This window comes from Mycobacterium sp. E802 (assembly GCF_001666875.1).
Taxonomy (GTDB): domain Bacteria; phylum Actinomycetota; class Actinomycetes; order Mycobacteriales; family Mycobacteriaceae; genus Mycobacterium.
Map to the genome: position 1 here is coordinate 1 of NZ_LZJD01000197.1, position 48,783 is coordinate 48,783.

The 48,783-nt window shown below is 66.8% G+C and carries 48 protein-coding genes and 3 tRNA genes; 27 read left to right on the forward strand and 24 right to left on the reverse strand.

Annotated elements, in window-relative coordinates; all coding sequences use genetic code 11:
- On the reverse strand, nucleotides 1–1,806 hold a 1,806-nt coding region (locus A5699_RS28000), incomplete at its 3' end, for an OPT family oligopeptide transporter (protein ID WP_067777266.1).
- A 157-nt stretch (nucleotides 1,807–1,963) separates the two neighbouring features.
- Between A5699_RS28000 and A5699_RS28005 the strand changes: the two genes are divergently transcribed.
- From A5699_RS28005 to A5699_RS28025, 5 genes are all read left to right on the forward strand, one after another.
- On the forward strand, nucleotides 1,964–2,203 hold the full coding sequence (locus tag A5699_RS28005; RefSeq protein ID WP_067777162.1) for an AbrB/MazE/SpoVT family DNA-binding domain-containing protein: 240 nt from the start codon (nucleotides 1,964–1,966) through the stop codon (nucleotides 2,201–2,203).
- An 11-nt stretch (nucleotides 2,204–2,214) separates the two neighbouring features.
- Nucleotides 2,215–2,634 carry a type II toxin-antitoxin system VapC family toxin gene (locus A5699_RS28010; protein ID WP_197508420.1) on the forward strand — a complete coding sequence of 140 codons (420 nt, stop codon included), beginning with the start codon at nucleotides 2,215–2,217 and terminating at the stop codon, nucleotides 2,632–2,634.
- A gap of 71 nt (nucleotides 2,635–2,705) precedes the next feature.
- Complete coding sequence (locus A5699_RS28015) at nucleotides 2,706–2,903, forward strand: antitoxin Phd (protein WP_067777167.1); 198 nt, start codon at nucleotides 2,706–2,708, stop codon at nucleotides 2,901–2,903.
- On the forward strand, nucleotides 2,900–3,277 hold the full coding sequence (locus tag A5699_RS28020; protein ID WP_067777170.1) for a type II toxin-antitoxin system death-on-curing family toxin: 378 nt from the start codon (nucleotides 2,900–2,902) through the stop codon (nucleotides 3,275–3,277). Before A5699_RS28015 ends, A5699_RS28020 begins: the two co-directional genes overlap by 4 nt.
- Nucleotides 3,278–3,409: 132 nt before the next feature.
- Nucleotides 3,410–5,719 carry an esterase-like activity of phytase family protein gene (locus A5699_RS28025; protein WP_067777173.1) on the forward strand — a complete coding sequence of 770 codons (2,310 nt, stop codon included), beginning with the start codon at nucleotides 3,410–3,412 and terminating at the stop codon, nucleotides 5,717–5,719.
- Here A5699_RS28025 and A5699_RS28030 read toward each other — a convergent pair whose 3' ends face one another.
- Nucleotides 5,720–8,263: an SEC-C domain-containing protein gene (locus tag A5699_RS28030; protein ID WP_067777176.1), complete on the reverse strand. Its 2,544-nt coding sequence runs from the start codon at nucleotides 8,261–8,263 to the stop codon at nucleotides 5,720–5,722.
- A 70-nt stretch (nucleotides 8,264–8,333) separates the two neighbouring features.
- Here A5699_RS28030 and A5699_RS28035 point away from each other — a divergent pair, with 70 nt between their 5' ends.
- Both A5699_RS28035 and A5699_RS28040 read left to right on the forward strand, forming a co-directional pair.
- The gene (locus A5699_RS28035) at nucleotides 8,334–8,564 is read left to right on the forward strand and encodes an antitoxin (RefSeq protein WP_067777268.1); all 231 of its coding nucleotides are present in this window, start codon (nucleotides 8,334–8,336) and stop codon (nucleotides 8,562–8,564) included.
- Entirely contained in the window at nucleotides 8,561–8,962 is a 402-nt protein-coding gene (locus tag A5699_RS28040; RefSeq protein WP_067777179.1) for a TA system VapC family ribonuclease toxin, read from the forward strand. The genes A5699_RS28035 and A5699_RS28040 overlap by 4 nt, the downstream gene beginning before the upstream one ends.
- On the opposite strand, the gene A5699_RS28045 is transcribed toward A5699_RS28040, so the two are convergent.
- From A5699_RS28045 to A5699_RS28055, 3 genes are all read right to left on the reverse strand, one after another.
- Nucleotides 8,939–9,991: a DUF2293 domain-containing protein gene (locus tag A5699_RS28045; RefSeq protein WP_067777182.1), complete on the reverse strand. Its 1,053-nt coding sequence runs from the start codon at nucleotides 9,989–9,991 to the stop codon at nucleotides 8,939–8,941. The two genes, A5699_RS28040 and A5699_RS28045, sit on opposite strands and share 24 nt — an antisense overlap.
- A gap of 68 nt (nucleotides 9,992–10,059) precedes the next feature.
- On the reverse strand, nucleotides 10,060–10,431 hold the full coding sequence (locus tag A5699_RS28050) for a hypothetical protein (protein ID WP_067777271.1): 372 nt from the start codon (nucleotides 10,429–10,431) through the stop codon (nucleotides 10,060–10,062).
- Nucleotides 10,432–10,508: 77 nt separating this feature from the next.
- Nucleotides 10,509–12,119: a peptide chain release factor 3 gene (locus A5699_RS28055; protein ID WP_067777185.1), complete on the reverse strand. Its 1,611-nt coding sequence runs from the start codon at nucleotides 12,117–12,119 to the stop codon at nucleotides 10,509–10,511.
- A 272-nt stretch (nucleotides 12,120–12,391) separates the two neighbouring features.
- Here A5699_RS28055 and A5699_RS28060 point away from each other — a divergent pair, with 272 nt between their 5' ends.
- A complete protein-coding gene (locus tag A5699_RS28060) occupies nucleotides 12,392–13,648 on the forward strand; it encodes an Ig-like domain-containing protein (protein ID WP_067777188.1) in 1,257 nt (418 codons plus the stop codon).
- Nucleotides 13,649–13,657: 9 nt separating this feature from the next.
- Here A5699_RS28060 and A5699_RS28065 read toward each other — a convergent pair whose 3' ends face one another.
- On the reverse strand, nucleotides 13,658–14,299 hold the full coding sequence (locus tag A5699_RS28065) for a TetR/AcrR family transcriptional regulator (RefSeq protein WP_067777192.1): 642 nt from the start codon (nucleotides 14,297–14,299) through the stop codon (nucleotides 13,658–13,660).
- A 134-nt stretch (nucleotides 14,300–14,433) separates the two neighbouring features.
- On the opposite strand from A5699_RS28065, the gene A5699_RS28070 reads away from it, so the two are divergent.
- The 3 genes from A5699_RS28070 (at nucleotide 14,434) to A5699_RS30190 (ending at nucleotide 16,982) form a co-directional block, all read left to right on the forward strand.
- Nucleotides 14,434–16,230 (forward strand): alpha/beta fold hydrolase, encoded by a 1,797-nt coding sequence (locus tag A5699_RS28070; protein WP_067777195.1) that lies wholly within the window; start codon nucleotides 14,434–14,436, stop codon nucleotides 16,228–16,230.
- Nucleotides 16,231–16,245: 15 nt separating this feature from the next.
- Nucleotides 16,246–16,671, forward strand: a complete 426-nt coding sequence (locus A5699_RS28075; protein ID WP_082957909.1) for a hypothetical protein — start codon at nucleotides 16,246–16,248, stop codon at nucleotides 16,669–16,671.
- 182 nt (nucleotides 16,672–16,853) lie between these two features.
- Nucleotides 16,854–16,982, forward strand: a complete 129-nt coding sequence (locus A5699_RS30190; RefSeq protein WP_255376513.1) for a hypothetical protein — start codon at nucleotides 16,854–16,856, stop codon at nucleotides 16,980–16,982.
- Here the strand turns inward: A5699_RS30190 and recD are convergent.
- From recD to A5699_RS28100, 5 genes are read right to left on the reverse strand one after another with little or no spacing between them, the layout of a single operon-like run.
- A complete protein-coding gene (gene recD / locus A5699_RS28080) occupies nucleotides 16,979–18,640 on the reverse strand; it encodes an exodeoxyribonuclease V subunit alpha (RefSeq protein WP_067777198.1) in 1,662 nt (553 codons plus the stop codon). The genes A5699_RS30190 and recD overlap by 4 nt on opposite strands.
- The gene (recB, locus tag A5699_RS28085; RefSeq protein ID WP_067777200.1) at nucleotides 18,640–21,894 is read right to left on the reverse strand and encodes an exodeoxyribonuclease V subunit beta; all 3,255 of its coding nucleotides are present in this window, start codon (nucleotides 21,892–21,894) and stop codon (nucleotides 18,640–18,642) included. Before recB ends, recD begins: the two co-directional genes overlap by 1 nt.
- Entirely contained in the window at nucleotides 21,891–25,076 is a 3,186-nt protein-coding gene (gene recC / locus A5699_RS28090; RefSeq protein ID WP_067777203.1) for an exodeoxyribonuclease V subunit gamma, read from the reverse strand. The genes recB and recC overlap by 4 nt, the downstream gene beginning before the upstream one ends.
- Nucleotides 25,077–25,100: 24 nt before the next feature.
- Entirely contained in the window at nucleotides 25,101–26,351 is a 1,251-nt protein-coding gene (locus tag A5699_RS28095; RefSeq protein ID WP_067777275.1) for an MFS transporter, read from the reverse strand.
- On the reverse strand, nucleotides 26,348–26,824 hold the full coding sequence (locus A5699_RS28100) for a MarR family winged helix-turn-helix transcriptional regulator (RefSeq protein ID WP_067777206.1): 477 nt from the start codon (nucleotides 26,822–26,824) through the stop codon (nucleotides 26,348–26,350). The genes A5699_RS28095 and A5699_RS28100 overlap by 4 nt, the downstream gene beginning before the upstream one ends.
- A gap of 70 nt (nucleotides 26,825–26,894) precedes the next feature.
- Between A5699_RS28100 and A5699_RS28105 the strand changes: the two genes are divergently transcribed.
- Nucleotides 26,895–27,734, forward strand: a complete 840-nt coding sequence (locus A5699_RS28105) for a hypothetical protein (RefSeq protein ID WP_067777209.1) — start codon at nucleotides 26,895–26,897, stop codon at nucleotides 27,732–27,734.
- A 158-nt stretch (nucleotides 27,735–27,892) separates the two neighbouring features.
- Here the strand turns inward: A5699_RS28105 and A5699_RS28110 are convergent, their stop codons facing one another.
- The 4 genes from A5699_RS28110 to A5699_RS28125 form a co-directional block, all read right to left on the reverse strand.
- A complete protein-coding gene (locus tag A5699_RS28110; RefSeq protein WP_067777212.1) occupies nucleotides 27,893–28,603 on the reverse strand; it encodes a crotonase/enoyl-CoA hydratase family protein in 711 nt (236 codons plus the stop codon).
- 22 nt (nucleotides 28,604–28,625) lie between these two features.
- A complete protein-coding gene (locus tag A5699_RS28115; protein ID WP_369806791.1) occupies nucleotides 28,626–29,468 on the reverse strand; it encodes a hypothetical protein in 843 nt (280 codons plus the stop codon).
- 73 nt (nucleotides 29,469–29,541) lie between these two features.
- Complete coding sequence (locus tag A5699_RS28120; RefSeq protein WP_067777218.1) at nucleotides 29,542–30,531, reverse strand: DUF2235 domain-containing protein; 990 nt, start codon at nucleotides 30,529–30,531, stop codon at nucleotides 29,542–29,544.
- A gap of 230 nt (nucleotides 30,532–30,761) precedes the next feature.
- Nucleotides 30,762–31,487, reverse strand: coding sequence for an MBL fold metallo-hydrolase (locus A5699_RS28125; RefSeq protein WP_067777221.1), 726 nt, complete (start codon nucleotides 31,485–31,487; stop codon nucleotides 30,762–30,764).
- A gap of 158 nt (nucleotides 31,488–31,645) precedes the next feature.
- On the opposite strand from A5699_RS28125, the gene A5699_RS28130 reads away from it, so the two are divergent.
- The 13 genes from A5699_RS28130 to rplA all read left to right on the forward strand — a co-directional run bounded on the left by A5699_RS28130 (nucleotide 31,646) and on the right by rplA (nucleotide 38,143).
- The gene (locus tag A5699_RS28130; protein ID WP_067777225.1) at nucleotides 31,646–32,095 is read left to right on the forward strand and encodes an Rrf2 family transcriptional regulator; all 450 of its coding nucleotides are present in this window, start codon (nucleotides 31,646–31,648) and stop codon (nucleotides 32,093–32,095) included.
- Nucleotides 32,092–33,327: a globin domain-containing protein gene (locus tag A5699_RS28135; protein ID WP_067777228.1), complete on the forward strand. Its 1,236-nt coding sequence runs from the start codon at nucleotides 32,092–32,094 to the stop codon at nucleotides 33,325–33,327. The genes A5699_RS28130 and A5699_RS28135 overlap by 4 nt, the downstream gene beginning before the upstream one ends.
- A gap of 107 nt (nucleotides 33,328–33,434) precedes the next feature.
- A tRNA-Thr gene (locus tag A5699_RS28140) sits at nucleotides 33,435–33,507 on the forward strand.
- A 39-nt stretch (nucleotides 33,508–33,546) separates the two neighbouring features.
- A tRNA-Met gene (locus A5699_RS28145) sits at nucleotides 33,547–33,620 on the forward strand.
- A gap of 46 nt (nucleotides 33,621–33,666) precedes the next feature.
- Nucleotides 33,667–33,834, forward strand: coding sequence for a 50S ribosomal protein L33 (gene rpmG / locus A5699_RS28150; protein WP_003881823.1), 168 nt, complete (start codon nucleotides 33,667–33,669; stop codon nucleotides 33,832–33,834).
- Between the two features lie 10 nt (nucleotides 33,835–33,844).
- On the forward strand, nucleotides 33,845–34,321 hold the full coding sequence (gene hadA / locus A5699_RS28155) for a (3R)-hydroxyacyl-ACP dehydratase subunit HadA (protein WP_067777230.1): 477 nt from the start codon (nucleotides 33,845–33,847) through the stop codon (nucleotides 34,319–34,321).
- Nucleotides 34,308–34,736 (forward strand): (3R)-hydroxyacyl-ACP dehydratase subunit HadB, encoded by a 429-nt coding sequence (gene hadB / locus A5699_RS28160; RefSeq protein ID WP_067777233.1) that lies wholly within the window; start codon nucleotides 34,308–34,310, stop codon nucleotides 34,734–34,736. Before hadA ends, hadB begins: the two co-directional genes overlap by 14 nt.
- Nucleotides 34,737–34,750: 14 nt before the next feature.
- Nucleotides 34,751–35,260: a (3R)-hydroxyacyl-ACP dehydratase subunit HadC gene (gene hadC / locus A5699_RS28165; protein WP_067777236.1), complete on the forward strand. Its 510-nt coding sequence runs from the start codon at nucleotides 34,751–34,753 to the stop codon at nucleotides 35,258–35,260.
- A gap of 187 nt (nucleotides 35,261–35,447) precedes the next feature.
- A tRNA-Trp gene (locus A5699_RS28170) sits at nucleotides 35,448–35,520 on the forward strand.
- Nucleotides 35,521–35,590: 70 nt separating this feature from the next.
- Entirely contained in the window at nucleotides 35,591–36,049 is a 459-nt protein-coding gene (gene secE / locus A5699_RS28175; protein WP_067777239.1) for a preprotein translocase subunit SecE, read from the forward strand.
- 27 nt (nucleotides 36,050–36,076) lie between these two features.
- Nucleotides 36,077–36,880: a transcription termination/antitermination protein NusG gene (gene nusG, locus A5699_RS28180; protein WP_067777242.1), complete on the forward strand. Its 804-nt coding sequence runs from the start codon at nucleotides 36,077–36,079 to the stop codon at nucleotides 36,878–36,880.
- Nucleotides 36,881–36,947: 67 nt separating this feature from the next.
- Nucleotides 36,948–37,376 carry a 50S ribosomal protein L11 gene (rplK, locus tag A5699_RS28185; RefSeq protein WP_067777244.1) on the forward strand — a complete coding sequence of 143 codons (429 nt, stop codon included), beginning with the start codon at nucleotides 36,948–36,950 and terminating at the stop codon, nucleotides 37,374–37,376.
- Nucleotides 37,377–37,435: 59 nt separating this feature from the next.
- Complete coding sequence (gene rplA, locus A5699_RS28190) at nucleotides 37,436–38,143, forward strand: 50S ribosomal protein L1 (protein ID WP_036389122.1); 708 nt, start codon at nucleotides 37,436–37,438, stop codon at nucleotides 38,141–38,143.
- A 253-nt stretch (nucleotides 38,144–38,396) separates the two neighbouring features.
- Here the strand turns inward: rplA and A5699_RS28195 are convergent, their stop codons facing one another.
- The 7 genes from A5699_RS28195 to A5699_RS28225 all read right to left on the reverse strand — a co-directional run bounded on the left by A5699_RS28195 (nucleotide 38,397) and on the right by A5699_RS28225 (nucleotide 45,927).
- Nucleotides 38,397–39,635 (reverse strand): RNA polymerase sigma factor, encoded by a 1,239-nt coding sequence (locus tag A5699_RS28195; protein WP_067777246.1) that lies wholly within the window; start codon nucleotides 39,633–39,635, stop codon nucleotides 38,397–38,399.
- A gap of 6 nt (nucleotides 39,636–39,641) precedes the next feature.
- Nucleotides 39,642–40,337 (reverse strand): YciI family protein, encoded by a 696-nt coding sequence (locus A5699_RS28200; protein WP_067777277.1) that lies wholly within the window; start codon nucleotides 40,335–40,337, stop codon nucleotides 39,642–39,644.
- Nucleotides 40,338–40,443: 106 nt separating this feature from the next.
- Nucleotides 40,444–41,304: a cyclopropane mycolic acid synthase family methyltransferase gene (locus A5699_RS28205; protein ID WP_067777247.1), complete on the reverse strand. Its 861-nt coding sequence runs from the start codon at nucleotides 41,302–41,304 to the stop codon at nucleotides 40,444–40,446.
- 193 nt (nucleotides 41,305–41,497) lie between these two features.
- Entirely contained in the window at nucleotides 41,498–42,370 is an 873-nt protein-coding gene (locus A5699_RS28210; protein ID WP_067777249.1) for a cyclopropane mycolic acid synthase family methyltransferase, read from the reverse strand.
- 181 nt (nucleotides 42,371–42,551) lie between these two features.
- Nucleotides 42,552–43,469 carry an alpha/beta fold hydrolase gene (locus A5699_RS28215; RefSeq protein WP_067777279.1) on the reverse strand — a complete coding sequence of 306 codons (918 nt, stop codon included), beginning with the start codon at nucleotides 43,467–43,469 and terminating at the stop codon, nucleotides 42,552–42,554.
- 9 nt (nucleotides 43,470–43,478) lie between these two features.
- Nucleotides 43,479–44,876: an AarF/ABC1/UbiB kinase family protein gene (locus A5699_RS28220; RefSeq protein ID WP_067777251.1), complete on the reverse strand. Its 1,398-nt coding sequence runs from the start codon at nucleotides 44,874–44,876 to the stop codon at nucleotides 43,479–43,481.
- Nucleotides 44,877–44,928: 52 nt separating this feature from the next.
- On the reverse strand, nucleotides 44,929–45,927 hold the full coding sequence (locus A5699_RS28225) for an oxygenase MpaB family protein (RefSeq protein ID WP_067777253.1): 999 nt from the start codon (nucleotides 45,925–45,927) through the stop codon (nucleotides 44,929–44,931).
- 76 nt (nucleotides 45,928–46,003) lie between these two features.
- On the opposite strand from A5699_RS28225, the gene A5699_RS28230 reads away from it, so the two are divergent.
- Nucleotides 46,004–46,612 (forward strand): TetR/AcrR family transcriptional regulator, encoded by a 609-nt coding sequence (locus tag A5699_RS28230; protein WP_067777256.1) that lies wholly within the window; start codon nucleotides 46,004–46,006, stop codon nucleotides 46,610–46,612.
- A 20-nt stretch (nucleotides 46,613–46,632) separates the two neighbouring features.
- On the opposite strand, the gene A5699_RS28235 is transcribed toward A5699_RS28230, so the two are convergent.
- Both A5699_RS28235 and A5699_RS28240 read right to left on the reverse strand, forming a co-directional pair.
- Nucleotides 46,633–47,232: a DinB family protein gene (locus A5699_RS28235; RefSeq protein ID WP_067777257.1), complete on the reverse strand. Its 600-nt coding sequence runs from the start codon at nucleotides 47,230–47,232 to the stop codon at nucleotides 46,633–46,635.
- A 2-nt stretch (nucleotides 47,233–47,234) separates the two neighbouring features.
- Nucleotides 47,235–47,759, reverse strand: a complete 525-nt coding sequence (locus A5699_RS28240; protein WP_067777260.1) for a DinB family protein — start codon at nucleotides 47,757–47,759, stop codon at nucleotides 47,235–47,237.
- 61 nt (nucleotides 47,760–47,820) lie between these two features.
- On the opposite strand from A5699_RS28240, the gene A5699_RS28245 reads away from it, so the two are divergent.
- Nucleotides 47,821–48,783, forward strand: a 963-nt coding sequence (locus tag A5699_RS28245; protein ID WP_067777263.1) for a YafY family protein, incomplete at its 3' end; no start/stop codon positions are given.

Sequence of the window (48,783 nt, forward strand, 5' to 3'; positions counted from 1 at the left end):
GACGATCAGGCCGGTGGCCAGCAGCACCCCGAGCCGCTTCTTGCGCTCGACACCGGCCTCGGAGCCGCTGCGGTCGGCCCAGCGGTTGTAGAAGTAGCCCAACAGGGAGCCGAGCGGGATGATCAACGTCAGGCTCATCGGCAGGTACATGCCCATTCCGACCGCCAGCGGGGGCAGGGTGAAACGCGATGTCCGGGTGAGGATCTCGTCGACGATGACGATCCCGACGCCGATCAGCGCCCCCAACCCGATCAGCGACCAGTCCAGCGACCCACCGAAGACCCCCTTGGCCAGCGAGGAGATCAGCGCGGCCTGCGGGGCGGCCAACGCGTGGTCGGTGGCCCCCGGCGCGCCCAGGAATCCGAACGCCTGCTGCATCAAATCCAGCACCGGCGGGATGATCGCCGCGCCGAACAGCACCCCGATCACCAACGCCACCTGCTGTTTCCACGGCGTGGCGCCGACGAGCTGGCCGGTCTTGAGGTCTTGCAGGTTGTCGTTGGAGATGGTGGCGACACCGAACGTGATGGCCGAGGCGAACAACGTGAAGGCGACGAGCGCCAGGGCCTGCTCGTCATCGGCGCGACCGAAGACCACCTTGATCAGCACCGCGGCGATGAGCACGGTCAGGATGCCGACCCCGGAGATCGGGCTGTTCGACGAGCCGATCAGACCGGCCATGTAGCCGCACACCGCCGCGATTACCAGGCCGACGAGGAAGATGAAGATCACGCTGGCCGCGATGATCCCGGCCGACGCGCCATGCAACGCGGTGCCGCGGCTGAACTCCCACAGCAGCACACCGATCGGGATCAACATCGCCACCACGACGGCCGCGACGACGGGGAAGGGGATGTCGCGTTCGGTGAGGTCGACCAGCTGGCCCTCCCGGCGGTTGCGGGCCGACGCCAACGCGTCGGTAATTCCTTTGACGATGGGGCGCAAGATCTTCAACAGTGTCCACACCGCCGCCACCGCGATCGCCCCGGCGCCGATGAACCGCACCTCATGGACGAAGACGCCGTCGATCACGTCGGCCACGGATGCGTCGCCCCCGAACGCCCCGATGGTCCGGACCGGCAGCAGCACACCGAACGAGATCACCAGCCCGACGAGCATCGCGATGCCGACACTCATGCCGACCAGATGCCCCACGCCGATCAACGCCAACGACAAGCTGGCGCCGAACATCGACCCGCCCGCTCCGACACGGAAATACGCCGCAACGGAATTGGCCAACACCTTGACGTTGGCCAGCAGCGCGAACCCGGCCGACACCAGCGCGCCGAACGCGATGACCCGCAACCCGACGCGGTTGTCCTCGGCGCCGCCGGTACTGTCCCCGACCTTGAGCACCTCGGCGGCGGCCACGCCTTCGGGATAGGGCAGATCTGACCCGGTCACCAGGGCGCGGCGCAGCGGGATGGAGTACATCACGCCGAGGATGCCGCCGACGGCGCACACCGCCACGGTGATCCAGTACGGGAACCCGGTCCACCAGCCGATCATGATCAGCCCGGGTAACACGAAGATGATCGCCGAGAGCGTGCCCGCCGCCGACGCCACCGTCTGCACGATGTTGTTCTCCACGACGGAGTGGTTGGCGAAGTTGCGCAGGATCGCCATCGAGATCACCGCGGCCGGGATGGCGGTGGCGAACGTGAGCCCGACCTTGAGACCGAGGTAGACGTTGGCGGCGGTGAACACCAGCGTGATCACGCCGCCGAGCAGGATCCCGCGGACGGTCAGTTCCCGCAACGTCGGTGCGGCAGAAGTGGCGGGGTCTACTGGTACTCCGGCGGCCAACTCGACATCCTCTCGGTCGTACCCAAGGCCGTCGTCGTGTGGTCGGCCAATCCGTGGTTACACGGTAAGCGTTGCGTTGCGGTATTGCGGGGATGCCCTGGATCCGCATCGCGGCAAGTCTGGCGAACAAATGGGAGTGCGCTGGTAGCGTGATCCCATGGAGGCCATCATCGATTCCGGAGGTCGAGTTGTGCTGCCCAAACAACTTCGCGATGCGTTGGGTCTGACCCCGGGGACAAAGGTCGACATCTCGGCCTACGGGGGTGGATTGCAGATCGTCCCGGGCGGGAGGACGGCACGACTCGAGCGGGGCGAGGACGGGCGCCTGATCGCCGTGGCCGACACGGTCGTCACTGACGAGATGATGTTCGCCCTCATCGATTCGGGACGACGCTGACCGCAGTGCCTGTGCCCGTCACTGCGGTCGACACCAGCGTCGCGGTACCCCTGCTCGTCACCTCGCATCCGCAACACGCCATGGTGGCCGGCTGGGCCAAGGGGCGCACGCTGGGGCTGAGTGGGCATGCCCTGGCCGAAACCTATTCCGTGCTCACACGCTTACCGGGCGATGCCCGCATCGACCCCGCGGACGCGGTGACACTGATCGACGAGAACTTCCCCGAATCGTTTTCGCTCGGTGTACGTGCCGCGCGAGCCGCCCACCGCGAGCTCGCCCGCCGCGGCATCGCCGGCGTCGCCACCTACGACGGACTGGTGGCCTTGGCGGCTCGTGAGCACGATGCCGTCCTCGTCACCCGGGATGCACGCGCCAGATCGACCTACGAAACGCTCGGCGTGGTGACAAAGGTGCTGGCCGACGACGTCTGACCGGTGGGCCCGCGCGGTTACCGCCGTGAAATTGGTACCGGTTTTGGTACCGATACCGGTATCGTGGATGCATGCCTTCGCTCAACATCGAATTCGACGACGCGGAAATGGAGCAGATTCGCGCCGCTGCCCGCGTCGATGACGTGTCGTTGAAGAAGTTCGCCCACGCGGCAGTCATGGATCGGGCCAGCATGCACAAGCGCAGGGTGGCCGAGGCGGCGCGGCTCGTGGCCGAGAAGTCAGCCGAACTCAACAGACGGCTGGCGTGATCGAGTATCTCGACCGCGACGATGTCCTCACCGCGGGATCGATCGCCTTCGGCGGGGAACTGAAGGTGCGTGATTACGGTCTGCTCGATGCCGCTGTCGCGCGGCCTCGGGCGACGGTCTTTGGCGTCGACGCCTATCCGGAGGTGTGGGAAAAGGCAGCCGCACTGTTGCAGTCCCTGGCCCGCAATCGTGCCCTCGTCGACGGGAACAAACGCACCGCCTGGGCGTCGGCGTGGACGTTCCTGCATATCAACGGCATTGAACTCACCGCGGACTTCGACGTCGATCGGGCCGAGCGTCTGATGAACGACGTCGCGGTCCAGGACTGCGAACTCAATGAGATCGCTACATTGCTGGAGGGTTTCAGCGGGTGAGAGGCCGGCGCCTGAGCGCATGCCCACTCTGAAACCCACCCGTTGCGCCCCGTTCACCCAAAGCTGCCCGCCCGGACACCCGTGCACGCCAAGCTCGCCTCGACGCATCGGCACAACTGAAGAGGGCGACGGATGAGAACGGCACGAGCCGCAGCGGTGACCACGGCGGCGGCGATGATCCTGGCCGGCTGCTCCACCGAGGACGCGAAGCCGCAGGAGACACCGAAGGCGACCTCGCCGATCGACTGGAACCTGCCCGAGGCCGATCGCTACCACCGCACCGCCACCTACCCGGTGTATCTCAACAAGCCGGCCGACGACCCGGTCGACCGGGAGACCGTCGCCGAGATCTCCACCGTCACCCCCGACGGCAATATCCTCGTCTACACCGATGCCGCGGCCAAACGCATCGGCTTCGTCGACATCCACGATCCCGCCAAACCGATTGGCACCGGTACGCTTTCACTCGCCGAACTGGGACACAAAGACGATCAGCCCACCTCGGTGGCCGCCGTCGGCAACGTCGTCCTGGTCGTGGTGGACACCACCGGCGGTGACTTCGCCCATCCGTCCGGACGCGTCGACATCGTCCGGATCGATGACCGCACCCGCGTGCACAGCATCGACCTGGGCGGGCAGCCCGACTCGATCGCCATCAGCCCCGACGGCACCTTCGCCGCGATCGCCATGGAAAACCAGCGCGACGAGGAGTTCACCCCGCCCGGCAAGGAGGAAGGTGACCTGCCGCAGCCGCCAACGGGTTTCGTGCAGCTGATCGATCTGGAGGGCGCACCGAACGCCTGGACGGCCCGCAAAGTCGACTTCGACGTCGAGGCCGCCCGTGCCGCCGGGTTGGACACCCCGGAAGACCTCGAACCGGAGTACGTCAGCATCAACTCCCGCGGTCAGGTCGCGGTGACGCTGCAGGAGAACAACGGCTTCGCCGTCATCGACGGCCGCAGCGGCGCGGTGCAGAAGATCTTCACCGCCGGAAACCAGTCGGTCGAGGGGATCGACACCAAAGAGGACGACGCGATCGATCAAACCGGTTCGATCAACGACACCCCGCGCGAACCCGATGCCATCGGCTGGATCGGCGATGACCACGTCGCCACCGCCAACGAGGGCGACTGGAAGGGCGGCACCCGCGGCTGGACGATCTTCGACGCCGCGACCGGCAAGGTGGTGTGGGATTCCGGCAACTCCCTCGAACAGCTCGCGGTGCGCACCGGCCTGCACATCGAAAGCCGCGCCGAGGCAAAGGGTCCCGAGCCCGAAGGGCTGGCCATCACCGAGCTCGCCGGCAAGCCGACCGCGCTGATCGCCTCCGAACGCAGCAACTTCGTCGCGGTCTACGACGTCAGCGATCCGACCGCGCCGGTGTTCCGGCAGATCCTGCCCACCACGCCCGGCCCGGAAGGTGTCCTGCCGATCCCGTCGCGCAACCTGCTGGCCATCTCCTCGGAGTCCGACGACGCCGAGGCGCACGTGCGGGCTTCGGTGAACCTCTACGGCTACGGCGAAACCTTCGCGACCGCAGGGAAACCGAGCTTCCCGTCGATCGTGTCCGCAGACCTCGACGGCGCACCGATCGGATGGGGTGCGCTCGGCGCATTGTCGCCCGACCCGCAGAACCCCAACCGGCTCTACACCGCGACCGACAACGCCTACGGCCCGGCGCGCATTCTCGGTGTGGACGTGGCGCAGAAGCCGGCCCTGATCGACACCGCCTTACCGATCACGGAGAACGGCACGCCCGTCACCCTCGACACCGAAGGACTGTCCGCCCGGCCCGACGGTGGATTCGTGCTGGCGGTGGAAGGCGACGACGGCCCCGGCAACCAGCTGGTCTACGTGGCCGCCGACGGCAAGATCGAGAAGCGGGTTTCGCTGCCCAAAGACATTGCGGCGCAACTCGGCGGCCAGGGTCTCGAAGGCGTTGCCGTCGACGGGGACACCGTCTGGGTGGTGCTGCAACGTGAACTCAAGACCGACCCCAAGGGCATGGCCCGGATCGGACGTTACACACCAGAACGGGACGCGTGGGAGTGGTTCGGCTACCAACTGGACGCCACCACCGCCAAGGATGACTGGATCGGGCTGTCCGAAGTCAGCGTCCACAACGGCGAATTGCTGGTCCTGGAACGCGACAAACTCAACGGGCCCGACGCGCGGGTGAAGGCGCTGTACCGGGTGGCGATTCCAGGCGGTGCGGGCGCGACGGGCGTGGGCAAGCCCAGCGTGCTGCCGAAGACGTTGGCCCGCAACCTGGTACCGGACCTGCAGGCCACCAACGGCTATGTGCAGGAGAAGGTCGAGGGGGTCGCGATCGCCGGCAACCAGCACCTGTATGTCATCACCGACAACGACGGGCTCGATGACGCGAACGGTGAGACGGTGTTCCTCGATCTCGGACCGGCCACCGAGGCGTTGGCGGGATAACTACGCCAGACCCAGTGCCTTGCGCAGACGGTCGGCATCCATCCCGCCCGGGACGGCCGGGAACGAGTCGAGCAGTTTGATCAGGTCGCCGCGTCGAGTCGGGTCGTCGGCGGCTTGGCGCGGGGTGTGGCCGTCGAGCGCCGGAATCGGTTCATCGAGCCACTGTGCCTCGTGGGCGAGGATGGCCTCGTTGAGCACGGCGGCGACTTCCGGGCTCATCGGATCGAGCTGCGCACCGCGCGCCGAAAGCGCTTCGGCCACAGCGGATGCCTCGCGGAGATCGCCCATGGGTACCCGGGACTCTTCGACGATTGCCAACGTCGGTGCCAGTTGCTTCAGCGTCGCCAGCACGCGGTCCATGCGTTGTTCACTGTTGGTGGCGATGTGTAGGGCGTCGCCGTCGAGGTCAATCATGGCGCGAATCCGCGGCATGCCGTGGGTGACGACACGCTCGAGCCACCGGGGCGGATCTTCGTCGGCGACCCGGTCAAACGTGGTGTCGAGTGACGCCGAAAGATCGGCCGGGTCCGCGACGCGCAGCGTCGCCTCACACGCGACGAGGGAATCGCCCTCGGTGTTGGTCAGTGTCGGCGGAGCGAACCGTTGCGTCAGAAACGCGACGAGTTCGATCGCATCGGGTTCGGTATCGAGCAGCTCGATCAGTGGCGCACGCTCGTGCAGCGCCACCGGCTCGATACCACCGAAGATCTGCATGGTGTCGCCCGCGGGAACCACACGCGCACAGATCATTTGACCCGCTTTGAGCTGACGGCTGCCGGCCGCCTCCTGGACGTCGTGGATGTCACCGGTGCGTACGTCGCGCACCGTGATACCGCGCCCACGCTGCACCTGCTCGACCTCGAACACCGAACGCTGCACCAAGAGCCACTGCTCGGCCAGTAGCCGCTCGTCGTCGGGCAACAGCGGCCCACGCTGGTCGACGAACTCGCCGAATGCGCCACCCTCGAACAACACGGCGTCGATGACGAGCGGATCGGTTATTGCGTCGAATAATTCGTCGTCGTCCTCGGCGTAGTATCCGCGTTCCGACCTGACCGATTCCAATAGGAGATCCCAGTCGCTCGACATGAGATGTTGGACAGCCTTGGCGTACAACCAATCGACCCGCTCGGCCAGCGGCAACTGCTCACGGCCCAGGTGGCACTTCTTGTACTTGCGGCCGGAGCCACACCAGCACACGTCGTTACGGCCCAGATCACTGCGGGGCTGCGCCCGATGCCGCTCCAACAGGACGACCATCGGATCGTCCGGCTCGGCACCGGCGCGGCGCAGCAGGGACAACGCCCGCTCGACATCACCACGGTCGGAAGCAAACCGGGCCAGGTTGAACAGCACTGGCTCCCAGGTGGTGTCGAGCGACTCGGCCTGCAGCAGCTGCTGTTCGGCTTGCTCGACGGCGCCTGTGCGCTCCAAGGCGACCGCCTGCAGCCACCGGCACCCCACCCGGGCCGGCCGCGACAGTTTCGGCTCCAACGCTTCGGCAAGCAGACCCAACGCGGCCGCGCCGGCGCGCCCGGTGTGGGTTGCCGCGTCCGCGAGAATCTCGGCGAGCACCGGGTCAGCGAGCACCTCACCGAAGTCGCCGGCGATGGCCAGAAACGAGCGGGAATCACCCGATTCCTCGGTATCTTCCAGTAGTTCTTCGATGGTATGCGTGCTGCCGTCGGCGCCCGCGGTCTCGATCGTCCGGCGCAATTGATCGTGAAGTTTGGTCAGCGTATAGACCGCCACTGCGTCGACGCCGGGATCGAGTTCGTAACGGTCCCGGAACAACTCGTAGCCTCGCTCGAACTGCCACGCGGGGAAATCAAAACCCGGCGGCGCCAACAGGGCTCCGAAGCGGGCCAGACCGTGATCGGCAGCGATCTGACTCAGCGGCGGCACAGCCTCGGTGAACAGCTGCGGATCCTCGGCGCACAATGTCTGCACCGCGGTCTCGAAGTCGATCGGGTGGTCATCGAGCAGCGCCGCCAACCGGGCGCCGACCTCGGCCTGGCCGGTGGCGTCGACGCGCTCCACTGCCAGGCCTCGTCCGGTCCACCGCACCCCGACCAGGTCGCCCTCGGAAACCTGCAACGTCGCCAGCGTTCCCGACGGCAGTAGCAGGGCCCCGCGCGGATCCACCACCTCAAGGGGGATCTGACGTTGTTCGAGCAGTTCGGCGTCGACCGAACGTAGAACGATCTGGGCCGGTGAGCCGTCGACGAATCCACCGAACTGCTCGTCGCTGCTGAGTGCGATCACCGGGTCGAGGTCGGGTGTCGTGGCCAAGAGATCGTGGGCCGCCTCGTCGGCGGTGAGCCGGTGGGTGAACACCCGACCGTGCAGCAGCGTGGGTAGCCACACCCAGGTCTCGTCGAGCAATCGGTCTATCGGATCACCGATTTCGTCGAGAACGTCGTCGAAATCGAGGTCGACCTGGCCGCGTTCGCGTAGCCGTTGCATGAGGTCGTCTTCGGAGAGCGGCCCGTGCTCGGTCAGGATTTCCGCCACTGCTTGCACTGGATCGGACGCGTCCGCCATGGGGCCACCCTATAACCGGCCGAGGCTCCGTTCTGCATCAATGCATCATGATGCGATGATAGACTTCACTATGCGCACCACCGTGGACTTGCCGGATGACCTGCACAAACAGGCCCAGGCGATTGCCCGGGACACCCATCGAAGCTTGAGTGAGACGGTCGCAGATCTCATGAGACGGGGCCTAAGTGCGAGCACAAGCACCGCGACGATTGCGACGGACCCTCGAACGGGATTGCCGACCGTGAGCGTGGGCACAATCGTGACGTCTGAGGATGTGCGGTCATTGGACGACGAAGAGTGACTGCACTGCTCGATTCGAACGTGTTGATCGCGTTGGTCGTGGTTGAACATGTGCACCACGAGAGGGCCTCGCAGTGGCTGTCGGCATCTGCCGCGCCGTTCGCGACCTGCCCGATAACCCAGGGCAGTCTGCTTCGCTTTCTGCTGAGAAACGGATATACCGCGTCGGCCGCACGTGACGTCGTCGCCGCTGTCCACACTGCCGATCGTCACGAGTTCTGGCCGGACAGCCTGTCTTTCGTCGATGTGAGACTGGACGGGGTGATCGGGCACCGGCAAGTGACGGATGCTTACCTTGCGCAGCTCGCTCGCCATCTTGGCGGGCAATTGGCGACGCTGGATACCGGCCTGGCCCATCTGCACCGCGACGTGGCGCTACTGGTGCCGACTGCATCCTGAGCGCCAGGAATTGAGAACCGTCTCTATGCGGTCGTACACCCGATCCCGAGCCGATTGTCGGTCGACACCGGACATCAGCAACTCGTCATAGTCGGTGTCCTCGTGACGAATCGATGCCGCGACGGCCAGGTGCACGGCATCCGGATCGAGCGCCCGCCCGGCAGCACTACGCCCGACCCGTCCGCTGCCGCGTATTGCCGTGTGCCGGGCGATCTTCTCAGCTCGGTCGGCCGGGCAGTGCGGGAACTGGACGAGGATGGCAGCGGCCAACTCGGCCTGAAAGCGCAGATCCTCGTCGGCTCGGCGGACGGCGTCGTGTTCCCGGCGGCGGGCGCGGGCGTCGGCGTCGGACAGGCACTCCTGTTCGGCGCGTTGGATCGCCTCCACTTCGGCCAGGATTCCTTGGCGCTCATAGCGTTTGCGCGACCGGCTCCACCGCACCACCACCGCCGACAGTCCACTCGCCTTCTTTGCACGGCGCGTCAGCGCGGCATCACCGGCCGGCAGGAACTCCAGATGCCCGAAGTCCGCGCAGTCCAGGCACACCGGTCCCGCGTCCTCCATGAACAGGTAATCACCGGTTCCCTCGCAGGAGGTACAAGTCCAGTCCTTGATCGGCATGATCGCCAGGAGATCGGGTGGTTTACTCTGCCGCTTGACCGCACGCTCATCGAGATCCGGTGACACCCAGTGTGTTCGGTAGATGCGTTCGGTCGCGTCATCGCCGTCGCCGCTGAATCGCAGCACCCGACGGTCACGTGTCTGGCTGACGTAGTCGGTCTCGGAGGGCTTGAGGTTGCGGTCCTGCGCCCACCGTTGCAGGGCCGCCAGCGCGGCGGCGACCTTGTTCGGGTTGGTCTGGATAGCGTCGTCCAAGGAGTCGATGCTGCCTTGACGCCATCGTTCGACGTGCGACGGCGTCAACCAACCCAACCGCAGCAAGACGTCGATGACACTGACATATCGCTGGGCTTTGAAGGCCATCTCGGCGGCCTGATCGACGCGCTGTTCAAGTTTTGAGCCGGCCATATCCGGTGAGGATAACGTCAGGCTGGTCTCGCCCCGAGAAACATCGGGGTGCGATCGTCGAGTCAGGGCTACTCGGTCGTTTCCTCGGCTCCCGGATCGGTGACGATCGTCTGAAGTAGGTCGACGATCTGTTGTTGTCCGGCTGCCATGATGTCGAACTTGCCGCGGATCTCGGTGAAGCCTTGGTCGACGTGCGTACGGAGGTCGACGAAGTCCTGCCGAAGATCGACGAAGTCCTGCCGAAGGGCGTTGAAACTCGCGGTGGTGGCCTGGCGGAACTCTCGGATCTCGGAGCGGAACTCGCTGACGTCACGGTCGGCGGCTCCGGCGAGAACACGAGCGGCCGCCGCGTCCTGTGCAACGGCCCCTACTTGGTCGGCCAGATCGCGCACCCGCTCCTCAAGAGCGCTGACGCGCGGTTCGAGATCTCCAGACTCCACGCCGACCACGTTACGTGGGCGCGCCCACCCGTTCAGAAGTTATCCACAGGAACCTGACGCAGAGACCGGCATTGCGGCTAACCTTCCGCCGCCACCAACGACCGCAGCTTGATGTCGGGGTTGTCGCGTTGGAACCCTTCTAGCCGCCACGGCGTGGAGAACACCACGAGCATGACCCCGTCGGTGCGGGTCAGCACTTCACAGGAGACCTGACGATTGACGAACTCGGCGTCCTCGGGTTCGACGATCCGGGCCACCTGATATGGCAGGTTCTCCAACGAGATCGGGGCACTGAGCTCGGTGGCCATCCTGTGGGCTGCCACCTCGAACTGCATCGGCCCGACGGCGGCGAACACCGGCGCCTGGTCACCGCGCTTGTCCGAGCGCAGCACCTGCACGACACCTTCCTGATCGAGCTGCTCGATGCCCTTGCGGAACTGCTTGTGCTTGCTGGGGTCGGTGCCCCGGGCGACCGCGAAGTGTTCGGGAGAGAAGCTCGGGATCGGCGGATACACCACCGGCACGTCGCGGTAGAGCGTGTCACCGGGGCGCAGCACCGCGGCGTTGGCCAACCCGATCACATCACCGGGCCAGGCGTCGTCGAGTGTCGAGCGCTGCTGGCCGAACACCGACTGCGCGTACTTGGTGACGAACGGCTTGCCGGTGGCGGCATGGGTGAGGACGTCGCCGCGCTCGAACGTGCCCGAGACCACCCGGGCGTAGGCGATGCGATCCCGATGGGAGGTGTCCATGCCGGCCTGCACCTTGAACACGAACGCGCTGAACGGGGAGTCCACCGCACGGCGATTTCCGTCGACGTCGAGCGAGCCGCTGGGGGCCGGCGCCAACTCCACGAGCACATCGAGCAGCTGGTTGACCCCGAAGTTCAGCGCCGCGGAGGTGAACAGCACCGGGGAGGATTCCCCGGACAGGAACGTCGCGCGGTCGTAGTCCGACCCGTCGGCCGAGAGCAGTTCGGATTCCTCGACCGCGGTGTCCCAGTCCTCCCCGGCGGCGGCATGCGCGTCGGCCGCGGCGATGTGCTCCTCGGGGGCGGCAGTGGCGCCGCCCGCGGTGCGGGTGAACCGGATGAACTTGTTCTCCCGGCGGTCCATCACACCCTTGAAATCTCCGGCGATACCCACCGGCCAGGTCAGGGGAGTGGTGCGCAGCCCGATCCGCTCGTGGATCTCGTCCATCAACTCCAGGGCGTGCCGGCCCGGGCGGTCCCACTTGTTGATCACCGTGATGATGGGGATGCCCCGATGCTTACAGACCTGGAACAGTTTTAGGGTCTGCGGTTCAAGGCCTTTGGCGGCGTCGATGAGCATCACCGCGGCGTCCACGGCCGTCAGCACCCGGTAGGTGTCCTCGGAGAAGTCGGCGTGGCCGGGGGTGTCGAGCAGGTTGATGACGCACTCGCGGTACGGGAACTGCAGCGCGGTCGAGGTGATCGAGATGCCGCGGGCCTTCTCCATCTCCATCCAGTCCGACACCGTCGACTTGCGGCCCGCCTTGCCGTGGATCGCGCCGGCCTCGTTGATCACCCGCGCATGCAGCGCCAGCGCCTCGGTCAGCGTGGACTTACCGGCATCCGGGTGGCTGATGACGGCGAAGGTCCGGCGACGGGCCGCCTCGGCGGCGATCCGGGCAGCGTGCGGGGTGGTGGCGAGGGCGTTATCGGTCATCTCGACTAGCGATGGTATGGGCGTGCGGGGACAAACCCGTAATCGAGCGGGACCCGGCCAGTGATCCGCGCCGGGTGGTATCGCCAGTGATACTGCATTTCCAGATCGCCTGTCGGTCTCCTTCCCGGCGCCGGCGTGCCGCACGCGCATCACGACTCGCCCACAGTCCCGAGGCGTCGCACCGATGCCCGGATGGTCCGGCTACCATTGGGTCAGCGATCGGTTTTCGATCACGACCCGATTCAATCCGGCCCTCGCCGAACCACATTGGAGTGACATTGACGTCTGTTCGTCGTGCCTACCTGGCGGTTGCACTTGCCGTGCTGGCCGTATCAGGTGGTGTCGTCGTCTCGGCCCTGCCGGACTGCGCCGAGCACTGCCAGACGTTGGCGGCCGCGCCCCAGGGCGCCCCGCAACCCTCACCGACCGAACCGGCCAAGCTCACCATCACGCCCAAGCCGAACGCCGAAGTCGACCCGCTGGCGCGCGTCATGGTCACCGCCGACACCGGGACCGTCGTCCGCGTCACGATGGTCAACGACGCCGGCAAGGAGATCCCGGGCATCCTCACCCCCGACGCCAAGACCTGGAAGCCGACGACGGAACTCGGCTACGGCCGCACGTACACGATGACGATCGAGGGGCGTGGCCCCGGCGGCATGCCGACTCGCAAGACCACGAGCTTCACCACCGTCACCCCGGGCTACCAGGCCCGCGTCTACCTCAACGGGACGTCGTACGCCCCGCTGCAGGACGGCGCCACCTACGGCGTCGGGATGGTGATCGTGGCCCGCTTCGACGAGCCGGTCACCGACAAGGCCGCCGCCGAACGCCGGATGAAGGTGATCACCGAGCCGAAGGCCGTCGGCTCGTGGAACTGGATCGACGACCAGACTGCGCACTGGCGCCCGGAGCGGTACTATGCGCCGGGCACCAAGGTGACCGTCGACGCCGCGATCTACGGCGCCAAGCTCGGTGACGACCTCTACGGCGCACAGGACGAGAAGGTGTCGTTCACCATCGGTGCCTCCCACGTGACGGTCGCCGACGACAAGGACAAGCAGGTGCGGGTCTACGAGAACGGCAAGCTGGTGCGCACCATGCCGACCTCGATGGGCATGGGCGGCACCGAGACCGTCGGTGGCACCACGATGAGCTTCTGGACTCCGCGCGGCATCTACACCGTGATGGACAAGGCCAATCCGGTGGTCATGGACTCCTCGACCTACGGGCTGCCGGTGAACTCCCGGCTCGGCTACAAGACCACGATCCCGTGGGCCACCCGCATCAGCATCGACGGCATCTATCTGCATCAGCTCAACTCGACGATCTGGGCGCAAGGCAAAGAGAACGTGAGCCACGGCTGCCTGAACCTCAGCGGTGAGAACGCCGAGTGGTTCTACAACTTCTCGGTGCCCGGCGACATCGTCGAGATCCGCAACACCGGCGGCGACCCGCTCAAGCCGACCAACAACGGCGACTGGTCGGTGCCCTGGGCGCAGTGGGTCAAGGGCAGCGCGCTGAACTGAGCGCGCCGATCAGAACACCCGGCGCGGCGGCGGCGGCTGCGTCACGATGGCCGGCAGGACGAACGTCTCGATGTAGCGCCGCGCGACGGCGGCATCGTTGCCGACCGGCACGGCCTTCACCAAAAAACTCAACGACGTCGCGATGATGAACTGAGCCAGATCATTGGGGTGTACGCCGGGCCGGAACCGGGTGGCGTCGTCGGCGAAGATGGCCTCGATGGTGGCGGTCACCAGCTCGGTCAGGTCCGAGTCCTTGGCGATCAACGACGCGATCGTGCCGTCGGAAGTCTGCTCGGCCATCGTGTTGAGCAGCGGATCGGAGACCAGCTCGGTCGCGACGATGACCAGGCTCTCGACCAACAGCTCGATCGGCCCGGCCCCCTCGGGTAGGCGGGGCAGGATCGAGGACATGTGCCGCTGGGTGGTGCGCTGCACCATGGCCGCGATGAGCTCGTCGCGGTTGGCGAATTGACGGTAGATCGCGGCGCGGGAATAGCCGGCCTCGTGGGCGATGACCTCCATGGTCGAGGCCCGGTAGCCGCGGGTGACGAACAGGTGCTCCGCGGCGTCCATCAGCATCTCGCGAGCCTGCTCGGCGGTATTGCCGCCGCCTACCGGCCGCCCACGACGGCGGCGTTCTGGTGCTGACAATTGACTGTCCTGCTTCGGCGGCGTGCTGGGGTTTCAGTATGCCGGACGGGTCGGACCGACCGCATTAATGAAACATTTCAACGAATTTGTTTATTTTCCTGCGGAGGACGGTCGACGCCGGTTAGCGTGCCGGCGTGATCAAACCGGGGCGGATTGCAGTGTTGGCGACAGGGTGGGGCGTGTTGGTGATCGCGCTCTGGATGGGGCTGATGGTCGTCGCGGCCCCGATGGCTCATGCCGAGCCCGGTGCCGGCAAGTCGACGAGCCAGTCCGCCAACGACTCCGACAAACCCTCGAACCGACGTGACAAGTCCGCCCGCGTCGCACACCGCAAAGAAAAGCCGCGCCGCGTCAAGAGCGATGCCGACACCTCGACGACGGCACCGACCGGCACGGCCGACGGTGCGCCGGTGCGTCAGCGTCCGCGTCGGCTGCTGCCCGAGGTGGTGACGGACATCCTGACGCCACCGGAGCAGGTGCGAGAACTGGTCCACGACATCGCCGACCGGACGACGAAAGTCACGGCCCGACAGTCACTCCCACGCACCAAGATCACGCCGCGGGGTGACACCCCCGAAGTTTCCGTACCGGCGGCCACCGTGACCGAGCGTCCCATCGAGAAGGCAGCACCCCAGATTGCCGACGCGGCCGAGGCCACGCCGGTCGCGGAGGCGAGCGCGCTCGTCGACCGCGTCATCACGCGAAGCCGCGCTCTGGTCAGCGATATCACTGACGTCACTGACGTCACTGACATCACCGACATCACCATCCGGGCGGCCGATACTCCGGCCCCGCGACCGATCGCCCGGATGGTGGCCGCCACCCCCAGTGCCGCGGCGACGGCGCCTTCGGTGCCGATCGTCAACATCGTCGGCTCGTTGGTGTTCAACGTCGTCGGCGCGGCGCTGCAGGTGTTCTCGGGTCCGCCGGTGCTCCCGCCGGGCAGCACCGTCACGGTGCGCTCCTCGACGTTGACCATGCCAGGCTCCAACCGCGAGGTGCGCGCCGACTGGTACTTCCCCGAAGACCCGGACTCGGCGACCGGCGTCATCTACCTGCAGCACGGATTCATGGCGACGGGCCCGATGTACAGCTACACCGCGGCCTATCTGGCTGAGTCGACCAACAGCATCGTCGTCGCCCCCACCCTGTCGTCGAACCTGTTCGACCCCGACGCCCAATGGATCGGCGGCGAGCCGATGCAGCAGTCGGTGGCCGACCTGTTCGCCGGCGATCGTCCCGAACTCACCGCGAGTGCCAGTGCCGCGGCCGGGCACCCCGTCGCGCTTCCGTCGAAGGTCGTCCTGGTCGGCCACTCCCTGGGCGGGATGTTGGTCACCGGCGCTGCCGGCCGCATGGTCGACAACGGCGCCATCGACGACCTGGCCGGGGTGGTGCTACTGGACGCCGTGGACACCAACACGGACATGCCCGAGGCGCTGGCCAAGCTCAGCGGCGCCAATTACCGCCCGGTGCTGGTGATTTCGTCCGAGCGCTACGTGTGGAATCTCGACGGCACCGTCGGGGACGAACTGCAGGCGGCCCGGCCCGGACAGTTCAACGGCGTCATGCTGGTCGGTGGCCGTCACATCGACGGATTGCAGGGCGCCAACTCGATCCTGCAATTCGCCGAGTATGTGATCGCCGGCTTCTCGCAGCCGCAGAACATCGACGCGGTCAAGACGATCTCCGCCGGGTGGATCAACGACATGTACGACGGCACCCACGACGGCGTCTACGGCGCACCGCAACAGCGCATCGACATCCCGACCCCGTCCGGTACGGCCACTGCCGTGGTGTTGCCGTTCACCTCGACCGATTCGGTGCAGGCGACGCCGTGGGACGGACTGGTAGACCCGATCCTCGATTTCCTGTTCCAATTCGCGGTGTACGAACCGTTGGCCGGACGGTCCGTCACGATCGCCGTTTGACGCGCCCATATCCTGATGGCAACACCGAACCGGGAGATTGCCGTGGGGGAGATGCCGCCCGAGGAGTACCCACACGAGTGGGTCGACCGGTACGGACCTCAGACCCACGTTCGGCCGCCTGACGGCCGGCACGACGCCACCCTGGTGGTCATCCGCTGCGTGGCCGGGGTGATCGGCGGCGGGGCCGCGGCGCTGTGGGCGTTGATCGTCTTCGTGATGTTGAGTTCGGCGTTCTCGACGGACCCGGCCTCCGATCCGCACGGCTACGGGATCGTGTTCGGCATCATCGCCTACCTACCGCTGGGGCTGATTTGGACGTTTGTATTGCCGTTCGTCGCCCCCAGGCATCGGTGGGGACGGGCCTTCGCCGTCTCGATGCTGAGCTTCACGGCCATGACCGCTGGGGTGATCGTCGCCCTGAACGTCTCGGGCGCCGGATAGCGCTCTGACCAGGTTCGCTCGGTTGCGCTGATAGAGGCATATAACAAGCTCAGCTATACATTTTGCGGAAAAATTGTTAACCAACCGGTGTCTCATCTATGTGTGATTCAGCCCACGGAAGATGTACATTGTGATCGCTGTCATAGAAAGGGCGATGCGCAATGTTCAGTGCAGTTGTAGGTGTGCTTTTGCTGATGCTTGGCATCGGCGCGGTCGCCGGCGTTGTGACGGCCGTGGCCATGGGCTTGCCCACGCTTGCCATCGTCATCGGCCTTGTCTCCGGCGCGTTTTTCGCCGGCCGGGCGGTTTAAGGCTTCAACCGCTTGCGCAGGCCCGTCGCACGGACGGCCTGCCGGGCGATCGCCGCACGGATTTCCGCCTCGGACCCCACCACGCGCACCCGGGTTTTGGCCCGGGTGACCGCGGTGTAGAACAACTCTCGCGTCAACAACCGAGAGTCCTCGGACGGCAACAGCACGGTGACCTCATCGGCCTGGCTGCCCTGGGACTTGTGGATGGTCATCGCGTGCATGGTCTCCACCTCGGTCAGCCGGCCGGTGGCAAATGAAGCGGATCCCCCGACAGTCCCACCCACGATGGCCCGAAGACCGTCCGGCGTGGCGACCGTGACGCCGGTATCGCCGTTGTAGAGCTTGAGCCCATAGTCGTTGGCGGTCACCAGGATCGGCCGGCCGACGTACCACTGCGCCCACGTCGGCTCCCCGGTCGCCTCGGCCAGCCACCGCTGCACCTGCCGGTTCCAGTGCGTGACACCGTAGGGCCCGTGCCGATGCGCACACAACAACCGGTGCTCGTCGAGAATCTCCAGGGCAACCCGCCCGTCACCGAGGATCGCTGCCTGACGCAACGCAAGGGCTTGCGGCACAAGCACTTCCCGCAACCGCTCGAGCGGATCGGTCTGCACCCACTCGACATGCTCACCGCCGGCGGCCAGCACCGCCACCGCACCCGCTGCGTCGCCGGCCCGGATCGCCGACGCCAGCGCCCCGATCGACTCACCGAACCGGTGCGAGGTCTGCAGCGCTGCCACGCCGCGCGAGCCCAGCCCGTCGACCAGATCGGCCAGCACCGCCCCGGCCTCCACCGAGGCCAGCTGATCGGGATCGCCGACCAGTAGCAGACGGGTCTGCGGCCGCACCGCTTCCAACAGCCGGGCCATCATCGTCAACGACACCATCGACGTCTCGTCGACCACGATCACATCGTGCGGCAACCGATTGGCCCGGTGATGACGAAACCGCGACGACGTGTCTGGGCGCGGGCCCAACAGCCGGTGCAACGTGGTGGCCTGCAGACCCTCGATGCGCCCACGGTCCACCGCGTCGAGTCGGTTCACCTCCAGCTGCACGGCCTCCTGCAGCCGGGCCGCGGCCTTACCGGTCGGCGCGGCCAGCGCGATCCGCAACGACGGACGCCCGGCCAACGCGGCCTGCTCGGCCAACAGGGCCAAGAGCCGCGCCACCGTGGTGGTCTTGCCGGTGCCCGGCCCACCGGTCAACACCGTCAACCCTTGCGAGAGCGCCACGTTGGCCGCGGCCCGCTGCTCCTCGAAGCCATCCGGGAACAGCCGTGCCACATCGGGAACCGAACCGTCGGGCCGTGTGCCGATCAACGCCAACACGTCGTCGCACACCTGCTGCTCCTCCAACCAGTACCGGTCGAGGTACAGCAGATCGCCGAACAACCGCAGCACCGGCGGCGTTTCCAGCAGCGGACTCGCCGCCACCGCGGCCAGCCACTCCTCGACCGGCGGCCACGGCAACTCCGGTAGCTGCGTCTGGGCCGCGACCGCGCGCAGATCCACACACACCGAACCCCCGCGCAGCGCCCGCACCGCCAGCGCCAGCGCCAGCTCGACCCGAGGGTCCGTTTCCTCGGCGAGGGTGCTCAACCGTTGAGCCACCTGCACATCGGCGGGTTCCAGGATCTCGGCGAAGGCGTCCAACATCACCGCGCCCCCTTGTCGAGCAGGTCCGAGAGGGCGATGACCAACGCGGCCGGTGGTTCCCAGCTGAACACCCCGGCCGGGTGTCCGTCGATGACGGGTGTCTGCGGCCCACACATGCCCCGGACGAACAGGTACATGACTCCGCCCAGATGCGTCGCCGGATCGTAACCGGGCAACCGCCAGCTCAGGAACCGGTGCAGCACAACGCTGTACAACAGGGCCTGCAGCGGGTAGTCCGAATGCAGCATGGCCTCGACCAGGCGCTCACGCCCGTAATCGGCTGCGGTGAGCGACGTGTCCCCGGTGCCGAGCCAGTTGGTCTTGTAGTCGACGACGACGAAGCGTTGCCCGATCCGCAGCACCACATCCACCGACCCGGACAGATACCCGCGCAACGGCTGGCAGCCCAGAAGCCCGGTCGACAACCGCTCGGCATACACGGCCATCGGATCCGTGGCCGGCAGGTGCTCGTCCAGCAGCGCCCCCACATCGGCCAGTCGCGCGAACTCACCGCCGCGCAGATCACCGCCGGCCATCGGGAACTCGAAATCCAACTCGCACAGCCGGTCTGGCAGGCCGATCTGGCGCAGCGTCATCCCCGGCGCCAACGGGCCCAACGGGGTGTCGTGCATGGGCACCAGGGCGGCAGCCAACTCGTCAGTGCCGACCTCGACCGGCCAACGGGCCGCATGCCGGCCCACCTCGGCCCGTAGTTCGGCTTGCAGATCGGCGGCCAGCGGATCGGCGGTCTCCAGCACGGCGTGTACGAGCGAGCCGAACGCCGCACCGGTCGGCAGCGCCGCCATCGGCGACGGCACGTCGGCGCCCTGGGCCGGGGCGACGACGGCGATGTCGGTGGACTCGTCGTCGAGTTCGGCGACCTCGGGCTCACTGGACACCCCGGAGGTGCCGTCCTCCTCGGCTGCACGCAGCAGACCCGAGTACGACGTGCGTCGCCACGCGGTGTCGATGGACCGGTGAAAGTGCCGGGCCGCCAGATCATCTGGAATTTCCGGGCGCGGGATGGGCGGCACCGCGTCGATCACCGATTCCTCCAGCACCGGACCGCCCGCGGCCTCCCAAGCCCGCAACCGGGCCAGCGCGTCGTCGTCGGAGATCTTGGCCGGGGCACACCGATCGGGCACCGCGGACTGGCCGGGGGCGCGCCCGCGCAGCAGCCGCGACAGGCCGCCGTTGGGTTCGTCGTTCGACGGCGCCCACCACGCCACCACCTGTGACTGGGCCCGCGTCATCGCCACATACGTCAGCCGGCTGTCGTCGGCGGCCGCCTCGGCGCGCCCGGTCCGCGTCACGGCCGGGTCCGGACCCCCGACCTGCAGGCAGCGCATCCCCTCATCGTGGAACAGCACCAGATCCGGTTCGGGCACATAGCGATTGAACGCAAACGGCAGATACACGATTGGGAACTGCAGGCCCTTGCTCACCCAGACCGTCATGATCTGCACCGCGGCCGCGTCACTGTCCAGACGCCGGTTACGCTCGGCGGCCGCGCCGCCCTCGGAACGTTGGGTGCGCAACCAGTCCCGCAGCGCGGGCAGCCCGAATCCCTCGCGGTGCGCGGTGTCGCCGAGCAGTTGGGTCATGTGGGCCAGATCGGTCATCAACCGCTCGCCACCCTGCCAGGACAGCACCCGCTTGCCCATGCCGGCCAGCTGCGCAGCCTCGAAGATCGCCGCCACCCCGCGTTCCCGGGCATGCCCGGCCCAGGTGCGGAGCGTCTCGGCGACCCGGTCGGTGAGCGCATCCCCGCCGGTGGCAAGGGTTTCGGCCGTCTCGCCGAAGAACATCGTGGCCGCGGCGGCCCGGACCAGCCCGGGACGGTGCGGCTGGTCGAAGGCTTCCAGCAGATACAGCCAGTCCTCGGCGGCCTCGGAGTTGAAGACGTCCGAATCGCCGGTGTAGACCGCCGGGATGCCGGCGTCGAGCAGCGCGGCGTGGCAGGCCCGGGCATCCTTGTGGGTCTCGACGATCACCGCGATGTCACGGGCCTGAAGTTTCTCACCGGCGAAGGTTGCCCCACTGGCCAGCAGGGCACCGATGTCGGCGGCCAGGTCCTTGCCGATGTGGTTGCGTAGCTGGGCGATCGGAATCACCTTGGTGTCCTTGCGTTTCCGCGGGACCACCCGCAGCCGGAATGGGTCGTTGTGCGGAGCTCCGGCCAGCCGGTGACCCTGATGGTGCGCCTGCACATCGTGCACCACGATGTCGGGACCGCCGAGCTCGGCGCCACGCAGCACCGCCTGCAGCCGGTCGACGAGCGCGCTGTCACTGCGCCAGTTGGTGCCCAGGGTCTGCTTGTCCCCGGCGGTGGCCGCCGCCCGCAGGTAGGTGTCGATATCCCCGCCGCGGAACGCATAGATCGCCTGTTTGGGATCACCGATCAGGATGAGGGTGGACCGTCCGGAGAACGCCCGCTCGATCACCTGCCACTGCACCGGGTCGGTGTCCTGGAACTCGTCGACCATCACGATCGGCCACCGCTGTGCCATCCGGACCCGGGCCGCCGAATCCTCGTGTTCGAGCGCGTCGGCCAACCGGGTCAGCAGATCGTCATAGCCCAGCACGCCGCGGCGACGCTTGCGAATCTCCAACTCCGCGCACACCGCCCGGGCGAATCCCAACCGGATCGCCGCCGGTGACTCCGGTTCGGGATCGGCGGGCCGCAGTTCGGTCGCCGGATTGGACACCACCACGCGGGCCAGTCGCAGCGCCTCGGCATAACCCAGCTCCGGCGTGTCCCGCTGGGCACCGAAGTGGGCCAGATACAGATCGTCGACGATCTCGCAGACCAACTCGTCAAGGCTCTCGACCAGCGTCACCCCCGAATCGCTGTCCCCGGCCACGCCAAGGGATTTCAGCACGATCTGGCAGAACTGATGTGTGGTCGCGATCGTTGCGGCGTCGAAACCGGCCAAGGCGTCACGCAACCGCTGACTGCGGGCCTGCTGATCCTCGGCGACCAGGTACTGCAACAGGTCGTTGTCGGCGCGGGACGGGTCGGCCAACGCCACCAGTGCCGCGACGATTTGTGCTCGGACCCGCTCCCGCAGCTCCTGGCTGGCCGACCGGCCGAACGTGATGAGCAGCATCTGGTCCAGCGTCGCTGCGCCTTCGGCCACCAGCCGCGTCACCAACCCGGCCAGCGCGAACGTCTTGCCGGTGCCCGCGCTGGCCTCCAGCACGGTGGTGCTGTCGGGCTGCGGCAGCGGGCCGAGCAGATCGAAAACCTTCACTGGACGTGCCTTTCGGCGTGAAGGACCGGCAGCCACAACCGCTCGGAATATTCACCCAACCCGACCAGCCGGCTCAACGGCGCACCACGACCCCAGGCCCGCACGTGCGCCGGTGCCTCGTCCTCACCGGGGAATCTGCCGGTGCGCCAGCGGTATCCGGCTTCACGCTCCGGATCGTCACCGGCATGGCGTGCCGCTGCCCACGCGTAGGAGGTCTTGACGGGCAGCGGCAGCGGTTCGCGCCGGCCCGCATCGTAGATCGCCACCAGATCGGCCAGCAGCTCCACCGGGTTGTCCGGGGGCCCCAGCCCGGTGACCCGCGGGGTGTCACCGCGGCGCGGCCGGCCGATACACACCGCCGACCAGTCGCGATCCGGATATGCGGCGACCAACGCCAACAACGGAATCCACGACTGCAGCAGGTGTTTGCCGTCGAGCTTGGAGTAGGTGACCGACACCAACCGGTCGTCGAACACCGGGGAGACGGTGCCGGTCAGCCGGCGCCCGCTACCGAGGTCGATGTCGACGTCATGGGCGTGCGGATCGTGGGTCTGGAAGCGCAGCGCCTCGGTGGCCAGCAAGGCACATCGATCGCGCAGGGCGATCGCCCGCCGCCAGCCCAACTGCCCCGGTGGCAGCGTGCCGCGGCGCCACTCGGCCTGTTGGGCGTCGGCCGGGGTCATACCGCGCAGGATGTCGCTGAGCATGCGGTCGCCGACCGTCCACTCCTCCAGGGCATCGATGTCCACCGGCATGACGTCCGAGACGCCGTCGACATCCCACGGCAAGGTGTAGTCCAGGGCCCGGAAGAAGCCCTTCACCGGATCCTTGAAGAAGATGACGAGATCCTCGAGCGCGACGTCTCCGGCTACGGGTGGCGGTAAGGGCTGGGCGAAGAACGCCGGCCGGTCGGCGCGCCGCCCGGCGCTGGCCTGCGCCGCGGTGAGCGCGGTGGGGTCGAACGTGAACGGCCCTTCGGGCAGCAGGGCGCCGGGGGTGACGTTTCGAATGTCGAAGGGCTGCAAGGGATGTGTGGTGACGACGTCCACGGGTCGTTCGGCGGTGATCTTGAGGGTGTCGATCAGCTCGGCCAGAGGCACCGCGGGCGGACGGGCCTGCCCGGAGTATTCGTTGGCGCCGGTATAGGTGACGACGAGCGTCTGCGTGGCCGCGCCGATGGCGTCGAGCAGCAACTGGCGGTCCTCCGAGCGGATGTCGCGCTCGCCGGTGCGTGGATCGCGGGCCAGCGCGTCGTCACCGTCGACCGCACCCAACCGCGGAAAGACGCCGTCGTCCAGCCCCACCAGACACACCACGCGGTGCGGCACCGAGCGCATCGGCACCATGGTGCACACTGTCAGCGTGCCGGTGCGGAAGTTGGCCCGCGTCGGTCGGCCGGCCAGATGCCGATCCAGCAGTGCCCGAACATCACTGAGCCGCATGGGGGTTGCCGCCGCGCCGACGGCCTCTTCGATCTCGGCGAACTCGCGTTGCACCTGGGTGGCGGGCCACTCCTCGTCCGAATACGCCAACGCCTCGATCCCGGTGCTCAGTGCCGTCAACCACTCGTGCAGGGGACGTACGCCGCTGAGCTGACCGACGGTGTGCGCCAGTTTGTCGACGAAATCGGCGAACCGGCCGGCCAGCTCCACCCGGTTGCTGCTCACGTCGTCCAGCGGCAGCGTGGTGCCCAACCACGCGTGCGAGTCGTCGGACATCGCCACCCCCGACAATACCCGGTCGAGGCCGAAACGCCAGGTGTTGTGCAGGAATTCGACCCCGTACGGGCGGCGGTGCTCCTGGTCGAAGCCCCACCGGATGTTGGCTTCCCGCACCCACGCGGTGACGGCTTCCAGATCGTCGTCGGTGAAGGTGAACCGGGCCCGCACCGGCGCGGACTCCGCGAGGTTGAGCACCTCACTCGCGGTGGCCCGCCCACCGGCCAGCGTCAGCACCGATGCGGCCACCGACAGCAGCGGATTGGTCTGCACCAGCGCGCGATCGGCCAGCCGCACCCGCAGCTTGTGCGCCGGGTGCGCACCTCTGATGACATCACCCAGCCCGAACCCGGCCGTGATCAACGGGGCATAGGTCTCGATGTCGGGGCACATCACCAGGATGTCGCGGGGTTCCAGCGTCGGATCGTCGGCGAGCAGGCCCAGCAGCACCTCGCGCAGCACCTCGATCTGCCGCGCCGGGCCGTGGCAGCTGTGTACCTGCACCGAGCGGTCGTCGCGCCGATGGATGCGTCCGGCCGGGCGGACGACGTCGGCGGCGATATCGGACTGCAGCCAGCCCAGCAGGGTATCGGGATGGCCTGTGCTGCTGAGGTATTCGTCGCTGTCGGGGGCCGGCAGGGCCCGCTGCAGCTCCCGCAGGTCACGGCCGAGGGTGGCCAACAACGGATGCTGCACGTCGCGGTGGCTGGTGTCCTGGCGGCGGGGGAGCGGGCCGGTGTGCGCGCTCAGGGACTGCCACAGCACATCGCTGGGGTGCGGCAGCCACAGGTGCAGGTCGTGGTGGGTGGCCAGCGCGGTGAGCAGTTCGATCTCGGTGACCGGCAGGCGGGTGTGGCCGAACAGCGACAACCGCTCGGGCAGGTCGCTGGGTGATTCGGTCAGGCGGGCAAGGGTTTTCGCGTGCCTTTCGTGCGGAGGTTCGGCGTCGACGCGCTCCAGTAGCGCCTGCCACAGCGGGGCCTGCCACGCCAGGTCCTCGGGCAGGCCGTCCCAATCGACAAGCAGTTGCGGGCGTTGCCGCGCGTAGGAGGCGAACAACCCCGCCAACCGTCGGGCCACCGCATAGCGTCGGCCCTGGCGAAGCTCATGCTCGTCACCCATCTCGAAATGGCCCAGGTGCGTGGCCACCGCCTGCAACCACGGCTGGTCGAGGTTCTCGTCGATCACCGCGAGCAGCGGCCAGGCCATCGCGTCGGCCGACCAGGGGTCGTCCTCGTCGGTGCCGGTCAGCTCGGCGATCAGAGAGCGGGGGTTGCGGAACTCGACGGCCGCGCACACGCCCAGCCGGTTGCTCAACCGCTGACTCAGCCAGCGCTCGACGCCCTTGGCGGGCACCAGCACCAGCTCCTGGGCGAACGGGTCAGCGGGGGATCGGCTCAGCAGATCTGCCAGCCCGTCGGCGAGCAGATCGGTGCGCTCGGCCCGGTGCAGGTGCATTGCCATCGACAGACACGATAGGAGACCGGCTTACCGGGGTGCGGCGTTTGGCCCCGACAGTGCCCCGGGCCGGGCGGCCAGCGCGACGGCGAGGGTGATCGCGCCGGCGATGACGAAGGCCACTCGCACGTTGAACAGGTCGGCCGCGCCGCCGAGCAGGGCCGCGGCAAACGGTCGCGAGCCGAGGAACCCGACCAGCCACAGCGCCATGATCCGGCCCCGCAGCTGCTCGGGCGCACGTTCCTGCACCACCGTGCTCAGACCCGTCATGGCCCAGCCGAACCCGAGCCCCGCGATCGCGAATCCGCCCAGCGCCACCGCCGTGACGGTGCCCAGCGCCAGCAGTCCGCTGCCGGCGACCAACAGCCACAGCCCGATCGTCGACACCTGGGCGGCGGGCAACCGACCACGCATGGCGGCCAGCACCACCATGCCGAGCGCCGCGCCGATGCCGAACGCCGCCGACAGCGCGCCGACCAGATGTGCGCCGCCGCCGAGGTCTTCGGCCATCGACGGGGTGAGCGTGATCGACGGGTCGGAGGCGAACCCGACCGTCGTCACGGCGAGCAGCGCCAGCAGTAGCGGGCGGTCGCGCCACACATGGGCCAGGGCCGCGCGCACCCGGTAATCGCCGTCGGGACTGCGGTCGGGCCGGACCGGGAAGGTGACCAGCAGCAGGAAGATCGCGAAGACCAGGTGCAGGCCCGCGCTGATCGCGAAGCCCGGCGCTGCACCCAGGCGGGCGGCCAGGAAGGCACCGATGGCCGGGCCCAGGATGCGGCCGATGGTCATCGGAATGCTGTTGAGCGCCATGGCCGTCGGCAGTTCACCGTCGCGGATCAGGCTGGGCACCACCGATTGCATGGCCGGGCCGCCGATGACGAAACCGAAGCCGACGAGGGTCGAGCCGACGAGCACCGGGACGGCCGCGGCGGTGCCCTGCAGGTCGGGTGCCGCGGCCAGCCACACGGCCGTCGAGCCCGAACCGATGATGCACAGCACCCGGCCCCACAGGATCTGGCGGGCCGGGTCACCGATATCCGCCCACTTGCCGCTGGTCGGGCTGAGGATGAGTTGGGGGAGGAACTGCGCGACGCCGACCAGCCCGACCATCACCGCCGAGCCCGTCGCGTCGAAGATCACGATCGCCGCCACGATGCCATGCGTCCAGACCGCGACGACCGAGAACATCTTGCCCCAGAACAATGCCCCGAAGACCGGGTCGAACATCAGCCGCAGGGCTCCGCGAGGTTGCAGACGGGCAGTGGTCTGGGCCGTCACGAGCACACACCCCGCTCGAAATCGGTGACCAGTTGCTGCAACAGGTCGACCAGTTTGTCGACCTCGTCCTCGGGCCAGTCGGCCACCGTCTCGGCGACCATCTGTTGGCGTCGTTCGGTGACCTGGGCCAGTGCCTGGCGGCCTTCCTCGGTCAGCGTCAACACGCAGCGGCGTTGATCGTCAGGGTCCATCGATTTGGTGAGGAGACCGGCACTCACCACGTTGGCGACGGTACGGCTGGCGGTCGAGTGCTCGACGGCCATGTACTCGGCCACCTCGCCGATCGAGGTGCTGAGCCCGGCCTTTTCCCGCTGCTCGACGGCGCGCAGCACCCGCAGCGTCGACAGGGACGGCACGCTGCCCGACGCGTCGATGAGCCGGCGCCGCCACCCCGGCCGCTGCCGGAGGATGTGGACACGGACCAGCAGTTCATCGAGGTCGTTGTAGCGGGGCACTATATATGCATAGCACATACATATATTTGCTCTGGGTCGGCCGGCCTCGAACCCGAAATCTGTCGGTAGGCCCCGGCACACTCCGCCCATGGGGGATCCATTCATCGGAAGCGAAGCGTTGGCCGCGGGCACTCTGACCCGACACGAACTACGAACCCGCTTCGTGGCCATCCATCACGACATCTACGTCGCCAAGGGCACCAGACCGACCGCGCTTCTGCGGGCGCGGGCCTGCTGGTTGCGATCCCGCGGCCACGGAATCCTGGCCGGATACTCCGCATCGGCCTTGCACGGAGCGCGATGGATCGATGCGAGCCTGCCCGCCTATGTCATCGACACCAACAATCGGAGGCCGGTCCGGGGGATCGTCACATGGGCCGACGCGATCGCCGACGACGAGATCTGTTCGATCGGCGACATCCGCCTCACCACACCTGAGCGCACCGCGGTCGATCTGGCCTGCAAGTTTCCCGAGGACATCGCGGTTCCTGCGATCGACGCCCTGGCCCGGGCCACCCGGATGAAAGTGGCCGACATCGAACTGGCCGCCGAGCGCCACGCGGGACGCAAAGGCATCAAGCGGGCGCGCTCCAGCATCGTACTGGTGGACCCGCGGGCAGAGTCGCCGCAGGAAACCTGGTTGCGGCTCTTGGTCATTCGCGCGGGCTATCCTCGCCCGGAATCGCAGTACCCCGTCTGCAACGAATACAACGCACTGATCGGCGAGGTCGACCTGGCGTGGCCGGAAGTGAAGATCGCGCTGGAATACGAAGGCCGTCATCACACCGATCCGGTGCAACTCCGCAAGGACATCGCCCGGATCGACGAGATGATCGAGATGGATTGGATCGTCATTCGAGTCACCGGCCGGGATGGTGCGGCCAACGTGCTCGGTCGGTTTGCCAAGGCCTGGGCTTCGCGTATGTAGCGTGGTGGCGGAAAAATGGCCGGAAAATCGCCACCACGCTTCATACGCGAGCGGAGGGTCCGGGCGGTGGGGCTGGAGTGGAAAGTGCGAAAGCCCGCAAGCCCGGGCGGTGGGGCTGGAGTGAAAAGTGCGAAGCCCGCAAGCGGGGGTCAGTACACCTAGCCCGCGAATTCCGTTGCCAATCCGTCGATCCCGGCCCGGATCGCGGTCAATGCACCGGCGCGGGCCTTGAGCTTGCTGGCCACATGGGCGCCGGCGTTCAACGTCGCGGCGGCATCGGCGGCCACCTGCTGGGCCCGCTCGAGGACCGCGTCGGCCTCGACGATCTCGTCGAGCCAGCCACCCGCGACCGCGTCGTCGCCGCTGAACGTCGCGGCCATCGAGATGCCCCGGTGAAAAGCCGCCGGCGTCAACCTCATCCGCATGATCTCGATCGCGGCGATCGGCAGCGTCATCCCGATCTTCACCTCGTTGGCCTGGCACCGCGCAGTCGACGCGCCGACCCGGTGGTCACCGGACAACATCAGAAACGAGCCCATCGCGATGCAGTGCCCGGTCGCGGCCATGATCACCGGCACCGGGAAGGTCAGGCAGCGCACCGATAGTTCGAATCCGCCGGCGAGCATGCCCAGGGTGGCCGCCGCGTCGCCGGCGGCGAACACGCTCAAGTCGAACCCGCCGCTGAACACCTTCGAATTACCGGCCAACACAACGGCTTTCACCTCGCCGCCGGCGGCCGCCTGGGCTGCCTGGTCCAGCGCACCGCTGAGCTCGGTTTGCATGGCAGGAGACAGGGCGTTGACTTTGCCGTCGTCCATCGTGATCGTGGCGACGGCGTCGTTGAGCTCGTAGCTCACCAGGGGACTCATCGCACGATGGTAGCGAGTCTGCTCAGGCCCGATGACGGCTGCCGGAGGTTGCCGGCTTGATCAGATCGGTCTCGGGATCGTCGTCGTCGTAATCGTCGTCGTCATCGTCGTCATGGGTGGCCTCGTACCGATCACGCCAGCGTGAGCGCAGCTCGGCGCCCATCGCGTTGATGCGGTTGATCTCCGAGCGCAGCTTCTGCTCGTCGGTCTCCTTGGCGGCGTACTGGAAATAGGTGAGCACTCCGCGCAACAACTCGAGCTTCTGCTTTTCGCGCCGGGCCCGGTCATGCGTGGTCAACAACTCCATGCGGTCCACCGGCGGCAGCGTCGCCCAGTCCAGCACCGCGGTGTTGCGCAGCTTGCGGCCGCTGGGTTTGCCTGCGGTGGGCGGCTCGTCGTAATAGGTGACGGCACCGTCGAACCGGGACGCGATGGCCTCACCGAGCTCCTTGCGATCCAGCGCCGAATCCCACACGATGCGCCACTCCTGACCCGGCGCCAGATACGGGATCTCGGCGGGCAGGTTCAGCGGCACGATGTCGACATAGTTGTCGTCATAAGAGCTTTCGTACTTGCCGACCGTCGGCGGATTCGCGAACTCGAACCGCAAACCGTAGGCCGGGCGTTGCCCGAAATTGCGTACCACCAACTCCACCAGATGCCAGTCGCTGCTGCTGGGTTCCATGAACATCGACACATTCGGCTGTGTCAGCTCGGCCCGTCGCTCCCGGGCTTTCAAATACTGTCGCCACGCGTAGATGAGTGCGATGACGACGACGACGATCGCCACCCACGCCGCGAGTGCCGTCCACGCACCCGGTTCGAAACTGGCCAACTCCCGCCCCCGCTCCGTGACCGCACCGATGATCCCCACCAAGTGGGTATATCACGGACTTTCGGCGTGGGCAGCGGTCCGGTTCAGCAAACTCCCACCGAAATCACGACGCGACGGCGGTGAGCACATCGCGGGCGACGGTCGAAGTGACCGGCGTGTGCACCAACCGTTCGCCGCGGGCCAGCCACTCGGCATCGGCCCATTCGATACGCGCGGGCAACCGCCGCCAATAGTGCGGATGCGACCGCAGGTACACCTCGACGCTGGCGTGCACCTTGGCGTCCAGCGGCGGCCGGCACCGCCCGATCACCGGCGCGGTTCCGGCCAATGCGTTGAGATCGGTGGGGCACGACCCACGTTCGAGTACCTGCAGACCGGCGGCGATCGCGCCGTCGAGCACCCAGTCCAGCGCGATGTCGGCCAGCGGCCAGCAGGCGTCGTTGCCCCCGGTCACGTCGCACCGCGTGCCCCGGAACCACACCTCGTCGAGGCTCTCGAAGTACCGGATCGTGCGGCGCCCGCCGTCCACCCCCACCGCATGCCGCCCGGCTTCCACGGTGGGTAACGGACCCATGTGCTGTTTCGTGCCGGGCGTTGCGGTTGCGTTCCACAGGCCGACGAACCGCACCGGCACGGCCGGATCGCGATCGCCGAACAGTTGCGCAGCCAGCACCCGGATCTGGCGCCAGTCCTGCGGGGTGCGGGCGGTGCGCGGCAGGACATAAGTGGCCAACGCGTAGTCCAGGACGTCATCGGAGTGTGCTGGCAGCAGGCCGACCGTGCCGAGCAGGGTGGCCAGCTCCCCGGCGCGGTGTCCGCCGTCGCCCCCGCCGAAAACAAAGATGTGATCCCCGGGATCCCAGGCCTCGCCGAGGAACCGGTAGGCCTCGACGATGGCGGCGCGGGCCGCGCTCACGGAGTCACCGCGGTAACCCGGCGTCAGGCGTCTGCCGGGGCGCATCGCCGTGCCGCTGTGATACCAGGTCAGCTGTTCGGTGCCGTCCAGCAACCGAAACAGCATTTCGGTATTCGACGCGTCACGGAGCCCGGGTTGTTCATCTGTGTGGTCGAAGCACAGCACGATGTTCTTCACGGCGACCCCCGGCGAAACTGTCAAAAATGTGCTGACTCACAGTTTGCCGGGTTCGCAGGCGGATGTCCTGAGTATTGCACTACTCGAATCGCCCGCAGCGGCCGATCGTTCCCAATGCAACAGGTTAGGCAACGAAATCCGTGGCAGTAGGGCCATCGCAACGTGGAATGGCCCCGTTCGGAATCGGTAAATTCAGTGGATTCCGCATGTGCGTCATCTGGAACGGTTCATCAACCCCCCATCAACATGCGCCACTGGTCGAGGTTCGACGCCCGGTACACGTAGTTGCTGCGCTTGACCTCATCGAGGGGAGCGCTCGGCTCGGCCGAGTACCAGTGCCCGGGAAAGACGGTCGGATCGCCGGGCAGCTGGGCCAGCGCCTGCAGGCTGCGGAACATGTCGTCGACGTTCCCGCCAGGAAAGTCGGTGCGCCCGCAACCCTCGAGGAACAGGGTGTCCCCGGCGACCAGTCGGCCGTCCAGCAGGAAGCACTGGCTGCCCGGGGTGTGCCCCGGGGTGTGCAGCAGCTCGATCTCCACCGAGCCGATCGCGACCTTGTCGCCGTGTGCGTGCGCGGTCAGTTCGCTCGGTGCGATCCCGGTGACCCGCGAGACCCACTCGGCCTCGTGAGTGTTCACGTGTACCGGCACGCTTTGGCGCTCCAGTAGTTCGGCCAGGCCGGCCAGGGTGAAACCCATCATCGTGCCGCCGACGTGATCGGGGTGGTGATGGGTGACCAGCACGCCCGACAGACGCATGTCGTCGGCCTCGAGTACGTCCACCAGATCGTTGGCCGCATACGCCGGATCGACCACGACGGCATCGCCGGTCTCGCGGTCTCCGATCAGGTAGGAGAAGTTGCGCATCTGCTGGGCGATCACGTCGTCGGCCGCGTAGTCGCGGCCCGACAACAACTGTCGGAAATACAAGCGATCGTCAACCTTGGGCTCGGACATGCGCCCAGCGTATTTGGCGGCTCGACAGCGGCGCCGCGGACCGTCGGACAGCCCGGCTCTCAGCATCCTTGCAGGTCCAAAAAGCGCACGTCATCGCGTGTTTAAGCCCACACGGAAAAAACTCGCCTCAAAAATGCGGAATTACTAGCGTCAAAGCCATGCACCTCACCCGGTTCACCGACCTCGGACTGCGCACCATGATGCTGCTGTCCGCCGGCGAATCCCAGGACCGGCGCATCACCACCCGGACCATCGCCGCCGGCGCCGACGCGTCCGAGCACCACGTCGCCAAGGCCGTGGCCAAGCTCTCCGAACTCGGCATGGTGCACGCCCGCCGCGGCCGGGTCGGGGGACTGGTGCTCACCGACGCCGGACGCACCGCCTCCATCGGCCGCCTGGTGCGTGAGCTCGAAGGCGACCGCGAGGTCATCGACTGCGGCGGGGATTCGCCCTGCCCGCTGATCGCGGCCTGCCGGCTGCGCCGGGTGCTGGCCGACGCGAAGGAGGCGTTCTATCGCGAACTCGACCGCTACACCGTCACCGACCTCACGGCGGACAACCGCCTACCGATTGTTTTACAACTCACAACCGAAGGGAATCTCCGATGACCGTCACCAGCCCTGAGCCGTCTGCGGTACGCGACGAACTCGAGCCAAAGCACGCCGAAATCGTCTCTGCGACATTGCCTCTCATCGGCGCGCACATCGACGAGATCACCTCGGAGTTCTACCGCAGGCTGTTCGCCAACCACCCCGAGTTGCTGCGCAACCTGTTCAACCGCGGCAACCAGGCCCAGGGCGCCCAGCAGCGTGCCCTGGCCGCCTCGATCGCCACGTTCGCCACCCATCTGGTCAACCCCGACCTGCCGCACCCCTCGGCGCTGCTGTCGCGCATCGGGCACAAGCACGCGTCGCTGGGCATCACCGCCGACCAGTACCCGATCGTGCACGACAACCTGTTCGCCGCGATCGTGGAAGTGCTCGGCGCCGACACCGTCACGCCCGAGGTGGCCGAGGCCTGGGACCGCGTGTACTGGATCATGGCCGACACCCTGATCGCCCTGGAACGTGACCTGTACGCCGCGGCCGGCGTCGAACCCGGTGACGTCTACCGGCGGCTTCGCGTGGTGTCCCGGGTCGACGACCCCTCCGGCGCGGTGTTGGTCACCGTCCGTTCCGAGGATCCCGTCAATTTCGTGGCGGGACAATATGTCTCGGTCGGGGTGACCCTGCCCGACGGGGCCCGTCAGCTGCGCCAGTACAGCCTGGTGAACGTCGCCGGATCGACCGACCTGACGTTCGCGGTCAAGCCGGTCGACGCCGTCGAGACCCAACCCGCCGGCGAGGTGTCGAGCTGGATCCGGGCCAACCTGTGCGTCGGCGACCTGCTCGACGTCACGGTGCCGTTCGGTGACCTCTACACCGGCGGCCTGCCCGACGGGCCGCTGGTGCTGGTGTCGGCCGGTATCGGGATCACCCCGATGGTCGGCATCCTGGAGTACGTCGCCGCCGAGGCGCCCGACACCCATGTGCGGGTGCTGCACGCCGACCGCAGCGACACCGCGCATCCGCTGCGGGAGCGTCAGCACGAGTTGATCGACGCGCTGCCCGACGCGAGCCTCGACCTCTGGTACGAGGACGGCATCACCGGTGGCGCCGCCGGTGTGCACGCCGGGCTGCTCAAGCTCGACGGCATCGAGCTGCCTGCCGACGCCGCGTACTACCTGTGCGGCGGACCCGGTTTCGTCGAGGCGGTGCGCACCCAGCTGGGTGACCGCGGTGTCGTCGCAGAGCGGATGCACTGCGAGCTGTTCGCCCCCAACGATTGGCTCCTGGACTAACGACCAGGCGAAATAACTCCCCGACGGCCGTGCTGACCTGCGGTTTGGTGCGGCCGCCGGGGAGGCTGTACCCTCTTTAAGGCTGCGCGGGTACGGACGCGCAACAGGCCCCCTTAGCTCAGTCGGCAGAGCGTTTCCATGGTAAGGAAAAGGTCAACGGTTCGATTCCGTTAGGGGGCTCGGTGGACGAGCAGGCGGTGCGCCGACTCGCATCATCGGGGCGGTGTAGCTCAGCTGGTTAGAGCGCACGACTCATAATCGTGAGGTCGGGGGATCGAGTCCCCCCACCGCTACTGGAACATCAAAAGCAGAGCGTGATTTTGAGCAGGGAGAACTGACGTGGCGTCGAGTACCGACGTACGGCCGAAGATCACTTTGGCGTGCGAGGTGTGCAAGCACCGCAACTACATCACCAAGAAGAATCGCCGCAACGATCCCGACCGGCTCGAGATCAAGAAGTTCTGCCCCAACTGCGGTACCCATCAGCCGCACAAAGAGTCGCGGTAGCCCTGGGCTCGTGGGTCTGTCGACAAGCATCGTCGGGATGCAGTACCGGTATCCCGAGCACTACGAGGTGGGTCGCGAGAAGATTCGCGAACACGCCATCGCAGTCAAGAACGACGATGCCTTTTTTCACGACGAGGCCGCTGCAGCCGAGATCGGACACGACCGGCTACCCGCGCCGCTGACTTTCATCTGCATTTTCGGATACCAGGCGCAGTCGGCGTTCTTCGAGCATGCGAACATCGCCATCCAGGACGCCCAGATCGTCCAGGTCGATCAGGAACTGAAGTTCGTCAAGCCGATCAAGGCCGGCGACAAACTGTACTGCGACGTGTCCGTGCATTCCGTTCGCAAGGCGCACGGCACCGACATCATCGTGACGAAGAACATCATCACCAACGACAACGGTGATTTGGTCCAGGAGTCCTACACGACCCTGGCGGGTCGTTCGGGTGACGGAGAAGAGGGTTTTTCTGATGGCTCTGCGTGAGTTCAGCTCGGTCAAGGTCGGTGACACGCTTCCGGAGAAGGTCATTCCTCTGACCCGCGGCGACCTGGTCAACTACGCCGGCGTATCCGGCGACCTGAACCCGATCCACTGGGACGACGAGATCGCCAAGCAGGTCGGTCTGGACACCGCGATCGCCCACGGCATGCTCACCATGGGCCTCGGCGGCGGCTACGTCACCTCCTGGGTCGGTGACCCGGCCGCGGTCACCGAATACAACGTCCGGTTCACCGCGGTGGTGCCGGTGCCCAACGACGGCGTCGGCGCCGAGATCGTGTTCAACGGTCGGGTCAAGTCCGTCGACCCCGACGACAAGCTGGTGACCATCGCCATCTCGGCCACCGCCGGAGGAAAGAAGATCTTCGGCCGCGCCGTCGCAACCGCCAAACTGGCTTAGGGAGGTCCGGCGCCATGGCGCTCAAAACCGACATCCGGGGAATGGTCTGGAAATATCCGCACCCCTTCCTGATCGGCCGAGAGCAGATCCGTCAGTACGCCAAGGCCGTCAAGGCCATGGACCCGGCCAGCCACGACGAGGCGGCCGCCGCCGAACTCGGCCATGACGCGCTGGTCGCCCCGCTGACCTTCGCCTCCACGCTGGCGCTGCTGGTGCAGGAACACTTCTTCCAGAACGTGGACGTCGGCATGGAGACCATGCAGATCGTCCAGGTCGACCAGAAATTCCTGTACCGCAAGCCGCTCAAGGCCGGCGACCAGCTGCACGCGGTCATGACGATCCAATCCGTAGACGAGCGGTTCGGTGCCGACATCGTCGTCACCCACAACGTCTGCACGAACGACGACGGGGAAGTGGTCCTCGAAGCCTTCACCACGATGATGGGCCATGAAGGCGACGATTCCATCCAGGTCAAGTGGGATCCGGAGACCGGCAAGGTGGTGCGCAAGGCCGCCGGCGAGTGATCGCCGCAGGGGTGTCAGCCGCGCGCACGATTAGTAGATGACACCCACGCCGGGGTACACTCGGCTCTCGGGGTTTTTTCCCATTTCAGCGCGCTGTCCGTCGGCTTGACCAGTCGAGCGGGCCGCGCGCGAATTGTGTAAGCCTCGGCGCAGTACGGTGACGACAGCGCCAGCATGTCACCGACAGAGGGGCGTAGCTCAACTGGCAGAGCAGCGGTCTCCAAAACCGCAGGTTGCAGGTTCAAGTCCTGTCGCCCCTGCTTCAAACTGAATACTCGACAGCGTGTGGACACTGGAAGGTGACACACAACCCAGGATGAAAGGCATGCGGTGAGCGACGAGCGCGAAGGTGCCGGCTCCGCAGACGACACTGGAACCGACGCCGGCACCGGCACCGAGGCAACCGGCACCAGCCACGGTCAGACCGCCGTGGTGACCCGGCCGCTGCGCCCGACCGGCAAGCGGAGCCGACGCGGTGCGGTCGCCGAGACCGACAGCGATGAGGCCGTCGAGGACGACACAGCGTCGAGCGATGCCAAGGCCGACTCCGGTAAGGCCAAGAAGACCGCGAAGGCCAAGAAGACGGGGCCGTCGCGTAACCCGATCATGTTCGTTGTCACCTACCTGCGACAGGTCGTGGCCGAGCTCCGCAAGGTGATCTGGCCCAACCGCAAGCAGATGGTCAGCTACACCACCGTGGTGCTGGTCTTCCTGGCGTTCATGGTGGCGCTGATCGCCGGCGCCGACTTCGGCCTGGCGAAGCTGGTGTCGCTGGTGTTCGGCACCTGATCTGGAATTTGAGAGAGGACTGACAACGTGACCACGTTCGACGGCGACGAGACCGTTGCCGACGAGATCGTTGACGTCGACGGCGTCGAGTCGCAGACCGACGATCTGACCGAAGACCAGGAGGCCGCCGGCGCGGCCGACGAGACCGACGAGGCCCCGGCCGAAGAAGCCGCCGACGCGGCGCCTGCCGCCGAGGAAGACGAGGATCCGGCAGTCGCCCTCAAGAAGGAACTGCGCCTCAAGCCTGGCGACTGGTACGTCATCCACTCCTACGCCGGCTACGAGAACAAGGTGAAGGCCAACCTCGAGACCCGCGTGCAGAACCTGGACGTCGGCGACTACATCTTCCAGGTCGAGGTGCCCACCGAAGAGGTCACCGAGATCAAGAACGGCCAGCGCAAGCAGGTCAACCGCAAGGTGCTGCCGGGCTACATCCTGGTGCGCATGGAACTCAACGACGAGTCGTGGGGCGCGGTGCGCAACACCCCCGGCGTCACCGGTTTCGTCGGTGCCACCTCACGTCCGTCGCCGCTGTCGCTGGACGACGTGGTGAAGTTCCTGCTGCCCCAGGGTGCCGCCAAGAAGCCCGCCAAGTCCAGCGCTGCCGCCGCCGCGGCCGGTGCCAGCACCGAAGCCACGCTCGAACGGCCGGAGATCCTGGTCGACTTCGAGGTCGGCGAGTCCGTCACCGTCATGGACGGCCCGTTCGCGACGCTGCCTGCCTCCATCAGCGAGGTCAACGCCGAGCAGCAGAAGCTCAAGGTGCTGGTGTCCATCTTCGGTCGCGAGACACCTGTCGAATTGACCTTCAACCAGGTCTCCAAGATTTAGTCGCCACAGCGGCTAGTAACCGGGCGTTTCGGCGCCCACGGATGAGCAAGTAAGGAACACCACAAGCATGGCCCCGAAGAAGAAGGTCGCCGGGCTCATCAAGCTGCAGATCCAGGCCGGGCAGGCCAACCCCGCCCCGCCGGTCGGTCCTGCACTTGGCCAGCACGGCGTCAACATCATGGAGTTCTGCAAGGCGTACAACGCCGCGACCGAGTCGCAGCGCGGAAACGTCATCCCCGTGGAGATCACCGTCTACGAGGACCGCAGCTTCACGTTCGCACTGAAGACCCCGCCCGCCGCCAAGCTGCTGCTCAAGGCCGCCGGTGTGCAGAAGGGTTCGGGCGAGCCGCACAAGACCAAGGTCGCCAAGGTGACCTGGGACCAGGTGCGCGAGATCGCCGAGACCAAGAAGGCAGATCTCAACGCCAACGATGTCGACGCTGCGTCGAAGATCATCGCCGGCACCGCCCGTTCCATGGGTATCACGGTCGAATAAGGCACGTGTGGGAGGGCCAGCTTCGGCCCGCCAACCACAACTTCTGTCAAGGAGATTCAATGAGCAAGAACAGCAAGGCATACCGCGAAGCCGCGGAGAAGGTCGACCGGACCAAGCTTTACACCCCGCTTGAGGCGGCGAAGCTGGCCAAGGAGACCTCCTCCAAGAAGCAGGACGCCACCGTCGAGGTCGCCATCCGCCTCGGCGTTGACCCCCGCAAGGCTGACCAGATGGTCCGCGGCACCGTCAACCTGCCCCACGGCACCGGTAAGACCGCCCGCGTCGCGGTGTTCGCCGTCGGTGAGAAGGCCGAGCAGGCGCTGGCCGCCGGTGCCGACGTGGTCGGCAGCGACGACCTCATCGAGAAGATCCAGGGCGGGTTCCTGGACTTCGACGCCGCCATCGCCACCCCGGATCAGATGGCCAAGGTCGGTCGGATCGCCCGCGTGCTGGGCCCGCGCGGTCTGATGCCGAACCCCAAGACCGGCACCGTCACCCCCGATGTCACCAAGGCTGTGGCCGACATCAAGGGCGGCAAGATCAACTTCCGTGTCGACAAGCAGGCCAACCTGCACTTCGTGATCGGCAAGGCGTCCTTCGACGAGGCCAAGCTGGCCGAGAACTACGGCGCCGCGCTCGACGAGGTGCTGCGGGCCAAGCCGTCGTCCTCGAAGGGCCGTTACCTCAAGAAGGTGACTGTCTCCACCACCACCGGTCCGGGTATCCCGGTTGACCCGGCGGTGACCCGGAACTTCACCGAGGCGTAGCTTGCGGAGCCGACCATTCGGCACTGAGGCGTAGCTTGCGGAGCCGACCATTCGGCACTGAGGCGTAGCTTGCGGAGCCGACCATTCGGCACGGGCGTAGCTTGCGGAGCCGACCATTCGGCACCGAGGCGTAGCTTGCGGAGCCGACCATTCGGCACCGAGGCGTAGCTTGCGGAGCCGACCATTCGGCACCGAGGCCTGATCTTCTGAGCCCGTATGGCCAGTTATGGCACAAGATTCCTTGAATCGCGTGTCATAACTGGCCATACGGCGTTTCTGGGGTGCATTCGGCGAGGCGACGGCGCAGGAATGCGGCCGCGGGTGCGGACACGTTCTCGGCCTCCAGCGCGATCCGGTACCACCGCTGCGCCTCAACGCGTCGGCCGGCTCGCCGGAGAAGATCGGCGCGGATGGAGGCCACCGTGTTCGTCCTGGCCAACCGCGGGTCCGTGCCGGCCTCGTCGAGCGCAGCCAGACCGGCATCGAACCCGTCACGAAACCCGATGGCCAGCGCGCGATTTGCGCGGACCACCGGCGAGTCGGTCAGGGTAAGCAGACGATCGTAGGCCAGGCAGATGGTGGCCCAGTCGGTGTGCGGCCAGGCCGGCGCCGTCGCGTGCAGGGCCGCGATCACCGCTTGCGGAAGATATGTTCCAGGAGCGCCTTCTGCGAGCCGCAGCTGTTCCAGACCCCGCGTGATGCGGCCACGGTCCCAACTGCCACGGTCCTGCTCGTCGAGCGGCACCAAGGCGCCGGTGGCGTCGACCCGGGTCCTCCGACGCGAATCATGAAGCAGCACAAGGGCGGCGAGGGCATGTGCGTCGCGGTTGTCCGGCATCAGATCGCACAGCTCACCGGCGAGCCGTACACCTTCGTCGCACAGTTCGTCGCGGATGGCCGACGGACCGCCCGTCGACCAGTAGCCCTCGGTGAACACCGAATAGACACAGCCGAGGACATGCGGGGTGCGCTCACCCAGCAGCTCTGGCGGCGGAACCCGCAACGGGATGTTGGCTTGCCGAATCTTGTTCTTGGCACGGGTGATTCGCTGACCGACGGCCGCTTCGCTCTGTAACAGGGCACGAGCTATCTCGGTGACGGTCAGCCCGGAGATCAGCCGGAGGGTGAGCGCCAGTTGCGAGCTGCGGTCCAATGCCGGATGCGCGCAGGTGAACATCATCCGCAGTTCGTCGTCGCGCACGGGATGCAACTCGATCTCCTCTGACGTCCCGACCCGTTCGTACGCGGCGGCGAATTCCTTTCCGGCGCGCGCAGATTCACGTCGCAGCCGGTCCAGCGCCCGATTACGCGCCACGGTGGTCAGCCACGCCCCGGGATTGGTCGGGACTCCCTGGTCCGGCCATACCCGGATGGCCTGCGCGCAGGCCTCCTGGACGGCATCCTCGGCCACCGTGAGATCGCCCGACCAACGAGCGATGACCGCTACCGCCGGACCCCACTCGCGCCGAAAGATGCCGTCCAGTCGGGTCATCGGCGATTACAGACCGGCCAGCCCCGACAACCGCCGAACCTCGATGGCCGACGCCGGAATCATCGACGCCAGCTTGACCGCTTCGTCGCGATCGGCGGCCCGCAACACATAGAAGCCGTTGGCCACTTCGGCGCCTTCGACATACGGGCCGTCGGTGATCATCACCCTGCCCTCGCGTACGCGCACCGTGGTCGCCGTCGACGGCGGATGCAACGGCGCACCGGCCAGCGTCTGATCGCCGATGGTCTTGGCGAGTTCGACGTGCTGGGCCGCCTGGGCGTTCCATTCGTCGGTGCCGGGAGTGTTCACCAGCTCCGGCGGTTCCAGCAGCAGTGCCAGCCAATCGTTTCCGAGCGGCTGCTCGGGTGCCTGCCAGTGGACGATGGGCCACACCTCGACCGCGCCGAACTGGGCGACCGGGATGTCCCGCGCCAGAGCCAGCACCTCGTCGAGGTTGTCGGCCTCGAAGACGTAGTAGCCGCAAGCCACCTCGGCGCCCTCGGCGAACGGACCGTCGGTGACCACGGGCGCATCGGGCCCGCCGGTGATCCGCGTGGCGGCAGCGGCCTTGTCCAGCGCGTCACCGGCCCGTATCGCCGACCGGGCCTTGGCGTGAAACGCCTCGAAGGCGGCCATTCCCTCAGCCCGCTGCTCCGCGGTGAGCTCCACGTCCGGGCTGATCAATAAAGCGAAGTACAGCATCGTCGTCCTCCGGTGGGCAGTGAGCAGAACCGTCTGTTCCACTCTCTACCCAACCGACGAACGGCGTCGGTGAGATCCGACAGCGCGCCGAGAAAAGTTTCGGCGACTACTTCTGCAGCGTGAACTGGTGCACGCTGATGTGACCGGAAGCGAAGTACTTCTGGCAGCCGTTGAGGTACTTGTCGTAGCGGTCGTAGATTTCCTGGCTCTGAATCGCGATCGCCTCGTCCTTGTGCGCCTCGAGGGCGTCTGCCCAGTACTTGAGCGTCCGGACGTAATGCGGGCCGATCTCCTGCAGCTGCGTGAGCTTGAAGCCGGCTTCGAGCGCCTTTTCTTTCTCCATCTCGACCGAGGGCAACCGGCCGCCGGGGAAGATCTCGGTCATGATGAACCGGGCGAACCGAGCGTCTTCGAACGTCATGTGCAGGCCCAGCTTCTGGCCCTGACGGAGGTCGAATCCGGTGATGTTGTGCAGCAGCATGACGCCGTCGTCGGGCAGCGCGTTGTAGGCGGTCTCGAAAAACGCCGGATACCGCTCGAATCCGAAATGCTCGAATGCACCGATCGACACGATGCGGTCGACTTTGTCGGTGAACTCCTCCCAGCCCTGCAGCCGCACCTCGATATTGCGGTTGGTGGGCACCTGGGAGAGCTTTTCGATGGCGTATTCGCGCTGCTCGCCGCTGAGGGTCAGACCGATGACGTTGACGTCGTATTTCTCGATCGCCCGGGCCATGCAGGCGCCCCAGCCGCAGCCGATGTCCAGCAGGGTCATGCCGGGCTCCAGGCCGAGCTTGCCCAGTGCCAGGTCGAACTTGGCGATCTGCGCCTCGGCGCCCGTCATGTCCTCACGTTCGTAATAGCCGCACGTGTAGCCCATTGTGGGACCCAGGAACAGTTCGTAGAATTCGTTTGAAATGTCGTAGATCGACTGCAGTTCTTCATATTTGGGTGTCAACTTCGACATATTCGAATTGCTCCAAGCGTTAGAGTTCTCCCCGCCGAGTCGTCAGCCTACAACAGGTGACTATCAGCGAGGCCTGACAAGTGTCAAAGTGTCGCGTCGGCAAATTCGGTGGCTGACGCGGTCAATGGGCTGGCCAGCGGTTCCCGCCGAAATTCACCGCAGACTGCTGCGGTAGCGAAGCCCGACGACACGGTTACTTCTGCAGGGTGAACTGGTTGACGTCGGTGTATCCGACCCGGAAGAGGTTTGCGCAACCAGTGAGATACCGCATGTAGCGGTCATAGACCTCTTGAGACTGAATCTCGACCGCCTCGTCGTGATGAGCCTCCAGGTTCGCCGCCCAGATGTCGAGGGTGCGCGCGTAATGCGGCTGCAGCGGCTGCCGGCGCGTCAACGTGAACGAGGCCCGGCCGGCGTGCTCCTCGACCATCTCGACCGAAGGCAACCGACCGCCGGGGAAAATCTCGGTGAGGATGAACTTGATGAACTTCGCCAGTTCGAAGGTCAGCGGGATGCCCCGCTCCTTCGCGTAGCGCGGGTGCATCGCGGTGATGGTGTGCAGCAGCATCACCCCGTCGTCGGGCAGGACGCGGTAGGCGAAGCGGAAGAAATCGTCATAGCGGTCGGGCCCGAAATGCTCGAATGCCCCGATCGAGACGATCCGGTCCACCGGCTCGTCGAACTCTTCCCAACCCGCCAGGAGTACCCGCTTGCTGCGCGTGCTTCCGGAGTTGTCGAAGCGCTGCTGCACGTGGTCGGCCTGGTTGCGGCTGAGCGTCAGCCCGACGACGTTGACGTCATAGCGCTCGAGCGCGCGCATCATCGTCCCGCCCCAGCCGCATCCCACGTCGAGCAGGGTCATCCCGGGCTGCAACCCCAGTTTGCCCAGCGCCAGGTCGATCTTGGCGAGCTGGGCTTCTTCGAGCGTCATGTCGTCACGTTCGAAGTACGCGCAGCTGTAGGTCCGCGTCGGATCCAGGAACAGGGCGAAGAAATCGTCGGACAGGTCGTAATGAGCCTGTACGTCGTCGAAATGGGGCTTGAGCTTGACCGGATGTTTGGCCACAGAGGCACCTCTTGGGGGGGGGCGGGCAGAAACCGACCGGGCGGAGCCGCACCAAGCCACGTCTTGACCTAGCCGCCCCCCCAGACTGCTGCAGCCACTGTAGAGCGACATCGGCCAGCTACCGAGCGTTTTGTGCCCAGCAAATCATCGAGGGCCCAATTAACGTTGCGTACGCGAAAACCTAGCCGGCGTTGGCGAAGTTTGTCTTGAGCTCCCCGACAACCTCGTCCCACACCGGTTCGGGCAGCTCGTGTCCCATCCCGTCGATGAGCACCAGGCGGGCGCCGGCGATCGCCCGGGCCACCGCACGTCCGCCGTGCGGACGCATCAGCCGATCCGCGCGACCGTGGATCACCACGGTGGGGGCGGTGATCAACTTGTCGTGGTGGCGCAGGCTGCCGCTGCCGAGGATGGCATCGAAATGCCGGGCGATCCCGGCGGGGTAGTAGGCCCGGTCGTACAGTTCGGCGGCCTGGGCGCGGATCTCTTCTTCCGGGGTGGGATAGGCCGGGCTGCCGTTGAGCCGGCTGATCCGAACGGAGTTGTCGATGATGGCTTCCCGCGACGAGCCCGCGGGCGGTCCGGTGATGATCGACAGCAGTTGCCGGACGCCCGGCGGAGGCAACAACGGCTGGTTGTTGCTGGAGAAGATCACCGCCAGCGACCTGGTGCGCTGGGCGTGGCGGGCGGCGAACACCTGGGCGATCATCCCGCCCATCGAACCGCCCACGATGTGCGCGTCGTCGATGCCGAGGTGATCGAGCAGCGCAGCGGCATCGTCGGCGACGTCTTCGAGCGTGTAGACCGCCGGGCTGCGCAGGCCGAGGAACGACCGGGCCATCCGCAGCGCCAGCGGGGTGTCGACGCGCTTGCCGGACAGCTTGGTGGACAGGCCCACGTCACGGTTGTCGTACCGGATGACCCGCAACCCCTGATTGACCAGCATTTCGCAGAACCCGGTGCGCCACAACAACATCTGCGCACCCAGGCCCATGATCAGCAGCACGGCCGGATCGTTGGGGTCGCCCATGTCCTCGTAGTAGAGATCGACATCGCCGGGATTGGCGCCCGACTTGGCGTAGCCGCTGCGCACCTTCATGCCGGCCACTCAGTCCTCGATCCCCTGGGCTGAATTCTCCTCGCGCAAGCGCTCGTCGGCTGAATCCTTGTGATCCCGGCTGATGTCCACCATGAAGTTCGCGAAGTAGCCGGTGAGCTGAGGATCGTTCATCATCTGCCACTTCGGTGCCAACAGCTTCATGTAGCGCTCGACATAGAGGAACTGCTTACCGATCAGCACCAGCTCGCGGGGCAGCTTGACGTCGTAGGCGTCGGCCAACGCGGAGAGCTGCTTGCCGATTTCGGCGTACGACATATCGCCCAGCGACTTCATGGTCAGGGGAGTGGCAAACGCCTCCAGATCCTTGGCGGCCTGTCCCTCGGGTTTCACCGTCCCCACGGCCCCCATCAGCACCACGATCTTGCCTGCCGCGGCATGGTCCTTCTTGACCAGCAGGGCGTACACCAGCTCCCGCAGCAGCCAGCGCGTGCGCGGGTCGATGCGGCCCATGATGCCGAAGTCGAAGAACACGACCTTGCCGTCGTCGTCGACGTACAAATTGCCCGCGTGCAGGTCGCCGTGGAACAGGCCGTGCTTGAGGCCACCCTCGAACACGCTGAACAACAGGGCCTTCACCAGCTCGGTGCCGTCAAAGCCCTTCTTGCGGATCGCGGCGACATCGTCGATGCGTACCCCGGTGACCCGCTCCATGGTCAACACCCGCTGGCTGGTCAGATCCCAGTACACCTGCGGCACCCGGATGTTCTCGCCGAGCGGCGAGGCGTGCATGTGCGATACCCACGCGTCCATCGACTGGGCCTCCAGCCGGAAGTCCAGCTCCTCGGCCAGGTTGTCGGCGAAATCGGCGACCACGTCCTGGGCCGAGAGCCGCCGGCCCAGCTTGGCCAACTCGACCAGTTGGGCGCCGCGCTTGAGGATCTGCAGGTCCGCAGCGACCCGGCGGCGGATACCCGGGCGCTGGATCTTGACCACGACCTCTTCGCCGCTGTGCAACGTGGCGTAGTGCACCTGCGCGATCGAGGCCGACGCGAAGGGCTTCTCGTCGAAGCTCTTGAACAGGTTCGAGGGCTCGTCGCCGAGTTCCTCTTTGAAAAGCTGGTGTACAGCTTCCGCATTCGCCGGGGGCACCCGGTCGAGCAGGCCGCGGAACTCACGGCTCAGCGGTTCACCGAAGGCCCCGGGGCTGGAGGCGATGATCTGGCCGAACTTGACGTAGGTGGGGCCCAGGTCGGAGAAGGTCTGCGGCACCTGCTTGATGATCTTCTGCTGCAGGGATCCGCGGCCGAACATGTTGGCGGCGACGCGGGCCCCGGTCCGGGTGATCTGCCAACCCGTGGCACCGATGCGGGCGGCCTCCACCGGCAAGGGCACCCGGCTCAACCTGGCGACCTCACGGTGCTTGGTTTTCGGCGGCGTAGTGCTCATAGCTGCAGTGTCTCAAAGCCCGCGGTCGCGCGAAAAATATCTGTGCCGTGCGTCACACCGACGCAAAGTCGTGTTCGATCTCTTCACGGCTGAGAACCGGGTCGCTGCCGCGCACGTAGGTCGGCTCGGTGTGGGGCACGGTGGTGCCATGTGCGACGCGCTTTTGCGCCTGTCGGAACTCGAGCGTGGCGCCGGCCGCGGTGTGCAGACCGTTGATGATCGACCACACGAGCGCGCGCCGCGCCGCCCGCTCGATCGGGTTCGGATCGGTGTGCCCGATCAGCTGCTTGGCCCACCTTGGCATGGTGTCGCGGATGGCCCAGTCCACCGCGCTCTGCGGCATCGGCAGATTGGGTCCGGTGGCCATCGCCGCGCCGTGGGTGAGCGCCAGCTTGGGTAGGTAGGACTCCAGGCACTCCAGTGTCTCGGCCTTGGTGGCCGGCAGGTCGGTGCCACCCAGGGCATGGCCCACCCGTACGAACTCGCCGTAATAGCGGTCAAGTTTCTTGCCGCGCAACGGGTTCGGATGATAGATCTCGTGCGCGGTGGCCAGCCCCCACACCACGGTGGCGTAGTTCCAGCGCAGCCAGTCCGGATCGTCGGCGTCGTAGGCCGCGCCGTCGGGACGGGTGCCCTTGATGGTGTGGTGCATGGAGCGGACCGTCTTGGAGACTCGTTCGGCGGTCTCGGTGTTGCCGTAGGCGGTGCCGATGAAGAACGCGATGGAGTGGCCGAGGCGTACCGCCGCACCCTGCGGGTCGATCTGCGGTACGGCGATACCGGTCTCGGGATCGCGCTTGACCAATCGCGAATGGTGCATGCCCATCCAGTAGATGGAGGGATCGAGCCGTTCCATGTACGCCGCGCACTGCAGGCCGAAGATGAGCGCCTCGGTGTGGGAATGCACATGCCAGACCGCGCTGCCGGGGCCGAACCAACCGGGATCGCCGGCCGGCCCGGCGAACTCCATGCCTCGGAAGTAGTGCTGACGAACGTCCTTATCGAACTTCCGCTGCAGCATCTGCTCGAGGATCTGGTGTGGCATGTCCACCGCGCGCCCCTTTCTGGTTACGTCTGTAGCCAGAATACATTTTGGGTACAGACGTGACCAGACTTAAGCTGTGGCAATGCCAGAAGCGTCCAGCCCGACGCGATGGGCCGGCGTACCGCTGACCGACCGCCGTGCCGAACGCCGTGCGCTGCTGATCGACGCGGCGTTTCGGCTGTTCGGCGACGGCGGCGAGGCCGCGCTCTCGGTGCGCTCGGTCTGCCGCGAATGCGGACTGAACACCCGGTATTTCTACGAGAGCTTCGCCGACACCGACGACCTCTTGGGGGCGGTCTACGACGAGGTCAGCGCAGACCTGGCCACCGACGTCGAGGCCGCGATGGTCGGGGCTGGCGACTCCGTACGGGCCCGGACCCGCGCCGGGATCGCCGCCGTGCTGGGTTTCAGCTCGGCCGACCCACGCCGGGGACGGGTGCTGTTCACCGACGCCCGGGCCAACCCCGTGCTGGCCTCACGCCGGGCCGCCACCCAGGACCTGCTGCGCGAAGCCGTGTTGTCCGAAGGTGGCCGGCTCAGCCCGAACTCCGACCCGGTGGCCGCGCAGGTGGGCGCGGCCATGTACACCGGGGCGATGGCCGAGCTGGCCCAGCAATGGTTGACCGGCAACCTCGGTGACGATCTGGAGGTTGTGGTGGACCATGCGCTGCGGCTGGTGCTGGGCCGTTAGGCAGGCGGCGGTGCCGCCAGTTAGGTAGAAGCCGGCCGCCAGCGCTTGATCCATTCGGTCTCCGGCCACTGCTCCTCGGCCGCCAACAGCTCGTACATCGTTGCGCGGTCGACGGATTCGCGGATGATGTCGGCATGCCCGGCGTGCCGGCTGAGTTCCTCGATCAGATGCATGGCCACCCACCGCACCGACCAGGTGTCGACGTCTTGTGGAAACCATGGCACATCGTGGGGGACCGGGACGGCGGTGTCGAGATCGCGCTCGGCGAAAGCCCGCAGCGTCTCGGCGTTCTGGGCTTTGAATGCCTCAAGCAGGCCGGCGAGGGTCTCGTCCTCGCGCATCACGTGCATGTCGGCGTACTCGGCTGCCTGTTCCTCGAACGGCCGGGGATCGGCCGGCGGGAACTGCGGTCCGTGTTCGACCCGGGCGGCCCAGCTCTTCTGCACGGCGGTGACGTGTTTGATCAGGCCGCCGACCGACAGCGCGCTGACCGACGGGGTGGACCGGGCCTGCTCGTCGGTCAGCCCGTGGGCCACGGCGAAAAAGGCGTTCTGCTGGAAGGCGAGGAACTCGATCAGCGTGTGGCGCTCGTCGGCGGCGGGTGGCGGCATTCCTGGCATGTTCAGTTCTCCTCGGTGGTGTTGGTGTGTGCGTAAAGGTCACGGATGCAGGCGATTTCTGCACCGTGATGGATGACTTCGCGGTTGATGTGCAGAATCAGCGTGGCCATCGGCTCATTACCGTAGGGGCCCTCGGCCGGCCCGCACGGACGGTTCAGGTCATCCTCGTCGAGCCCGCGGACCCCGTCGATCCAATGTCGATAGGTGTCATCGAGTTGGGCCAGCGCGGTGGCCGCGTCGGTGGCGTACGGCCATGACGCGTAATTGGCGGGCGGGCCGCCGAAATGGGAGTGGTTGCGCATCGCGAACACGCCGACGATCACATGCGCCAGCCGCCAGGCGATGGTGGTGAACGGTTCCGGTTGCGGCGCCGGATAACGGAAATCGATGGCGCCGTCGGGATGCACCGTCCAGCAGTTCGGTACCGGTTGCCAGAAATACTCCTCGTCGGTCAGGCCGTCCAGGCGGCCGCGGAGTTGATGCGTCCAGTGGAAGTCCAGTTGCTCGGCCAGCAGGTTTGTCCACATACGGATACCGTCTCACGGCTATAGGACAGTTTCGGTCCTAAAAGTGCGCGACACTGTGGCCATGTCGGAAACCACCGGCCGCGTGCTGCACCTTCTCGGGCTGTTGCAGTCGCGTCGGGCTTGGACAAGTCAGGAATTGGCCGAACGTCTCGGCGTCACCACCCGCAGCGTCCGTCGGGACATCGAGCGATTGCGTGAGCTGGGCTATCCGGTGCACGCCAGCAAGGGCCACGGCGGCGGCTACCAACTGGGTGCGGGAGCGGCACTGCCGCCGCTGCTTCTCGACTCCGACGAAGCCGTTGCCATGGCCGTCTGTCTGCGGTTGGCCGCCGGGGGCAGCGTCGCGGGCGTCGGGGAATCCGCCCTGCGGGCCCTGTCCAAACTCGACCAGGTCATGCCGGCCCGATTGCGCTCGCAGGTCGCTGCGGTGCACGACGCGACCGTCACCCTGGCGCCCAACTCGTCGGACCGGCCGGTGGAACCGGATGTGCTGATGACGCTGGCCCGCGCCTGCCGCGACCATGAACACGTCAGCCTCGACTACACCGACATCCGGGGTAATCAGACGCAGCGCCGACTGGAGCCCTACCAACTGGTGACCACCGGGCGGCGGTGGTACCTGATGGCCCATGACCGCGACCGTGCGGACTGGCGCACCCTGCGGCTGGACCGGATGTCGTCGGTGACGGCCCGCGGCAGTATCTTCACTCCGCGCCAAGCCCCGGACGCGGCCGACTACGTACGGCGGGCGATCAGTTCCTCGCCCTACCGCTACGTCGCTCGGGTGCGCTACTTTGCGCCGCATGACGTTGTGGCACAACAGTTTCCACCGGCGTCGGTCACGGTAGAAGCCGACGGACCCGATGCCTGCATCGTCACCACCGGAGCCGACGACCCCGAACGTATGGTGTTGTACTTCGCCACCGTGGGGCACGACTTCGAGGTGCTCGAACCGCCCGAGGTGATCGAGGCGGTGCGCACCGTCGCGACCCGGTTGCACCGCGCGTCCCCCGCCGAACAGACG

Coding starts and splice junctions, on each gene's coding strand:
- A5699_RS28005 (WP_067777162.1), top strand. CDS start 1,964: ATGGAGGCCATCATCGATTCCGGAGGTCGAGTTGTGCTGCCCAAACAA.
- A5699_RS28015 (WP_067777167.1), top strand. CDS start 2,706: ATGCCTTCGCTCAACATCGAATTCGACGACGCGGAAATGGAGCAGATT.
- A5699_RS28025 (WP_067777173.1), top strand. CDS start 3,410: ATGAGAACGGCACGAGCCGCAGCGGTGACCACGGCGGCGGCGATGATC.
- A5699_RS28030 (WP_067777176.1), bottom strand. CDS start 8,263: ATGGCGGACGCGTCCGATCCAGTGCAAGCAGTGGCGGAAATCCTGACC.
- A5699_RS28035 (WP_067777268.1), top strand. CDS start 8,334: ATGCGCACCACCGTGGACTTGCCGGATGACCTGCACAAACAGGCCCAG.
- A5699_RS28045 (WP_067777182.1), bottom strand. CDS start 9,991: ATGGCCGGCTCAAAACTTGAACAGCGCGTCGATCAGGCCGCCGAGATG.
- A5699_RS28055 (WP_067777185.1), bottom strand. CDS start 12,119: ATGACCGATAACGCCCTCGCCACCACCCCGCACGCTGCCCGGATCGCC.
- A5699_RS28075 (WP_082957909.1), top strand. CDS start 16,246: ATGGCAACACCGAACCGGGAGATTGCCGTGGGGGAGATGCCGCCCGAG.
- recD (WP_067777198.1), bottom strand. CDS start 18,640: ATGTTGGACGCCTTCGCCGAGATCCTGGAACCCGCCGATGTGCAGGTG.
- recC (WP_067777203.1), bottom strand. CDS start 25,076: ATGGCAATGCACCTGCACCGGGCCGAGCGCACCGATCTGCTCGCCGAC.
- A5699_RS28100 (WP_067777206.1), bottom strand. CDS start 26,824: ATGTGCTATGCATATATAGTGCCCCGCTACAACGACCTCGATGAACTG.
- A5699_RS28105 (WP_067777209.1), top strand. CDS start 26,895: ATGGGGGATCCATTCATCGGAAGCGAAGCGTTGGCCGCGGGCACTCTG.
- A5699_RS28110 (WP_067777212.1), bottom strand. CDS start 28,603: ATGAGTCCCCTGGTGAGCTACGAGCTCAACGACGCCGTCGCCACGATC.
- A5699_RS28125 (WP_067777221.1), bottom strand. CDS start 31,487: ATGTCCGAGCCCAAGGTTGACGATCGCTTGTATTTCCGACAGTTGTTG.
- A5699_RS28130 (WP_067777225.1), top strand. CDS start 31,646: ATGCACCTCACCCGGTTCACCGACCTCGGACTGCGCACCATGATGCTG.
- A5699_RS28135 (WP_067777228.1), top strand. CDS start 32,092: ATGACCGTCACCAGCCCTGAGCCGTCTGCGGTACGCGACGAACTCGAG.
- hadB (WP_067777233.1), top strand. CDS start 34,308: ATGGCTCTGCGTGAGTTCAGCTCGGTCAAGGTCGGTGACACGCTTCCG.
- hadC (WP_067777236.1), top strand. CDS start 34,751: ATGGCGCTCAAAACCGACATCCGGGGAATGGTCTGGAAATATCCGCAC.
- rplK (WP_067777244.1), top strand. CDS start 36,948: ATGGCCCCGAAGAAGAAGGTCGCCGGGCTCATCAAGCTGCAGATCCAG.
- rplA (WP_036389122.1), top strand. CDS start 37,436: ATGAGCAAGAACAGCAAGGCATACCGCGAAGCCGCGGAGAAGGTCGAC.
- A5699_RS28195 (WP_067777246.1), bottom strand. CDS start 39,635: ATGACCCGACTGGACGGCATCTTTCGGCGCGAGTGGGGTCCGGCGGTA.
- A5699_RS28200 (WP_067777277.1), bottom strand. CDS start 40,337: ATGCTGTACTTCGCTTTATTGATCAGCCCGGACGTGGAGCTCACCGCG.
- A5699_RS28205 (WP_067777247.1), bottom strand. CDS start 41,304: ATGTCGAAGTTGACACCCAAATATGAAGAACTGCAGTCGATCTACGAC.
- A5699_RS28215 (WP_067777279.1), bottom strand. CDS start 43,469: ATGAAGGTGCGCAGCGGCTACGCCAAGTCGGGCGCCAATCCCGGCGAT.
- A5699_RS28220 (WP_067777251.1), bottom strand. CDS start 44,876: ATGAGCACTACGCCGCCGAAAACCAAGCACCGTGAGGTCGCCAGGTTG.
- A5699_RS28230 (WP_067777256.1), top strand. CDS start 46,004: ATGCCAGAAGCGTCCAGCCCGACGCGATGGGCCGGCGTACCGCTGACC.
- A5699_RS28235 (WP_067777257.1), bottom strand. CDS start 47,232: ATGCCAGGAATGCCGCCACCCGCCGCCGACGAGCGCCACACGCTGATC.
- A5699_RS28240 (WP_067777260.1), bottom strand. CDS start 47,759: ATGTGGACAAACCTGCTGGCCGAGCAACTGGACTTCCACTGGACGCAT.